Consider the following 57,671-nt stretch of genomic DNA (forward strand, 5'->3'; position numbering starts at 1 on the left):
ACTTCTTTCTTACCTACTGCATTCTTACATCATTTCAAAGAACTTTATAGCACTTTTGCTATTGAGCATCTGCATGCTTATCCCCGCTACCAAATCCCCTTCTTCTTATTTCTAAATCGGAGTGCAAAGTACGCTAAACTTTTTGTTAACTCCAAATTAAATTTCAACTTTTTTAAAACTTTTTTTTTACTCTCTTTCGAATAAAAAAATAACTCCTAAACCCCTCAATACCACCTACTTAACTACACCCTCTCTCCTCTCTAACCCCTCTCGATTTCGGTGTGCAAACATCGATAAACTTTTTATATCTACCAAATGTTTTTTCAACTTTTTTGAGAAATTTTTTAAAGCCTTTTAAAGCCTATTCCTCAACTCCCAACCCCCACCTAAAACACTTCAAAATACCTCCATTTTCCCCTCTTTTCTTACCTCTCTCTCAGTGACGTTTCCCTGAAAGCGAGTGCAAAGGTAATCACTCACCCTTTAATTCCAATACATTATACCATTATTTTTTGAAAAAAATCTTAAAAAATACACAATAACCTCATTACCAACATCTTACAAATGAAAAATTATTGCAACACCTGTAAAAATGGTGATCCGTTTAATTTTTTACCATTGCTATTTTCATTAACCTGAAAAGTTGAAGTTGTAATTATATTATCAAGCCAGGTCCGTTCTTCTATAGTCACTCGTCCTTGTAATCCACTAATGGCCTTATACCTATTTTTAATTGATAGTTTTAGGTTTCTATTTATTACTGTACTTATTTCCGCTTCGTCTGGTAAATCATTCCCAAGTAATTTTAGTGAACCATTTTTAAGTGAGTGATAAATAATGCCCCATCTTTCAATATTTATTAGACTCTTATTTATAGTGGGATAATTTGACTTCAAGGTTTTTTCATCCAATTGGCATAATCCTATTGCTATTCTTCTTGCTAACAAGATATTCCTAAAGTTTTCCAAGTTCCTCATAGGATTTTTATTTTTCAGCTTTCCATTCAATGCAGGTAATCCTAATTCAACAGCAGAATTTCCCTCTGCCAATGTTTTTACTATGGTTTCTGCTTTTATAGAAATTTCCCGTTCTACTTTTAAATAATCTGCGCTTGCCTTATGCTTTTTATAAAGCAATTTTTGTTGATCATTAAAACCGGGAAAATTATTTATTGTATTTCTAACCTCTTTATCTAATGCAAAAAATGCATTAGACAATCTTTGCATTCCATAAGGATGATGCATTATAAGGTTCTTGTGTATACAGATATCACTTATTATACTATTTTGAATAAATGAAGTGTCTGAATCGGTAAGCACAATTCTTGAAATGATATTTGGCAAATTGCTAATCATTTCATTTAGATGCCTTAACTGCCTCCTTTTAATTTTTTTACTTTCAGAATAAAATCGACTCTCACAAATTACCACTGTAATTTTGTTGCTTTTGTCATTTTTAAGTAATTCAATAACTTCATTTGGGCAAGACGTTCCTCTACAAATGACTCCCTGGCTGAAAAAATGATCCTCAATTTGACGAATTGTATCTCTTGAATTTCCGATGAAAACAACCTCTCCTTTTTCCCTTGTCTCATATCTTCTTTCTTCCTGTAAAAGAAAGTGCGCATAATCCTCCAGGCCTTTAATTATTCTATTAATATATTGAATAATGTCATCATAAGATTTCTCGTCAAATTCCTGGATTAAGGTCAGGATTTGATTTAAATACTCATCTCCTCTATCTGACACATTCAATTTTCTGTGAAGGATAATTTTCAACTCAGGAAAATATCTATTTAAAATCAACTGTAAATGATTTTCATTTTTCTCTTTTATAATATTTGACTTTAGTTCTAATAATCTATTAATCATATAACCAAAATCATCATATAAATAAGAACAAACTTCATTTAACAAAATGTCATCAAGCTCCTCCTCAAAGCAATTTCTTATTTCCTTTCCTGATAATTGTTGAAATTCTTTTCCAGTTAAATAACTGACAGAGGGATCCTGGAGATACCTTAAATATTCAGGAAATTCGGAAGAATCAACTTCAAACCAAGAATCAATGTTCTCATCACTTATTACAAGAATTGGCTGTTTCAGGTGAAATTTATGCCGGATGTCACTGATTATTTTGGAATCAAGGTTTTCGGAAGTGGAATCCTTTGATATAATTATACCTTCTGAAGGAGTAAGAAGATCTTTTAAAGCATTCTGAGTATGCTTATGATATTCAATAATAGAAATATTTTCGGACGGAATAGCAGGAAAGCCTTCATTATAATGAAGGTAGATAAATTGATTTAGCATTTATTTGTTATTTGGTTTAATTGTATTGTAGGTCTTGTGAACCTATCAAAAAACCTAAGTCTAAAATATTGCCATTCTAAGATTGAATATTAAATTATTTATATATTACAATTCCTGAATGTGATTTGAGAAATGGAAATAATATGAATAACAATCTTAAAATCAGTTGTTTATAAATGAAGAAATTTTCTTCAGGAGGAATACTACCTTATTTAGTAGCAGGTAAGTATTGAACCTTAAAAAGAAAAATTTATGAAAGTCGCCCACCTTTTCCTTATTTCTTACATTTATCTTTAACTATAGGAGGGTTATTTATTTCAGCTCAAATGGGAATTAAGATAAAATTTCAGGAGTGATCAATCATTTTCCTTTCTATTTATTACATCCATCAAAAACTTCCTAATAAAGCAGAGGCTACTTCACTGAATGTTGAGATGGAAATTGAATGAATTCTGGAATGATTTTTCAGAATCCATTCAATTTGAGAATTGTGTTCTAAAATGGAGAATTCAAACCCTAATTCTTTATGACTTCAATTTATTGAGTGTGTAATAAATTGTCTTGTTGTTTATAGGAGTATTTTTTTTAGATTTTATATCCTCAGGAAGTGTAAGTTCATATATATAATTAGGCTTTAAATCTTCCAAATCAATAGATATCCCTTTTCCATCCTCCTTAAGCATGACATTTTTCACCTTAACTTCACTCACATCAAATTGCTTGGAACCATACTTTCGATGGTATTTATAATAATACCTTTTTATGGTGTAACTATAAGGATCATTAGCGCTTTCAGGGTTTATTGGAAGCGTAAAAGAAATATCAAATCCAGATTTGGTTAATTTCATTTCATAAATATCCATGGGTGTTTTACCATTCCAGGAAATTTTTTGCATTCCTTTTCCTCCTACCCAACCTCTATCCGATTTACCTACAAAAAGGCTCCCATCCGGTGACCAGGCAATTCTGTTATTTCCTTTTGTTAGGCCCTGATTACTCACAAAAGGAACACATGCCCCCTGAATCTCTCCATCCACTTCATCCAAAATTACCCTGAGTAAAAAGTCATGATCCATTTCACCGATTATCATCTGACCTTCAAATGGGCCAAATTCTCCACCGGTGTAATCAAAAACTGGCTGAGTGGGTGAATTTGCCAATATACTATGCGGAAATAAAACGCTTCCTTTCTGCCGCATTTTGTCCAAAACAGGGACTGGAATAGTCAATGGATCAATCCCTTCAAAACCTTTTTCCCAAACTAAACTTGAGGGATGACCGTAAAATTTACCCTTTTCCACATGATAAAGCTTACTAGTACCTAACCAATCTCCCTGATTATCTGTAATAAAAAGTCTTCCACTTTTATCAACTGCAATTCCATTCGGAGATCTAAATCCTGATGCCCATGGAATTAAGTCTCCATTTTCAGCATCTACCTTCATTACCCAACCCCTATATGGAACACAGGAATACATCCTTCCGGGCCGTCCCTCTGCTCTAAACTCTCCCCGGACTTCCTTCCAAATACCAGCACCATTGGATGCATCATTTAATGAAATAAAAAAATCTCCTTTTCCATCAGGTTGGGGTCCATAATTATATTCATGATAATTTCCTGAAATTCCAAACTGATCGGTAACGGTTTGGTATAAATCAGCTTTTCCGTCTTTATCAGTATCAACCAGCCTGGTTAATTCAGGACGGTGCATCACTAACATTTCAAATTCACTGATTGGATAAACTCCTAAAGGATCATGCAAACCTTTTGCAAATACTGACCATTCTTCGGTTTTAGGATCATAAATTAGAACCTCTCCCAAATGGAAACAAGTGACCATTCTTCCATCTGGCAAAAAGGCAATTCCCCCATTTTCAGCCCTCAGGCCAGCCGGAGTCTTGATATCGTCCACATTATAGGCATCATTTCCCTCTATTATTTCCGATTTATTGCAAGAAAATATTGACACCCCAAATAACACTGTAATTAAAAGATGCTTAATGCCCCGCATGATGATTTGTCCCAATTTCTTTATAGTAAACTTTAAAATTTTTCCCTTCCTCGGGTGTTAAATACAATTTATTTCCTTCCCACTTTCCTTTATCTGAACTTACTTCCATTTTATCATTAGATTTATCCGCTATATATATAAGCGTATTATCCAAATCTGAAACTTCAAATTGAACTGAATAACCAATTCCATTTGGATCTTCAAACGGTTGAATAAATTCATTTACCAAAGCCTTCCCCATTTTATAATTAAACTTTGGGAATCCATTTTCCAGCCGGTATCCCATAAATTTCACCTCTGGCTCGTTTTCCGAATTATCTAACCGAAAAGGAAAACCTAAAGTTGGTTTATAAAACACTTCACCTACAATTATAGACAATTCTTTTCCTTTTGCTTGCCATTGTTCTGAATTATCCAAAAACCCATCCTTCCAGGCATACCTAAACATGCATTTTCCAGCGTCCCAACTATAGGAAACTTTCTTATTCAATGCCACTGCTATTCCTGCAGGTCCACAATCAGGTAAAAATGTTCTATAAATTATTGGGTAAGTTAATGGATAGGGATGTGGTGAGGCTTTGCCAACTTCTTGCTTTTCTCTTTGGGATTCGGGAACATTTTGGTCAGTTTCTAAAGGAGGAAGTGCTTTGGTGGTCACATACATTGCCCCAAACATTATAAAACCATGACCCGGGTAAGTACATACATATGGATAAATACCTTCCTCATTGGGTACTGTAAATACTATTTCCTCTTTAGCGTCAGGATTTAATACTTTAATACTTGCAAGAATGGCTTCTGATTCTGGAATAAAATTCATTGAAGGGCCCGATCCACCTAAATTATTGGCCAGACCTACTATCTCTTCTCTTTTTCCCGGAAGCGTGAAAACTAAGTTGTGAGCCATTTCATCCGAATTCTCAAAGATAATTTTGACTTTAGTTCCTGGCTTAACCGCAAACCTTGGAAGGTCATACTTCAGTCCGGAAATTGCCTTGATCCGAATTTCTGTTAAATCCTGACTTTTGGCATATGGATGAGAAAAAAAAGCTCCTACTATTACAAAAAATATAAACCCCTTATTTAATAATAATCTCATGAATAATCTGATCCTATAAAAAGTTTGCCCAAAATAGGTAAAATATGATTTTAACAATAATTTTTTGGTTTGAAATGGGATAATTATTTACCTTTGATTGCCAAAACAGGATTAAAATAATTCTATTTTTCCTGAAAAATATCTCAGACCATTTTCTTAAGAACTTTATTTTTTAAAAAAATGCTTGTCGCACAAGTAATTAAAATTATAATCCAGCTTTTTTATGGAAAACTTGCCGATTAACGAGTATATCACCTATATATATCCATTCCTTATTCTTACCCTAGTTTCAGAGTTTATTTTTGCAAGGGAAAATTATATTTTAAAAGAAACACTTTCATCTTTTGCCATAGCAATAGGAGCAACAATAGTGGCTTCATTTACCAAGATTGCGGCTTTAGTTGTTTTTACATTTGTTTTTGAAGCTACCAAAGAATTCAGGCTGGAACTTTTAGGGTACGAATCGCTAGGATGGGCATGGTACATCTGGATATTAGCTATTATTGGGGATGATTTTAATTTTTACTGGCATCACAGGTTTAGCCATACCATCAGGTTATTGTGGGCCGCTCATATTCCCCACCATAATTCTGAAACATTCAATTTTTCCGTAGCTTTGAGAAATGGCTGGTTCATTACTTTATACAAACCTATTTATTGGCTTTGGATGCCCCTAATTGGCTTTGAGCCGGTAATGGTAGCCACAGCACTTATTATAAATGCTATTTTTCAATTTTTTCTTCATACCCAGCTTATGCCAAGTCTGGGTTGGTTTGGAAAAATTATCAACAACCCCTACATCCATCAGGCTCACCATGCCTGTAATATTGAGTATCTGGATAAAAATCATGGTGGCATATTTATTATCTGGGACAGGATTTTTGGTACTTATCAGGATTTAATTAAAGGTGTAAAACCTATATATGGGGTTTTAAAACCGCCACAATCTTTCAATCCAATTAAGGCAAATACTCATGAGTTTGAGAACATTTGGAGAGATGTAAAATCAACCAAATCCTTTAAAAACAAACTAAAGTATATTTTTTACCCACCCGGCTGGAGCCCGGACAAGTCCACCAAAACCGCAAAGGAAATGCAGCGAGATCTTGTTGCACAATAAAGTAATCCTGAAAAGATCAATATTCCATTACAACTGTGGCTCTGGTAGATTAGGAATAAATATTATTTCAATGCTCCGCAATTAAATTCCTGGTTTTATTGAAATATCAGGGTATATCGCTATTATTAGGCACTTGTTTTCCAAAGCAGGTATTATAATATTGATTTTAAATCTGATTTTCCACATGGAAGAAAAGAAGGTTACAGTTTATTTAGGCGGAATATCTTTAAATAATGACTGGAGAGAATTGGTTATTCCACAATTACAAATACACCACATCGATCCGTTGCAATTCAATGAAGTAGATGGGCTACAGGAAAAGGTTTTCAATTTGAAGGATGAATGTACCTTGATTTTTTATTTATTTCGTCCTGGCATGAACGGTTTTTTGTGTGTCCCTGAATTAATTGACGATTCCAACAAGTTTTCCGAAAAAACTGTCTATTGTGCAGTATTGGAAAATAATGACCAGGTTTTTACTGATCATCAAAAAAAATCTTTAGAGGCAATAGGGAAAATGGTAGAAAGAAATGGGGGAAGATGGATTAAAACTTTGGATGAAGCTATTATTTTTCTAAATTCCTTCCATTGATATTTAGAAAAACTCAAGTAAACCATATTCTACAAACTCCTTTTTAAATTTATATTCTACATAATTCCTTTTTAGGACTACATGAAAGTTTTTTTAGGCGGAACGGTAAATGGCTCCAAATGGAGAGATAGTTTAATTTCGGATTTGAAAATTGATTTTTTTAATCCAGTTGTGGATGATTGGAACGAAGAAGCCTATAAAAGAGAGCTTTATGAAAGACAACATTGCGATTTTTGTCTTTACGTCCTCACACCAAAAATTACAGGTTTCTATGCCCTTGCTGAAGTAACTGATGATTCTTTTAAAAGGCCAGACCGGACTATTTTCTGTTATTTAGCCAAAGATGGAAAAGATAAGTTCGATCAGGAACAGATTAATGCCATGGAAGCGCTTGGCAAAAGGGTTGAAGAAAACGGTGGAATATGGTATCATTCCCTTAATGAAGTGGCTAATTTTCTCAATTCGGGAAAAGCCCAGCAAATAATCAAAAAAAAGGAAGGTGAAGATTTTGATGATGTTTTTATTTCTTATGGCAGAAGACACAGTAAAGGGTTTGCCACTAAACTTCACAATGCTTTAGTAAAGGAAAACTTCAATGTCTGGTTCGATCAAAATGATATTCCACTTGGTGTAGATTTCCAGGAACAGATTAATGATGGAATAAGCAAAGCTCATAATTTTGTATTTATTATTTCCCCACATTCCATTCGGTCGGAATACTGCCTTAGGGAAATAGAACTGGCTGTAAAACTCAATAAAAGGATAATTCCATTATTACATGTTGATCCTGTGAACGAAATGGAAAATATCCACCCTGCCATTGCAAAAATTAATTGGGTTTACATTCGGGAAGAAGCTGATGAAAACCTTGAACATTCCCGTTGGAAACAAATCGATGATTTTTACGCTTCCTTTCAGGGCCTGATTCAACTGATAGGGAATCATGCAGAATATGTAGAAAAGCATACACGACTTTTATCAAAAGCACTTGAATGGGACAAGAATAAAAGGGACACCAAATTTTTGCTGGTGGGGAAAGAAAGACAAGAAGCTGAAAAATGGCTGGCAAGAGAGTTTAAAAAAGGACAACCGCCCTGTATTCCGACAGATTTACATTGTGAATATATATGTGAATCCAAAAAAAATGGGGAAAACTTAATGACAGAGGCTTTCATAGCCTATTCTGCAGAAAATAAAGAAATAAAGGATCAAATTAGTAAGGCCCTTGCCAGATTTGGTATTACTACCTGGCTTCACAATAAAGACATAAAATCCGGACAAAATTTCGACAAGGCAATTCTTGAGGGAATCATTCAGGCTGATAATTTTTTATTTTTCATCACTAAAGAATCTATCGTTTCTGAATATTGCATTAAGGAATTAGAATATGCGCAAAATTTCAATAAGAGAATTATTCCTTTGCTTATTGAAGAAATTGAAGAGGATGTCATTCCGAAAAAAATAAGTCAACTTCAATACATTAATTTTTGTGAAACCAACCCCCAGGAATTTCAAGCTGGAGTACAGGCACTTATTATAGAGCTCAATAAGGAAAAAGGCTATTTCCAAAAACACAAACGATATTTATCTCAGGCCATAAAGTGGGAAGAACAGGGCAAAAATGAAAGTATGCTGCTCAGGGGATACAATTTGCAGGATGCAGAAACTTGGCTGGAAATAGGAAAAAGAAGGGAGGATTACCAACCCACTAAAATTCATGATTTATTTATCAGCACGAGTGGCTCGAAAAGGCTACAATTATCCAATGAAGTTTTTATATCCTATTCCAGAGCAGACGGAGATTTTGCAAGAAAACTCAATGAAGCATTACAAATCCAGGGAAAAACTACCTGGTTCGATCAGGAGAGTATAGCCTCCGGGTCCGATTTTCAAACAGAAATTTTTCATGGGATTGAATCTTCAGATAATTTCCTATTTATTATTTCACCGGATTCGGTAAAATCTCCTTATTGCGCAGATGAAGTAGAATATGCCCACAGGCTTAACAAACGATTTGTTACAATTAACCATAGAAAAACACCATATCTCCATCCTACATTGGCGGCAGTCCAATGGATAGACTTCTCTGAAAATGATTTTAATGAGTCGTTTAATTCTTTGGTGAATGCACTGGATGTTGACCGAGGCCATGTGCAAAATCATACAAAATGGTCTCAGCGAGCCATTGAATGGGAAGAAAACAGTAAAAATCCAGGTTTACTCTTAAATGGAATGGAACTCGGATCTGCGGAATCCTGGCTCAAAGAAGCTGAAAAAAATCTAAAGAAGCCATTTCCTACTACATTACAGGTGGAATTTATCCGCGCCAGCAGTATTAAAACCCGAAAGGAGAATAAAAGGAAATTAATTCTTACAACCATGGTAATTGTTATGGCAAGCCTTTTTGCCATTTCCGGTTTTCTTGCCTATGTGGCTTATCAGGAAAAGAAAGAGGTTTCTCAACAAGCGAACTTTGCAAGAATTAAAGCTGAAGAAGCACAATTAGCCAAATTAGAAGCTTTTAAACAAAAAGAAACTGCAGACAGTCTTCGAATTATTGCTCAGGAAGAAACTAAAAAAGCAAGTGAAGCCAAAATCCTTGCAGAAAAAGCCAGCAAAGAAGCTATTGCTGCAAAGATAAAAGCAGAGGAAGCCTTAAAACAAGCTGTTGAACTTAGAAAGATTGCTGAACAAAATGCCCAGGAAGCAAGAAAGCAAACATTGCTGGCAAGACAAAACGCAATGAGGGCAGAGGAGGAAAGACAAAATGCTCTGAAGGCACTTGAAGAAGCCCTTAGGCAACAAGACCTGGCAGAGGAACAAAGAATTCTTGCGATGGAGAAATCTCAGGAAGCCAGAAAAAATTATCTGGAGGCTGAAAAACAGAAAGCCCTTGCCGATAGTGTGGCTCTTGTTGCCAGGCAACAACTGGAAATTGTACAACAAAGTAAAGAATTGGCTGAGGAAAGCAAGGCAGAAACTGAAAGAATTGCCTTACTCAATGAAGCCAAAATTTTATCAATTAAAGCGCTTGAATTATTTAATAATGGAAACCTTGAAGATAGCAAGCTTCTGGCTCTTCATGCATTTTTCATAAATGAAGAAAATAAAGGGCCCCAACAACTTCCTGAAAACTATACTGTTTTAAATGCCTTATCACAATTTGATACCAGGGACAAATCCACTGGACATAAATTTCAAGTAAAAGCTATTGATTACAATGACAATCATCAAATTTTAGCCACAGGGGACCGCTCAGGAATAATTTATTTAAGGAGATTTTTCCCTGGGCAAGTAATGAGAAGATTAAGTGTATTAAAAATAGATTCGGGTGTAACGCAATTAGTCATAAGCCAGGAAGGAGATTTTATGTTGGCCGGCTCTACAGGTGGAGAAATTCTGCTTTGGGAAATGGATAAAGCTAAATTTTTACCAAAATTCAAAAATCCTATTTTAGCAGGTAAACACAGAACGGCTATTAACCACATTGAATTTGTTCAAGTCCCAGGATCAAAAAAAATGTACTTTGCAGCTTCTGACAGCGAAAAAATCACTTTCTGGAGCCTGGAAAATGGTAAGCCACTGCAAATCGGATCTGTAAACCAAAGAGGTACTATTGGATTTAGTATTTCAAAAGTGGATGACAAAAATTTCCTGTTGGCAATTGGAAAGGGTAATAATATTGAAATTTTAGGTGTAACCCTATCTGGAAAAGAAAATAATCTGTCATTTAAAAATATTAAAAACATTCAATACAACTCTAAGAATTACAGACTAAGTGCCGGGAATTTATCTAAGGTGGCATTTAGTCCAAATGGTAATTATTTAATTTCTGGTACAAATTCCGGTGCAATTGAAGTTTGGGATGGTAAAAGCTTTGAATTAGTGACTACTCTTATTGGTCATACCGCACCTATTAATGTGCTCAAATTTTCCGAAAATGGAAGGAAAATCATTTCCGGTGGTGATGATAAAACCGCAAGGGTATGGACTGTGGACAATATGAACAGGTCTAATCCATTGATTTTACGAAATAAAACCAACATATGGGATTTGACATTTGTCCAAAATGAATCGAAAATTTTAACTGTTGGGGAAGGAAATGAATTTCTATTCTGGGGGGCAAATTCAAGAATTATTGCAGATGAGTTGTGCAAAACTGTAAACAAAAAATTTACAAAATCAGAGTTTGAAAAATATTCTCGGTTTCAGGTAAATTACCAAAATTCCAATTGTGTATCTTTTGATGAAAATTAGAATTTTTCTTTTAAATGAATAGTTGCTTGAAAAATTCGCTTCACAAAAAAAGACACTTGAAAAAGTGTCTTTTTTTGTACCAAAGGAAAAAAATTTCACGAAGATTATATTTCCTCGTCAAAAATTTTCTCCAAAATTTTATATGCCGCTTCTCTGCCATCTAATGCTGCAGTCACTACTAAATCAGCACCCCTGGTAGTATCTCCACCTGCATAAACTCCTTCTTTGGTAGTTTGTTGATTTTCATCTACTTTTATGGCTCCCCAATCATTTAGCTCAATTCCGTTTTTCTCCAGGAATTCCACTTTTTGGTTATTAAATCCAAGAGCAAGAATTATGACATCCGCATGCATGATTTGCTCAGATCCATCTAATTCAATTATTCGTCCTCGGCCACCATCTTTCCCGGGGATAAGTTCTGTCTGAATTAATTTCATACCAGTGATCATTCCTTTATCATCGGCCACAAAACTTTTCGGACTATTAAAAAACAAAAACTCAACTCCTTCTTCCTTTGCAGATTTTACTTCTTTTCGGCTACCCGGCATATCGGCTTCTCCTCTTCTGTACACACAATGTACTTTTTCAGCACCTTCTCTCACGGAGGTTCTTACACAGTCCATTGCGGTGTCTCCACCACCAATTACCATTACGTTTTTTCCTTTTACATCAAATTTTTTGTCGAATGGTAATTCTTCTATTTTCTTTTGGATGTTGGTAAGGAAAGGAACCGCCATAAAAACATTGTTACTGTTATAGGAGTCATAATCCAATACTTTTCCTTCCGTAGCCCCAATTCCTAAAAATACAGCTTCATGTGTTTTATGAATTTCTTCAAAAGAAATATCTTTTCCAATCTGAGTATTCAGATGAAGCTCCATTCCAGCCTCAACCAATAAATCAACCCTTCTTTTTACCGATTCTTTTTCTAATTTAAATCCGGGAATACCATAGGTAAGTAATCCACCAGCCTGATCTGCCGACTCATAAACCACAGGTTTTACTCCTGCTCTCAACAAAAATGTAGCACAAGACAGCCCGGCAGGTCCAGAACCAATAATCGCTACTTTTTTATCTGTAGTAATTCCTGGAAATTCTGGTTTAAATCCTTTATTGAACCCTCTTTCAGAAATTGAAACTTCAATAGAACCAATAGATATTGCACCATGACTGTGCATTTGTCCATCATTATTTTCATTTAGGGTACATGCCCCTTCACAAAGCCTGTCCTGAGGGCAAATTCTACCTAAAATCTCAGGGAAAGGCGAAGTTTCATTGGAAATCTGAAAAGCCAATTCCAAATCTTTTTCCGCAATAAATTTTAACCACTGGGGAATATTATTACTCAATGGGCAACCAGTAGCACTACAGTATGGATTTCCACACTGAATACATCTACTTGCCTGAACTCCTGCTTCTTCCTCAGTATAAAGCTCATTTATTTCTTCAAAATTCTGAACCCTTTCATTTGTCGGCTTTATTATGGGGTCAATTCTCTCAATTTTGGTAAACTCGTACATGAATTATATCTTTTAATTAAGCTGTAAATCAATTATCTGAATCCATTCCCAACATTTAATTTACAGCCTTAAATTATTTCAAATTAATCTTAAAAGTTTTCCTTTTAATCTATTTAGGTTACAAACTTCTTAATACAAAATTAATAAATTAATTTCCTTCCATAGGATTAAGAGGAGCCTTCATATCTTTAGAAGTTACCATATAGAAAAACCGAAGTTCCTCTCTGAAGTGTTCCAAAATAAATTTCGCCAATGGACTATGTGTCCTGTAATGGTAGCTTCTCAATATTTTCTTAAGGTAATGTCTTCCTTCATCACCTTCATCAGTGTCAATTCTTTCTGCCTTGATTAATTCCTGATTCATTTTATCAATGAAATTGTGATTCTTATCATAAACAAAGGCAACTCCACCTGTCATACCAGCGCCAAAGTTGTGTCCGGTTTCTCCAAGAATTACTACAGTTCCCCCGGTCATATATTCACAAGGATGATCACCCGTACCTTCTACCACTGCAAGTGCACCAGAGTTTCTTACACCAAACCTTTCGCCTACCTGTCCGGAGATGAAAAGTTTACCTCCAGTTGCGCCATATAAACAGGTATTTCCAGCCAGATTGTAAGTTTTCTTGTTATCTTCCGGGGTAATGATAATGTGCCCACCATGCATTCCTTTACCAACATAATCATTAGCAGACCCAGTTAATCTAATTAAAAGACCCGGTGCCAGGAATGCACCTAAAGATTGTCCTGCATTTCCGGTAAGATTAATGGTAATGGTTTCTTTGGCTAAGCCTTTGTCTCCATAAAAATCAGCGACAACCCCACTGGTCATTGCTCCAAAGCTCCTGTTGGTATTGCTAATTTTATGATTCACCACAATTGGGAATTGGGGAGCCTTAATTGTGGGAAGCACTTCTTTCAGGATATTTTGTTCATAAATATTTTTATCAAAAGGTTCATTGTAATTTACCTTTTTGATATTTTCTCCTTCAAGGTTATTCAACACAAAAGAAAAATCGAATTTTTTAGCCAATTCATCATTAACAACATTCAGTAACTGAGTTTGGCCAATAATATCATCGAGTTTTTTATAACCAAGTTTTGCCAGAATTTCTCTAACTTCCTGAGCAACAGACTGCAAGTAATTGATAATTCCTTTTACTGTTCCTGTATAGTAGGATCTCAGCATTTCGTCCTGAGTAGCAATACCTACGCTACATTTGTTTAAGTGGCAAACTCTAAGGATTTTACAACCAACAGTAGAAAGTAATACAGTTCCAAAAGCAAATGTTTCCGCTCCTAAAATTGCACCCTTTACAATGTCAAGCCCGGTTTTTAATCCTCCATCTGTCTGAAGCTCAACCATTTGTCTAAGCTGATTAGCCTTTAATGCATTATGCGCTTCACTCAAACCAAGTTCCCATGGGTTTCCTGCAAATTTAATAGAACCCAACTGAGCTGCACCAGTTCCTCCATCGGCTCCTGAGATAATAATTTTATCTGCATAAGCCTTAGCCACACCCACTGCAATAGTTCCAACTCCTGCGGTAGAAACCAGTTTCACACAAACTTTGGCTTTAGGGTTAATTTGTTTTAAGTCAAAAATTAACTGAGCTAAATCCTCAATGGAATAAATATCGTGGTGAGGTGGAGGTGAAATTAAAGTAACTCCAGGAATTGTACACCTTAGCGAGGCAATTAGCGGAGTAACTTTAGAACCAGGTAACTGTCCTCCTTCTCCAGGCTTGGCACCCTGAGCCACCTTGATCTGAATTTCTTCAGCATTTCTTAAGTACTCTGGTGTAACACCAAATCTGCCTGAGGCAACTTGCTTGATTTTACTATTTTTATTGGTGCCATATCTTCTTTTATCTTCTCCTCCTTCTCCCGAATTAGATTTTCCTCCCAAAAAGTTCATCGCCTCTGCGATTGCCTCATGAGCTTCCGGGGAAATAGATCCCAGACTCATGGCTGCAGAAGTAAATCTCCATGTAATATCTTCAATTGACTCTACTTCAGAAACATCTATTGATTCACGATCAGATTTAAACTCAAAAAAGTCTCTGATCATTTTCAACCCACGATTATTAATTCTGTCTCTTAACTCACCATAATCCTCCTCTCTTCCGCTCCTGGCAAATCTTTGAACTGCTCTTGCAACATCCGGAGAAAAATCATGGTATTCTCCTTTGTCCATATATTTGTAGAAACTACCTACTTCAAGTGGATACAACTTTTTAATAAGCTGTCTTTTAAATGCAATTTTATGAGTTTTCTGGATTTTGAATTCAATGTCCTCATAGCTAAGCCCCGGTATTAAGGGAATAGAGCTGCTGAAACAATCTTCCACTATTTCGGAACTCAGTCCAATTACATCAAATAATGAAGAGTTATGATAACTTTCAATAGTTGAAATACCCATTTTAGACATAATTTTTAACAAGCCCTGGTTCATAGCTCCATGGACTCTTTTCATACCATTTTTTATGTCTATTTCTCTCGCATTTTTATTTCTCTTTACAGTCTCGTAAACTGTTGCGTAGGTTAAATATGGATAAACTGCAGTGGCCCCGTAACCTAATAATACGGCACAGGAATGAGAATCTCCAACTTCACCGGTAATTGTTACAATGGAAACATTACTCCTAAGTTTTTTCTTTTTCAGTAAAGAATTCACATAACCTACAACCAAAGCCATAGGGATAAGCCTATTTTCCTTATTCAGCGCCCTGTCATCAAAAATCACCATTTTAATACCATTGTTTGCGACAGCATCAACAACTTTTTCTCCCAGTTGGTATAATGAAGATTTAAGATCCTTCTTAAAATAAGTAAAGAAAGTTTCATTCTTATAAACAGGATCATACAAGGGATTACCTATTGAACCAAAGGCTTTCAGTACATCCATTTTTTCTTTCGAAAGAATAGGATTCATGGTTTTAAGCCTATGTGCGTTCATCGGTCCATCTTTCAGGATATTATTTTTTGGCCCAAAACTTAAACTTGTAGACATCACCATTTTCTCCCTAATAGGGTCAATCGGTGGATTGGTTACCTGCGCAAATTTCTGTCGGAAGAAATCAGTGAAATTTCGTTGAATATTGCTAAAACAAGCTAGCGGGGTATCATCTCCCATAGAACCAATTTCTTCCTTGCCGGTAGAAATCATGGGTTTTATAATACTTTCAACTACTTCATTGGTAATATTATGGTATCGTTGGCTTTCAACAAGATTATCTAATTGACAATCGGAAAAATCGGAAAAATTCTTATCCGAATGCTCCATAAGATATGCGCTATTATCATTTAGCCATTTTCCGTATGGTTTTGCATTTTTCAGATAATCATTTATTTCTTCATTTTTCAGAATTTTTCCATATTTCAAATCTACCCCGATCATTTCTCCACTTCTCAATGTCCCTTGTTCTTTGATCAAATGATCTTCTATATCTATTACTCCATATTCACTGCTTATAATGAATCTTTCATCTGTAGTGATTATATATTTTGCCGGCCGCAGACCATTTCTATCCAATACACATCCTAAATATCTTCCGTTTGTAATATTTAAGGAAGCTGGACCGTCCCAGGCTTCAAAATTACAAGAAGTATATTCGTAGAAAGCCCTGATTTTAGCATCCATATGTGGAGCGTTTTGCCAGGGGGCAGGAACCATACTTCTAATTGCCTTGAAAAAGTCTACCCCATTATTGATCAAAAACTCAAACATGTTATCCACACTGGCACTATCACTTGCCCCGGAATCTAATAATGGAAGGATTCTTTGAATTTCAGTTTTTGAAAAAACCTCGCTTTCAAATTTTTCGGAATAAACATCCACATTAAACCTGTTGGCCTGAATTGAATTTATTTCACCATTATGGGCCAGGCTTCTGAATGGCTGTGCAAGAGGCCATCTGGGAAGAGTATTGGTTGAAAACCTTTGGTGGAACAAGGCAAAACTTGTTTCAAAATCATTTTCCTGAAGATCTAAGAAAAAATCCTTCAGGTAGGTGGGCATAATTAGTCCCTTATATGATATAAGTTTGTCTGAGAAAGAGCATACATAAAAATCCTGATCATCTCTTAATTGATGTTCTACTTCCTTTCTTGTTAAATAAAGAAGAGGTTCGAACCTCTTGGTTGACATTAAAGAATTCGGAATTACAAATGCCTGTACTATGTGAGGCATAATCTTATGCGCAAGCTCTCCAAGCACGTTGGTGTTCACAGGAACTTTTCTGTAAAACAATACTTTCAAATCATTTTTCTCACATGCTTCAGTAAATAACTCTTTATGTTTTTCACTTTTGATGAATAACATTGCCACTGCAAATTTGTCTGGTAAGTCAAAACCATTCATTTCTGCAATTCTATTCATAAAGCGATCCGGCATTGAGAAAAGAAGACCACTACCATCACCACTTTTTCCATCTGCTGCTATCGCACCTCTGTGGATCATTCTACCAATGGCTGTAATAGCGTCAAGGGTCATCTGCCTTGAGGGGATATTTCTATAATTTGCAATTAGGCCTGCACCACAATTATCCCTGAAGGAAGTCAGTAAGCTGTTCATATAAAATGAGCTTTAAGATAAGTAATTTAAAAGTATAAACCCGTTCATCAAAATGAAGACATATTCGTTTATGCGGATTCATTTAAATAAACTGGTTCTACAAAAATAGTAGAAACAATAATTTTAAGCAAACCTGTGGTAATTAAAGAAAAATCAAAACCTTTTGCCTATTTTTTTTAAAATATATCAATAAATCTGATTTATTTTTATTGATTTAATAAAAACACCTTTATCCAATCTCTAAATAAAATCAAAAAACATCTAAAAAAAATTATATTTTTTAACAAAAAAAGACCCATAGTTGGCCACAGGTCTTAAAAAAGTTATATTATCATGTGAAATTATTCAAATATGAATTATTTAAATTTGCTTTTCAACATATTCAATTTTTCTTCTAAAGAAATTTCACTTTTTTTCTCTGTTTTTCTCTTAGAATTACCAGGTTTCTGATCACTTTTCATAGTTAAAGCAATTCTTTTTCGTTTAATATCCACTTCCACCACCTTAACTTTTACCTTCTGGTGAACCTTTACAACCTCACTCGGATGCTTGATAAACCGATCTGCCAATTGGCTTAAATGAACCAAACCATCCTGATGAACCCCAATATCAACAAAGCATCCAAAGTTTGTGATATTTGTGACAATTCCTGGCAATTCCATTCCTACCTGAAGGTCACTCATATTTTCAATGCCTTCTGCAAATTGAAATGATTCAAACTTTTCCCTAGGGTCTCTTCCAGGTTTAGCCAGCTCATTAATGATATCTTTAAGAGTAGGAAGACCAATAGTTTCAGTTTGGTATTGTTTCAAATCTATCAGTGCTCTCAATTCAGCCTTAGTCATTAAATCATTGACGGTACAACCATTATCCTTGGCCATCTTTTCTACGATTGAATAACTCTCAGGGTGTACTGCACTGGAATCTAAAGGGTTTTCAGCATTTTTTATTCTCAAAAATCCTGCTGCCTGTTCAAAAGCTTTTTCACCCAATCGCGGAACTTTTTTCAGGTCATCTCTTCTTTTAAATGGACCGTTTTCTTCTCTATATAAAACAATTTGTTTGGCAATAGATTTATTTAGTCCGGATACATAGGTTAAAAGTTCCTTACTTGCGGTATTTACTTCTACTCCAACTCCGTTCACGCAACTAAGAACTACATCATCCAAACCACTTTTTAAGGCATTCTGATCTACATCGTGTTGATATTGGCCTACCCCTATTGATTTTGGATCGATTTTCACAAGTTCTGCAAGGGGGTCCATCAATCTTCTTCCAATAGAAACCGACCCTCTTACCGTTACATCTTCATTGGGGAATTCTTCCCTGGCAACCTCAGAAGCTGAATATACAGAGGCTCCACTTTCATTTACCATGACTACAATAATGGAAGAAGGAAGCTTAAGGTTTTTTACGAAACTTTCCGTTTCCCTGCTCGCAGTTCCATTTCCAATGGCAATTGCTTCTATTTTATGCTTTTGGCAAAGGTTTTTGATGATTTCACCTGCTTCAAAAACCTTTTTCTGGGGTTCGTTAGGGAAAATTGTAGTCTTTTCAAGTAATTTCCCTTGCCTATCCAGGCAAACAACTTTACACCCTGTTCTAAATCCAGGATCAATGGCTAAAACAGATTTTTGTCCAAGTGGCGCTGCAAGTAATAATTGTCTCAGGTTATCGGCAAAAACTTTTATAGCTTCCTCATCAGCATTTTGCTTCGATTTCAACCGAATTTCAGTTTCCATTGAAGGCTTCATCAACCTTTTATATCCATCCTTAATGGCTAATTTTATTTGCTCTCCAATTTCATTTTTTTTGTGGATGAACTGATCCTCCAGTTTAGTTATGGCTATTTCATCTTCAGGCGTACATGAAAAAGATAGTATTAATTCCTTTTCCCCTCTACGCATCGCCAATAATCTATGTGACGGAACCGATTTAAGCGGTTCTTCCCATTCATAATAATCTTTATATTTTTGGCCTTCTTCTTCCTTCCCGGGAATCACCTTAGTTTGAAGCACTCCCTGCTTTTCGAAAATTTCCCTAATCGATTTTCTAGCATCCTGATTTTCATTAATCACCTCTGCAATAATATCCCTGGCACCAGACAATGCATCTTCAACTGACAAAACCTCTTTTTCATCTGAAATAAATTTTTCAGCCTCAGCCAATAAGTCAAATTCGATCTGGTCAAAAATTTTGGTTGCCAATGGTTCCAAACCTTTTTCTCTGGCAATTGTGGCTTTTGTTCTCCTTTTAGGTTTATAAGGAAGATATAAATCCTCCAACTCCGACATCGTTTCGGTTTTATCGATTTTATCTTTTAACTCATCAGTTAGTTTACCCTGTTCTTCAATAGACTTTAAAACAGTTTCTTTTCTTTTATCAAGATCTCGCAACTGGCCGATTCTATCCCGAATACTGGTAATCGCAACTTCATCAAGACTTCCGGTAACTTCTTTTCGATATCTTGAAATAAAGGGAATTGTAGCCCCCTGATCCAATAATTCAATTGTTGAAGCTACCTGTTTATCGGAAATACCCAATTCTTTGGATACTTTTAAAATATTTTTATCCATTTAAAAACAACTAATATTAGAAATGTTTACCTCAAATTCAGGTTCACATTGTAAAGAGAAATGAAAAGTTATTCGATATTAATTACAACCCTATTTACCCGGGACCTTAAGAGATTAGATCAAAACCGGTATATTTTTGTAAACACTTTGGAATGTTTATTCCTGATTCGGTTTGATTGTTTTCAAGAATAGCAGCCAAAATTCTGGGTAATGCAAGTGCACTGCCATTAAGGGTATGTGCTAGTTGGGTTTTGTTATTTTTATCCTTAAACCTCAGCTTTAACCTATTGGCCTGATAAGTTTCAAAGTTGCTCACAGAGCTTACCTCAAGCCATCTTTTTTGAGCAGCAGAGTAAACCTCCATATCATAACACAATGCTGCATTAAAGCTAATGTCTCCTCCACATAAATTCAATATACGGTAGGGTAATTCCAGCTTTTTGATGAGCATTTCAATATGATTTCTCATTTGTAATAAGACATCGTAAGAATTATCCGGATGGACAATATGAACGATTTCCACTTTATCAAACTGATGCAGTCTGTTTAAACCACGTACATCTGCCCCCCATGAACCTGCTTCCCTTCTAAAACATGGAGTATAACCCGCAATTTTTATTGGCAAATCATCTAATTTCAGAATGGTATCGCGAAACATGTTGGTAATGGGAACTTCCGCTGTAGGAATCAGGTAAGCATCAGTTCCTTCCAACTTATACATTTGTCCTTCTTTATCAGGCAATTGCCCAGTACCATATCCTGATGCCTCATTGATCAAGATAGGAGGTTGGACCTCAAGATAGCCAGCGTTTTCTGCCTCTTCAAGGAAAAAATTGATCAACGCTCTTTGGAGTTTGGCTCCCTTTCCTTTATAATAAGGGAAACCAGCTCCAGTCACTTTATTTCCCAAATTAAAATCTATAATATCATATTTTTCAATCAAATCCCAGTGAGAAAGAGCTTCTTTCTTTAGTTCTGGCAAGTCATCTACTGTAAAAACTATTTCATTGTCATCAGAGGTTTTTCCCTCTGGAACTTCCTCATGAGGAATATTTGGAATCTGATAAAGTAATTCAATTAAATTATTTTCAAGGTTGGTAACCTCCTCATTAAGCTCTTTAGACTTATTTTTTAAAGATGCACTTTTTTGTTTGGCCTCTTCTGCTTCTTCTCTTTTTCCATCCTTCATTAACTTTCCAATCTCCTTGGAAAACCTATTCCCCTCAGCCAATACATTATCACGTTCAACCTGTAATTCTCTCCTTTTTTTATCGGTTTCCAGAACCTTTTCAACGGCTTCCTCTGGGTTAGCAAAGTATTTCTTTTTTAAACCAAGAATCACTTTTTCTTTATTATCCCTAATAAATTGTACTTGTAGCATCTTAAAAAATTTACTTTTTGGCAAAGTAAATTGAATTAAACCTTCTTAGAAAGGATTAAGCGAAAAAATTGGGATAGTCTTTCCCAATATAGATTTAATCAATTTTGAAGGACTCGATTTAGGTTTAAAAATCTACTCATAATTTTTAATGAATGTAAATGTCAGGTGTATTAAGCATTAAAACCTTACACGCATATTAAGTGAAAAAAATCATCTTTTTTTTGATAAAATTATTTTCATCAAAAAAAACCTTAATTGTACTAAGTAACCCTTATCCTCAATAGAATTCGATAAGTCTTTACTTCTTCCAGATAAAAATCTATTATCCTGAGATTAACTTTTAAAGGTTTCGACAAAATTTAGGGAAAATAAACCATACTAAAATTTTCTATCCTTCCACTTATGAATCAAGTTCACCAATTTTAACTTCATAAACCTTACTTTAACTTTTATTATGGGCAATACTCCAATTTGTCTAATGGAATAAAGTTTGTCTTTTATAAATCCACAAAGCACCATACTGCATTTTTTGTATGGCCTTTAAAACTAAATTAATAGACAATTTTAATATTTTGCCCATGAAAACCTGCTTAAAAATTGCCTTAATTTTGCAAGTTTTTCTTCTATCTTTTCAATCATTTGCACAAGATGAGGCGATGCAAATCTTTTCAAGAGCCGAACATTTAAGAAAAAGCAATAATTTCATTGCAGCTATTGATGAATATGAAAGAGCTCTGGCCTTAGAACCTGAAAACCCAAGGTTTTCCTTTTCCAAAGGAATGTGTTACATGACCCTTAAAGAATTTGATAATGCTGTATTAGCCTTTGAAGAAACTTCAAGATTAAAATCAGATTTTGTGCCTGCATATACAATGATGGCCAAATGTTATCAAAACCTTGAAAGGTATATGAAGGTGGAGGAAAGTCTTGATCAGGCTTTTAGGTTTGAAACCGACTTGAAGAAAAGAGTTAAATATAAAGAGGTCATTATTAATATGTTTTATAAACAAGAAAAGTATGACAGAGCTTTAAAACATATTAATGACGTAAAAATTATTGACCCCAACAATCTCTCAATTCTTCATCTTGAAGCATCAATTAATAATAAAAAAGGAAATTATAGTGCTGCTAAACAAGCAATGATTTCGGCTACTTCAATTTTGCCATCAAAAGACCCAAGGTCAGTAGCAAAATATTACTATGAATTGGGGTATGCTTACAACAAATTAGGTGAGTATGAAAATTCAGCCGAAGCATTTAAACTTGCAAATGTAGGCCCTTATAAGTCATTAATAGCCAGATTGAGTCCTGCTTTTTATACATCTTTGGCTACCTGTTATATCAAAATTAAAAATTATGAAAAAGGGAAAGAGTATCTGGAAACTGCATTAAAAATGCAAGATACTTTTTCATATGCTTATGTTCTTAAAGCACAAATTGCCAAAACACAGGCAGATCAAACAAAAGCAATAAATGAATATAAGGAAGCAGCCAAAGTAGAAACTGACAAAAAGAAATTAGCTAACATTTATGCTGGATTAGCAGAGTTACAATTGGATAATGGATTATATAATGATGCTATAGTTTCTGCAGATGAATTTTTAAAACTTGATGATAAAAATTATCAGGTAAAATTTATTCAGGCCACAGCACATTATAAAAACAATAACTTCAAACAGGCTATTAATATATTAGAAATGTTAGTGGGTTATCCAGGTCTGGATGTTGAAAATAAGTCAAAATTTCAGTTTGCTTTAGCGATGATTTATAAGGACATGAATAACACTGAGAGGGCTAAAATTGCCTTGAAGGCTTCTTCATTTGGTTCTTTTGCTACAATATCAAAAATGGAATTGGAAGAAATCGCCTCAAAAGAGCAAAAAGAAGAGGTAAACTAAATTATTATATTATACAGGGCAAAATACAAGGTATCTTCCTCAATCAGGGAGATACCTTTTTAATTTATAAATACCGGTGCATGTGGAAATGGCATAATAAATCAAGGATTATTAAATCAAAGCTTTTTTATATAATAATTCTGTTCAACTATATTTTTTCTAAAACAGAGCTGTAACCTGCATTCTTCCTAAATGTACAATATCTACATTTGGAGATTTTCTTCCTGAATAGGAAATATTTAACTGTAATCCGTTAGTTAGCTTTTGAATCCAGTTGGCAGACCAAGTAAAATTCTGCCCCGGCCTTAAAGCCTCTAACATTTGATAACCTACAGCAGTATTTTCCTTTCCTTTATACTTGATATCTATACTTTTAAACCCAAGCACTAAAGATTGTTGCGCTGCTTTTATCCACCTCAAGCTAAGTCCATTTTCGTGAAAATTCGCCTTTTCCCCTTCTGAATTTGAAAGTGCAGTATTAAGTTTATCCTTAAAAATGTAATAGCACGTTAGTCTTAAACTTTTTGAGGGTTGAAAAGATAATTCAGGTCTGATTTGGTATTTGCTTATTTTATAATTTCTATCCAATAAAAAATCTGATTTATTAAAATTCTCGCCTTTTAATATTTCGACCTTATTATTGAATTTCTTTTTTACATTCCACCGATAACTCAGGGATACTTCTTTTACATTTCTTTCTTCAAATCCACTAAACAAAAGCTGTTTATTTATTGATTTAATTATTCGAAATTCTAATCCGTAAACAGGATTCTTCCTGTTGAAGAAAAATGAACTTCTAAAATTAGATGAGGTAGAGATAATGCTTTCTTCCGGAATTTGGGAGAGGAAAGGAAGAAACCTTTGTTTTAAATCGTCATTGGAAATTTTATTATTTATTAAAATCGAAGAAATATTTGAAAACCTGGAAAAAAATGATTTGAAGCTCCCTGCATTTAACCAGTTTTGGGGGGATTCAAGATTTAACCGATAATTAAAAAGTGTTGTATAAGCAGAAATATATTCATCTGTTGGGGTGAAAAACTTAGCATAATTCATTTCTTCCGGATTAAGGGCTAAATAAAATTCATTCAAGTCCTGAATGCCATCCTGGTTTTCATCCCTCCAGGTATGTGTTCCTCTGCCTGGTTCCACCAAAATATAAACAAACTCCCTTTTCAATTCTCTTCCTGAGCCTGTTAAAACAGATAAATTAGACTTAATGTGTTTTTGTAAGAAACTTGTAGACCAATCCAACCTGCCCATAATTGTTTCTTCATTATTATCATTTGCAGAATAATATTTAAGATTTCTATAGGTCAAATTCAGGCTAACTTGGTTCCTGTTTACAGTCCTCTTTAGATCAAAATTTATTATTTGACCTAAGCTACTATTCTGAAACTCTCCGGCAATTGGCAACCAATCTTTTCGGATATCATAATTAAGGTTAAATTTAGTTTTTGACTTCTTATTACTTTTAATATAAAAGCTATGTTGATCAAAGTTATTTGCAGAATACACAATAGAATCTACTTGGTTACTCACAACCTTGTTTTTCTCTCTTGAAAAATTGTATCCTGGAATAACTTTATAACCTTGCAGAGATAAATCAAAATTTATTTTCTCCCATTGAGTTCTGCTTTCAGCCAAATTCCCATCCATTAGAAATACTTCCGAAAGTACCTGAATGCTTTTAAATGATTTATTAAAAATGAAATGATGTTGGCTTCCTTTTACACTTCCCAGCCTATTTCTCAAACCTAACTGATAATTAATTTCATTTTTATCATCCTTTTTTATTCCTATATGTGCATTTAAAATTTTATCTTCTGCAAGATTGTTTTCGTTGACTGACCAATATCGATTATATTCCACAGGCCGAAACCTATCAATTGGTTTAAAGAACTTTTCATTGTATTCTAAGTCTAACCCAGACACCCATTTATATTCTGGCAGAAAATTAACATTCCTTCCGGCATTTCTGTAGCCTACCTTAAATGCTCTTCCTGTATCATCTTTTTTATTTAGCTCCGAAAATAAATTTTTATTATGGTTAGAAATGGCAAACTCAGCAAATAAATAGTCCTCTTTACCTAAATAATACTTTACTCCGCTAGTAACCATTTGCTTTTTATCTGGTGCTTTCAAAATTTTCCCCGGCTCAAAATTTCCCTGAGGAATTCCATTTTCTGGTGCTACCCATTGATATATTCTACCATTGCTGGTTGACTGGGATAATACATAATTTCCATTTCCATAGCCTACTTCAATAAAAGCAGAGTTCAATAATGGTAAATCCTCTTCACCTGCCCTGATTAAAATATTTTGAAATCTTTCCCTATTTACAATTGTATCTACATAGGTATATATTATTCTGTTTGGGCTAAATTCTTCTAAAGTATCGGATTGCGTAGAAAGTGCTAAATGAGTGCTATCCCCTACTTCTGCCAATATTTCCCGATCTTCATCTGATAAATTAAAAAGTAGTGGCTCATTTTTATTATCCTTTTCCTGGTAGGCACTTACAAAAAGCTCTAAGTTATTGATTTTCTGACGGTGGGAACCCTGTAAAATAGCCCTGCTATAATTTTGATTAGCATATTCAAAATCTATTTTAACCCTGGAAAATTTTGTAATCAGCACTTTATTGGTAAAGGTGATTTCTCCAGTATTATAATCAATTACATAGTCATTATTGAAGCCTCTTTTTAACATTTTACCATCCAGAAAAACTTTCTCTGAGTTAGCAATTATGACAATAAACTTTTCATTATTTGGTCCGTAGATTTTATATGGGCCAGACACTCCATCTATTACATTGAGCTGATAGGAAAAAAACTGACCTTTGGCCACCGCAACTCCTATTTCTGTAGAAGTTGAATTTTTTCCATTTCCCTCACCCAAATTTATCGCTAACTGACCTCCCTGCACATTTTTGTAATACCTCAAAAACTCTGACTCACCATTTTTGAACACAATGTCTCCGGCCCCAAGTGCCCCGTTTTTGTGTTTTAACTCTAAAAAAATTTTGTCAAATTCCTGAAGTTGTAAGGTATTTCCCTCTGGTTGAAAAGGAACATTTTGATCAGAAAAAGATGCTTTTATTTCAAGATCTTCGGCCAATTTACCATCAAGTTGCAGATTTAAGGCAGAATTTAAAAATACATTTTGGGTATTGCCAAATGAAATCCCCCTTGTTAAACTTCCGCTTTTTTGCAGACCTGGAGTAGCAAATAATTCTTCCTTTTTATATACAACTTGCTCCTCTACCAAATCCTGAAATTTGTTTTTATAAAAACCTGTATCGAATGCTTCCTGAGATCGGTTATAATATTCTTTTGAAAAATTAATAGGAAAAACCCTGTAAGATATTTGGATGGAATCTGGAAAATTTCCTTCTAATATTTCAGGATTTTTTATGTAGAGCAGGTTTGCATCCACATCATATTCTAAGGAAACCTCAGATAAAAGGTGCCTGACCTCAGGCCTTGAATCAATTATCTCCCAGGAATCAGGAACTAATGTTAGGGAATCCAACACAATTGGTTGGGTTTGGAACTTTACCCACCTGCTTCTTTTTAAATTTTCCTGTGCATAAGAAGCCCCATTATGGTAAAAGGTGAATATTAAATAAAGCAAAAGATATTTCCATAAGGCATTTTTTCGAACAAAATCACCTCCTTGTTCCTTCTGATTACTAAAAAATAGCTGGGATAACAATCGCTTAAAAAAAATATCTTGCACCATTAGAATATCTCTAACGATCAGATATCTCCTTAATTTTTTAGTTCTTTCATTACTTTATAGCATTAAGAAAAATGAAATGAAGATTCCGACATAAGCCTATTGAAATTATATAATTCAGTGTTGATAATCTCTTTTGGCTGGAAATAATTTATTTTTTAGGGCATAAATACCTTCTTATGGCTGATTCAAATTGGTTTATAAATCTTATTTTTGTAAATAATAGATATAAAAATTTCACACTCTTTAATAATCTTTTTTTACAGGTTTAAATGGGAGTGTAATTCATACTAACAATTTGTGCTTGTGGGAAACTACAAGTGCTAAAACAAAAAATTCTGAACTTATGGATTCCTCCATTTTTTCAGGATAATACTAGGTCAACATTTTTATAAAAACAAATTCAATGGTTACACTAATACAATTAGAGTATGTCATTGCTGTGGACACCTATCGCCATTTTGCTACTGCAGCCCAAAAATGTTTTGTAACCCAACCGACCCTCAGTATGCAAATCAAAAAACTTGAGGAACAACTTGGGGTAATTATTTTTGATAGAAGCAGACATCCTGTTATTCCCACAGATATTGGCAGTAAAGTAATTGATCAGGCCAGATTAATTCTTAGAGATACTGAAAAAATTAATGAAATTATTAATTCTTTTCAGGAGAAAATTACCGGAGAGCTTAAAATAGGAATTATCCCTACTTTGGCCCCATATCTCCTTCCAAAATTTATTGGTAATGTGGTGAGGAAATACCCGGGAATAAATATTCAAATAGAGGAGATTATCACAGAGGATATTGTAAAAAAACTTAAAACCGATCTATTAGATGTTGGTATTCTGGTTACTCCACTCAAAGATGCTGACATCACTGAATCTCCACTATTTTATGAAGAGATAAAGATATATGCCAACCAGGACCATGGTTTTTCTCAAAATGATGGTATTAATTTGAATGAAATCGCATCTCCTGATTTATGGATGCTTCATGAAGGACATTGTTTCCGGTCTCAGGTTATTAATCTTTGTTCCAATATTAATTCAACAGAAAATAACCTTCCATTTCAATATGAAAGTGGGTCCTTGGAAACTCTAAAAAAAATGGTGGATACCGAAGGTGGATTTACCCTTTTACCTGAATTAGCTTTTAATGGACAAAATGATAACATCTACAGCCGGATAAAACATTTTAAAAACTTCAAACCATTGAGAGAGGTAAGTCTGGTAACCGTGAGGAACTATGCCAAATCAAATATTCTGAATATTTTATCGGATGAAATTTCCAAAGTTTTACCTAAGGAAATGTACGACAAAAAAAGAGGCATTGTAATAGAATGGCGGTAGGGATAATCTTTATTTTTTTCCAATAATTCCCCTTAAACCAAACAATCCTTAATAATGATTTAAAGCATGGTCTAATATTTTATATATTTGCGCAACTAGAATATAAGCAACTATATGAAGTACAAAAGAATTCTCTTAAAACTTAGTGGTGAGGCCCTGATGGGTGACCAAAAATTCGGGATTGATTCTGAAAGGTTAGAAACATATGCCCTTGAAATTCAAAAAGTTGTAGAAAACGGAATCCAGATTGCGATTGTAATTGGAGGGGGAAATATCTACAGAGGAATACAGGCTGAAAAATCTGGAATTGACAGGGTTCAGGGTGATCATATGGGTATGTTAGCGACCGTAATTAATGGTATGGCCCTGCAAAGCGCATTAGAATCTCAAGGTATTTATACCCGTTTAATGTCGGGGATAAAAATGGATCAAATTTGCGAGACATTTATTAGAAGAAGAGCCGTAAGACATTTAGAAAAAGGAAGAGTTGTAATCTTTGGAGCTGGAACTGGAAATCCATATTTTACTACTGATTCTGCCGCAAGTCTGAGAGCCATTGAAATTGAGGCAGATGTGGTGTTAAAAGGAACCAGAGTTGATGGTGTTTACTCTGCTGATCCCGAAAAAAACCCCGATGCTACAAGATTCACCACCATATCCTTCAAAGATGTTTACCAAAAAGGATTAAACGTAATGGATATGACAGCTTTTACACTTTGTAAAGAAAATGATCTTCCAATCGTAGTTTTTGATATGAACAAGCCTGATAACCTTAGAAGACTGGTTATGGGAGAGAAAGTCGGAACCTTAATTTCCATGTAATTCAACACTCATTTAATAATACTATTGTTCTTAAAAAAAAGCCTTTGCAATAAACTTGCAAAGGCTTTTTTTTAATTGAATTTTGGTTTTTATTGCAATCATTATTAATAAAATATAAAATAAGACCGATAACCAAAAAGTGGGGATGCTAAATTTTTGCTTTCAGATAAAAGCCTTAATTTTATAGCAAAAAAATTAATTAACCATTCTAAATATTATGGAAGATATAGATTTTTATCTTGAAGAGGCAGAAGAATCGATGAGTAAAGCCATAGAGCATACAGATCATGAACTTTCAAAAATTCGTGCTGGAAAAGCCATGCCATCTCTGGTAGACGGGATAATGGTAGAATATTATGGAAGTCCAACTCCCCTTAGCCAGGTAGCCAGTATTAATACGCCTGATGCCAGAACGCTTACCATTAAACCATGGGAAAAAAACCTACTTTCCGAAATTGAAAAAGCGATAATGAATAGTGACCTGGGCCTTAACCCTCAAAATGACGGTGAAATTATTCGTTTAAACATCCCTGTACTCACTGAGGAAAGAAGAATAGATTTGGTAAAACAAGCCAAACACGAAGCAGAGCATGGAAAAATTAGCATTCGAAATATTAGAAAAGACGCTAATGACCATATTAAAAAACTTTTAAAAGAGGGTGTTTCTGAGGATGCAGTAAAAAATGCGGAAATGGACGTTCAGGAAATTACCGATAAATTCATCAAAAAAATTGATGATTTATTCGCCAAAAAAGAAAAGGACATCATGACAGTTTAATGACTTAATCAATAATCAAAAAAGGCTGAGAAATTTCATTTCTCAGCCTTTTTTGATTTTAATCTTTCCTATTCATTAGGTTCCTTATCCACAACTAACCTTTTTTCTCTGTTGGCAATCTCCCAGGCCGTATTATAAATAAGCCTGGCTCTGTTTTCCATTACCTCAAAATTAATTTTTTCTATTGTATCAGTGGGCCTGTGGTAATCATCATGGGTTCCGTTGAAATAAAAAATTACAGGTATTCCATGTTTTGCAAAATTGTAATGATCTGACCGGTAATAAAATCTGTTTGGATCATCCTTAGAGTTATATTTATAATCCATGAGAAAATCCGGAGCATATTTTTTTGCAACTTCCGCACTCAGATTGTGTAATTCGCTTGAGAGCATATCCGAACCTATGATATACACATAATTAGGTTTATCTTCATGCTCCTTATCTACTCGACCTACCATATCAATATTTAAGTTGCAAACTGTATTTTCTAACTTAAATATAGGGTTTTCAGAATAATATCTTGAACCCAGTAATCCTTTTTCCTCACCAGTTACAGTCATAAATAATATACTTCTTTCGGGGCCATTTCCGTTCTTTTTAGCTTTAGAAAATGCCTCAGCCAACTCCAATACTGTTACTGTTCCCGAACCATCATCATCAGCTCCATTATTTATTTCATCCCCACTAACTCCAATATGATCATAATGAGAAGTAATTACAATGACTTCCTCCTTTTTAGAACCTCCCTCCAAATATCCTAATACATTTTCAGTCCGAACCTCCTCATTGGTTCTTTTTACCGTAACCGTTATTTCATTATTTAAACTTCCAGCAGAACTCCCTTTTTTAAGGGAAATTTTATTTACCGTTTTTTCGAATTTTTTTGTGCTCACTCCTAATAATTCTGCTGCTTTGGTAGAAGTGGTAAAAAATATTCCTGTTCCTTCTGTTGGGTTATCAAATGAAAGAGAAGGTCTCCCACCGTATTTTTGCATCATTTTGCTTCTGCCATCAAATTGATTTTCATCCTCCATTATAAAAAATACCGCCCTGGCTCCCTTTTCTTTAGCAGTTTCAATTTTGCTAAATGGATTAAAGCCATTCGATTTTTTTTCTCCTTCCTCGCCATCTGCTTTTGGTTCTCCATCTAATACCAAAACGATTTTTCCATTGACATCCAAATCCTTATAATCGGAATACTCCTCTCCATCCAGCCCGTAGCCGGCAAAAACTAATTCCAAGGTTTCATTGTCGAATTGAAAACTACCGTATGGAAAATAATCTTCGTAAAGCGCAAATTCTTTTTCAGAATTAGATAATTTAATTTCTCCCCAGGTAGATTTATATAAGGTAAAAGTTTGAAAAAATGGATTTTCAGCATCCTTCACAGGACCTTCCAGACCTATTTCCTTAAAATAATTGGAGATATACTCCGCAGCTATTTTTTGTCCTTTTTCTCCTGTTTCCCTCCCTTCAAACTCATCGGAGGCTATCACAGAAAGATGTCCTTTCAAATCTTCTGCGGTTATGGTATTCTCAAATTTACTTCTTGCTTCTTCCTGAGCAAATAAGTTTAACTGGAATACCAATAAAAAGATTGTTGTAATTGTTGTAAGTTGTTTCATATGTGTAAATTTTGTAATTGTATTGATAATAGATTTTGAGAGAAAGAACTGGTAAACAAAAAATTCCTCTTACACTTCTCATGACTTATTTCAGCCCAACTATTATCTTTAAATTTTAAAATTTGCCAAAAGCAAATTAATCGACCAAAAATCGTATTTTTTCGGCTGTTCATGAAATAAAAATTCCATAATGATAAAAATAGATAAATTATTGGTAGAAAAAGTTATTGGTGAAGCACAAACATCTGAAAGAAAAAGGAAAAATTTCAATTTTCATCAGACAAGCCAGGACAGTATTCACAGGATGTTGAATGCCATGGAGCCCGGTACTTATGTAGCACCACACAAACATGAAAATCCTGATAAAAGAGAGGCTTTCATAATTTTGAAGGGAAAAATTTTAGTGGTAGAATTCTCTGAAAATGGTGATATTACGAATCATTTAATATTGGATGCCTCATCTGATAATTTTGGAGCAGAAATTAGTCCTGGGACTTACCACACCCTGATTTCCCTCGAAAAGGGCTCGATATTATATGAACTAAAAGACGGGCCCTGGGATCCTGGAACTGATAAAAACTTTGCTCCCTGGGCACCTTTGGAAGGGGAAAAAGGTAGCGCATTATTTATCGAAAGCATTTTGGGTAAATTGAATGTAAATCTATGCGAATAAACCCTGGTGTAACCATAACCAAGTTATTGATTATTTGATTTACCTTCACCAAAAGATTGTAACAATTAAAAACTTTGTAGCCAAAACACTAGAAATTATTTTATCGAATTAGAGAATTATACAAACACGCATTTTATACACAACTTAGACATGAGAGTAAATTTTTTGAGCTTATTTTCAATCCTGTTTTTTTCAATTTTTGTTTTTCAAATCTGTTATTCCCAGCAATCTAACCCCAAAAAAAGAAGAAGTGAGGTTGGACTTGCTAACATTAATAAAGGTGATTTTTACGCTAAAATCACTTATGGAAGGGCTCACATGAAATATGAAGCCTCCTATCCATTTGGTTACAATGTGCCATGGAGGAAATTATGGAGAACGGGAGATGATGACGCAACGGAATTAACTATTACGAAAAATGTGAAAATTGGAGATCAGATACTGGAGGCTGGAACTTACGCCCTGTTTACCATACCAGATACTGCCGAATGGACCATTATTTTTAATGATATTCCAGGGCAGTGGGGACTCTACAAATACAACCCTAGTCATGATGTATTAAGAACTAAAGTACCTGTTTATAAGGCTCCTGGTCAGTTTCGTACCCTTACCTTATTTTTTGAGGAGTCTAAATTGGGAGTGGATTTATTTATTGTTTGGGATAAAACTTCTATTAGAATTCCAATGGAATTTATTCCTTAATGAATAGTTTTAGTTGGCATAAGCGATTATCCTTTTCTTTTTTTTCTTTCCTGGCTTTTTAACCCTTTCTCCTTTAAGGATAATAATTAATGCCATGGCAAAAAAGGGTAGTAATGGAATTTTAAACCTTGCCAAAGCACCAAAATTAAGGCTCATAAACCCTACTATATAGCCAAGTAAAAGTGTAAAAACGATGCATAAAATTACCTCTGGATTGGAAAAGAATTTACCCACAAATTTCAATGGTCCTGACCTGACCAGGATAAAAAGAGTCACCAGTAAAAAGGCTAAACTTTCAAAAGCAGTCATCAGCATTACCGGACTGCCTACTTCCCATAAATAAGGCCTGAACAAGGTAACATTAATACTCTCTGGAGCTTTTTTTAGAATCCCTACAGGTGTATATTCAATAGTTCCAAGAGAATAAGTAGAACCTGATTCTCTGCTTCCATGGTCTGTATGAAAACCGCCTATTCTATGAGTTACCGATTCTACTGAGTTGTATTTCACGCTATTCGCAGCAAGGTTGGTAATGGCAAAATAACCAAATAATACTATTAGAGAGATTAAAACTGGGATGCTCACAAATTTTAATACTGGATTGTTTATACTTCCCTTGAGTTTTAGATATACCCAAATAAGCATAGCTGGCAAAAATGTAAATAATATATAGACTTTTAAGCCGCTGATTACCCAGACAGCAAAATAGACTACTATAAAATTTTTTATTTTCCCGTTTTTTTTAGAAAAAAAAGAAATTGAAGCGTGTGTAAAAAAACCCAAAGCTCCAAGGGTAATGGTATCCTTCATAAGGCCTGAGCCCCAAAACACTAATGAGGGAATGGCAAAAATAGCGAGTGCAAACTCGAAGGTTAATTTGGGATAAATTAAAAGAAAAGCCTGGTATAATTTCCAGGTGCCTAAAAAGGCAAAAAAAGCGAATAGGTAGGAGGAGGCCAGAAAAGATCCAAAACTCAAAAAACCAGCAATTACTGCCATTCTAGATAAAAACCATTCCTCTCCAGACCTGAAAAAGGACGTTCTATAAGTATACTTTACAGTATCGAAGGTGTAATCACCAGCATCTAAAAAGTATATTTTTAAACCAAGAGAAAAGTCCTCACCAAAGGCTTCCATTACCACCTTTGCCGCATTGAAATAGTTAAACGTATCACCTCCTCCGTAGTAAAACTGGTAAATCAATCCAAAAACCGTTGCTCCTATAAGCTTTAACACCAGAGCAGGAATGAAATATTTTCTGTTTTTTTTATTCGTAAATACTCCTCTGATCAGAAAGGCAATAACCACCAATATGATAAAATAAAGCGGACCAAGAAATGCATCAATTAAGGCCATTTACAAAAAGTTAAAAAAATACCGGTTGTTTTAAAACTATGCTGTATAAACTCAACCAAGATAATTAATTAAAGGGTTTACCCCTTTTTTATTTTATTATTTTTATTAGAATCTGATATTAATCTTTCCAAAATTCCTGAAGGGATGGACGATAGGATAAAAACAGAAACTCAATTTTTTAGAATTATTTTAATGTTTTACTTGTTTCAGCCAAACCATAAGGAATGCTCTTTTCCTCAAATTAATTGAATTTTTTAATCCATGAAAACTATAAAAATTTCCTTTCCCAATAACAAGGCAGAAATGCTCTCTGCTCAATTGGAATTGCCTTTAGATACCAATCCACATAATTTCGCCATTTTTGCCCATTGTTTTACCTGCAACAAAAATTTTATGGCAGTTAGTAATATCAGTCGCGCTTTAACTCAGCAGGGTATTGGTGTACTCAGGTTTGACTTTACCGGCCTTGGTAATAGTGAAGGAGAATTCTCCGAAACTAATTTTTCTTCAAATATAGCCGACCTTGTGGCTGCTGCCAGTTTTCTGGAAAAATCGTATAAATCACCTTCTTTACTTATTGGGCATTCCCTTGGAGGAGCTGCAGTTTTAGTAGCCAGGCATCAGATAAAAAGTACCAAAGCGGTAGCTACAATAGGTGCGCCTTCTCATCCTGAGCATGTCACTCATTTGTTTGATAAGAATTTGGATGAGATAAAAGCAAATGGAAAAGCCCTGGTTAATATTGGAGGCCGGCCATTTGAAATAAAACAGCAGTTTATTGAGGATTTAGAATCTATCAATTCCAAAAATTATATTGGAAGTTTAGATGCAGGTCTGCTTATTCTCCATTCTCCCAATGATACCATAGTGGGAATTGAAAATGCTACCCAAATTTTTAAGGCGGCAAAACATCCAAGAAGTTTCATTTCTCTTGATGGAGCCGACCATATATTATCAAAAAAAGAAGATTCTGTTTTTGCAGGAAGTCTAATTGCTTCATGGGCGAAAAGGTACCTTGATTTACCAGAGGAAAAAGTCCTTCATACTTCATCCCAGGTGGTTACAAGAACATCCAATGATGGATTCACTACTGATGTAAAATCTGGAAATCATTACCAGACAGCTGATGAACCTGAAGAAGTTGGCGGTAAGGACTTTGGCCCTACTCCATATCATTATTTATTGGCTGCACTTGGTTCCTGTACCAGTATGACTTTAAGAATGTATGCTGATCGAAAAAAAATACCCCTAGATGAAGTGAAGGTTCATCTCAGTCATGAAAAATCATATTTGGAAGATTGTAAAAATTGTGAAACTGATAAAAGTAAAATTGATAAAATTGAGCGTGTAATAGAATTGGAAGGAAAATTAAAACCTGAAGAAAAAGAAAAATTATTAGAAATTGCAGATAAATGTCCGGTTCACAGAACTTTGCACAACCAAATTGTTGTGAATACTACTTTAAAGGAATAGTCTTTTTTACAAGATCATATTTTTTATTAACATTTTATGGGTTTCCAAATTAATATATTAATATTACTTATTCAATGAAAGTAGTTGATGAGAAAAAACCAATTAAGCAATTGCCACAACTACCTGATTATAAGCAGTATAATTCGCAATTAAAGTAATCCAAGGAATAAAATCCTGTTCAATAAACACTTAATAGGAAAAATGGAAAGTAATTTAGAAGAGATCATAGAAAAATTAGGCAATAGTGCCAAGTTTGACAATCAGTTTTTAGAGCAAAGGAAAGTCTTTTTATGGGGACCAGTAATGGATGAATCCGCAGAAAGCGTAGTCAACAGACTTTTATATTTGGAAGCAAAAGACCCTGGAAAAGAAATTACCTTCTACATTAACAGTCCAGGAGGGATTGTTACTTCGGGTATGGTTATTCATGATACCATGAAACTAATTTCCTCCCCAGTTGCCACAGTTTGTATGGGATTGGCTGCCTCAATGGGTTCTATTCTTCTATCTGCAGGTGAAAAAGGTAAAAGGTATATCTGGCCAAGCGGGCGGGTGATGATTCATCAGCCTAGTATTGGGGGAATGCAGGGAAGAGCTTCTGATTTGGAAATTCAGGCCAAAGAAATATTAAAAGTAAAAGAAATGGGCGCAAGAATTCTTGCGGAAAACTGTGGAAAAACTACTGAGCAGGTAATGAAGGATTTCGATAGAGATTACTGGATGAATGCTTCTGAATCTGTAGAATATGGAATTGTGGATAAAGTAGTTGAAAAATTATTGTAAGAGCCTAAACAATATAAAAATAAGGGTTAAGCAGTTTGTTTCAATCAGCTTAACCCTTTTTATATTCCCCTCACCAAATAAGTAATTCTAAATGCCATATTATCATAAATCTTTGGTTGAGCATAATAGCCAAAATTATAGAAGATACCAATCCCCAAACCTCCCTTTACCAAACCTAAAATTTTAGCTTTCAACAAATTATTGACCAACAACCCTGTTTCGTAATATCCTCTGGAATAATCACTTATTTCGATCCTTTGATGGATTTCCTCAGGATTTTCTAAATTTAACTGCCCCCAACCTGCATTAAGGGCAAAACCAAATTCTGGCCGGAAACGCCCTTTGTTAAACATTAATGACCCAAAGTTGTGCTGGTAATATATATTGAAATAATTATTGGATACAAACCCATAGATATCCATAGTTTGAAAAACATCCTTTACAATTATTCCACTAAGTGTGCTTTTCCCTCCACGGCCATTGAACAACATAGGATAAGGCAAATTGCTATTCATTGATCCATATTCAATAGTAACATCCGATTGGCCGTAATTCCCAACAAAAAAGGAGTAATTAATTTTAAAACTATATTTTGTGTAATTATAATTTCCTCCAAGAACCCCATCTAAACCTTTCGTGAAATTAACATATAAAACCGGGAAAGTCTTTCCGAAAGTAAGCAATTGCCTTTTTCCAACATAAAAATTACCGTCCACAGAATACCTTAATTTTATAGAAAGGTCTGTACTTTTAAACCTCTGAGGAGTTGTCAGAGAATCAGTATCAGCCTCCGGAGCATATAAATACTCGTAAGTTGGTTCCCTCCAATACGAACTTAGAGAAATTTCGGCATTTGTATTATTAATGAAGCCATTGTAAAAAGAGATTCCACTAAGTCGGTATTTATCCATCCTTTCAGTCATGATTTTTCTAAAAAAATCATCACTCTGGCCAAAGAAGTGCTGAGAACCAGGTTCTTCCAAATCAAACATGGTTTTAACCTGGAAATAATTCTCTTTGGACTTTTTTAAATATATATTAAAATTCCCACCAAACTTCCAATTTTTATCTCTGAAACCATAAGCGCCATATCCACCCAGGGATACAGTTTTAGATATCTTTTCTGTGGTGGTTAATCCCATTCCCAATCTTAATCCTTCATATTGATTAAGACTAAATAGATTATTCAGGTTAATTCCCAATAGATCCACTGCCAATTGATCTTTATAGAATGCCTTACCCAGCTTATACCACTTTTTAATTAAACTATCATCTGCAGAGTCTTTATAAGAATTAATATATGTCAGCTCCTCTTTTTTTGAAAGACTGTCTTTTCGTTTAATATCCCAAAAAGCATTATGGGTAGAATCAATGTAGTTATCGAACACTACCATATCAAAATCAAGTTTTTCCTTTAAGGTTTCAAATTCGGGATTAAGGTTAATTTTAGAAATATAGGAATCCTTAATTATACTGGTACCTACATATTTTGAAGGAAAATCCGGTAATTTGATTTTTAAAAAAACATGGGTTGGAAAAATTGTGTCCTTTTTTATAAATGAATTTTTCTGAATTATTTCTACATTTCTATCGTCTATGTCATTGTTGTTTTGGATATAAAAAGCTAGTAATTTGAATGAAGAAACATCAATAAAAATTGTTCCTGATAAATAATGGGAAGGATCTTTTTGGAATTTTTCTTTTGGGAAAAAATCAATTATATAAATCTCCTTTTCAAGAATTTTATTCATGGAACGCAGCACAAAATCATACATACGCATATTATCCTTGTTTAAAGGACAATTCACCCTGTTTCCAGAAAAGTTAATATAATTTTCGTAAAGTGTAATCGGTTTAAATGAAGATAATAATGAAGTGATAAAATCATCCTCTAGACCCGAAGACCTTACTTTTATCACTTTTTCTTTATCTCTATTCGTTCTTTTAAATTCCCTTTCGGTAAATGATTCTATAAGGAATAAATAATTATCCTTTTGTTCCGTATAGTAATCCAGGTATTTCAAATCCCGTTTCTTCAGGTTTTCTTTCTCTTGATAAGAATCATCAGAAATAAATAACTCCCCTTTAATTTTATTGTAGGCGTCATATTTAAAGGGTTGATTTTTATAAACTACATTCAGTTCTTTTTTATCGATGATATTTCGAACGATTCCCAATACTTTTTCAGAATTATAATTTTCCTTGGCAGTTGCCTGGTCTGGAAAATATTCTAATTTAATGTTTAGGGGCTTTTTCAGTTGTGCTGTGGCTATCGATTTAGATTTATAATCAGGATGGAACAAAGTCAATTTTTCAATGGGATTTTCCAATTCAAACTCAAATTTCCCATTAAACCTGGTGAGCTTACCTAAATGAACCTGATCATTCGGAATAATAAACACAAAAGGTAATGGTTCATTATTTTCAGAAAAAACAGTACCTGATAAAGTTATTTTTTGAGCAAACAGATTGACTTGAAAACTGGGTAGGAGAAAAAGTAAGAAGGCATAAAGAAAGATGTTCCTTTTCAATAAAAACAAATTCCTTATTGAATTAAGCGGATGTTTATTAACACTGAAAAATGAAATGGAAAAAATATCCGGCACTGGGTAAAATTTTATGCAATTCCGAATTTAAGTAGTAATTCAAAATTAATCGTGTATTATTCTGCCATAAATAACTGATAGAGAGATTACTATTTCTCAGAAATAATAGCACAGGTGCTTATTGTAACTACCTTTAAGGTAACTATAATAGACACAAAAAGCCTGAAATCTGAATTAAATCCAAATTTCAGGCTTTATTTAGAATGGAATATTTATTGAATTAGTTCACGAAGTCAGCTCTGATTTCAGCAACTTTCGCTGTAATTCCCTTCAAAGTTTCATCAGTTAATAGGGCATCAGGATCTGATTCCATTTTTTCCTGGATTCCAATAAGATCATACATATTGAATAATTCACTGATCTGATCTCTAGTTTTGATAACATCCTCATCAGAATCTCCCAATACACTTAAAACATTCACTAAATCTCCTAAAGCCTGCTTCTGATCAAGAATTGATTTAATCAATCCGGTTAAATGAGCTTTTCTTTCAGCTTCTGGCAAGTCCTTAGGGTAATTTTCAACCAAGCCTGTAGAAATATAAAGTCCTTCTATTAAACTTCCTGTGGCAATTAAAGCCGCATTTCCAAATCTTTCACTTTCATTCAAATATTCTTTGGCCAGTTCAACAGATTGGTTCGCAAGGCTAATCAAAGTATCTTGGTTTGATAAATTGGCTTCAAACCTCTTCATTACTGAAGTGTGCACCGCATTGGCAATTCCCAGATGCTCCACAAGTTTCTGAGATGAAGAAAGGTAATTGATAGCTTCCTGAGTCTTTCCATATACGCACAGATAACCTAAATCTGCCGATAATACCCCAAGATTAATTGCAGCCTTATTATTGGTAGTCATATAATCCTGAGCTTTGCTGGCAGGGTTAAGCAGGGCATCATTGTATTTTGCTCCTGTTTCCATTAATATTTCTGGAACAGCTGTAGGTTCTGGCAATCCATTCAACATCCTTTCAAAGTCCTCTTTAGCTATATCTACTACAGTGATATCGTCTTCTAAAGAAATCTCTTCCTGAGTTTCTTCAGCAGCACTTTCGCCATCGGATTCCTCGCCTTTATTTCCCGGTCCACAACCTATAAGAAATAAAGAAATTAGAAGTGAAAGCCAATAAATGTGGTTTCTTCTCTGGAATACTTTTGCAAACATATTCATCTTACTTGTTTATTTATTTTATTCTTAACAAATGAAATATGCTGCAAATTAATACAATAAAGTATTTTGAGGTAAATAAAAGGCAATAATTTATCATAGGAGCCTCAAAAAACTGGAATAATCGCCTTAATTAGAGTCCAATTATTCTCAGTATAAATTATCTCATAAAAAAAGGGAGTCCGTAGGCTCCCTCAAATTTTATCATTTTCCAATTTTTAATTATCTGGAATCACCATTTGATCCAGCTTTTAAAAGCCTTAGCCAACCCTTAAACTCCTTAGTTCCTTCTTTCGATTTCAGATGATAGTAATACATACCATCGGTAAGGTTTTCCCCAGCCCATGAATTGTCATAATTAACATTTTTATAAACCTGGTCACCATACCTGTTGTAAACCGTAAGCGTCCAGTTTCTACCGGAAATTCTTGGAATTTCAAAAGTCTGATTAATATCATCCCCATTATCAGGCGTAAATACATTAGGCACAAACAAATCACAATCTGTAACTACCAATTCAAAGGTTCCAGGTTCTATACAAGAATTTTGTAAATCTTTAACCCTATAAGTAAAAGTGCCTGCTTCCTCAGGGAATAAGTCTAATGTAGAGCCTGTTCCAATTTCTGTTTCACTTCCACTAGCATCTACTTTGAACCATGTATATGAATTTCCCCCACTTGCAGATAATTGAGTTTCTATGAAAGTACAAACTTCCGGAGACTCAGATGTAATTGAGATCGAATCACCTTCATCAAATATTATTAGTGAATAGGTTAGAGTTGTAGTACACTCATTTTCCGAACTTCTCTCAGTCACTTCAGCAATAAACTCATAAGTCCCGGGTGCAGTTCCTTCAGGTATATTTAAAGGTATACTTTCAGAATTTAAATCTGCATCTGCTCCAAGTAATTCCTTGCTTTTTGCTGGGGTTGAACCCCAATCTATTCTTAAAGAGCTAGCATCTTCATTTATATTTTGTAATTCCAATAATACAAGTTTATTTCCTTGTAATTGATCTACACAATATCCGTTTGGATTATCCTGATCCGAAGAGACAATCGCATCAGGCAAACTATTTGAGAAATTAATATTAATTGGCACGACCTGAGAACATTCTCCATTACTTACCTCCACCTTAAATTCATAGATACCATCTGGTTGGCCTGTTAAATCTATGGTGACTTTATTATTACGTACATTATTTACAGGGTTACTTCTAATTATTTCTAGTTGCTCTTGTTCTGATATTGACCAATCAAATGTAAACCCACTTGCATTACAAGTTGGAGTCACTCCAATTTCTCTAATTACAGAACCATTACAACCCTCATCTTCTCCAATTACTTCTACCAGTTGAAGGATAGGAACTTCAACAGTTTCAGTTACAGCGCAGTCTTCAGAGCCTGCAGTGTTCCAGATTTTTAAAGTAACAGGTTCAGGGTTTCCTGTTACTGTATAGGAAATTTTCCTCAATGGATCACCTGCATTAAAGTCAAAAGCTTCTTCTTCACCTTCAATATTTACAAGAATACTATAGGGTTCGGTAGCAGTATTTGATCCATATTCAATTGTAATCATTTGTTCCAAACAAAAACCTTCTTCATTATTACAATTGGTTTGCATAGAAGATGGATCTTCCAATACATTGTAAACCAAAGCTGGAGGTGTGGTATTTACATTTACCGTAAAGTCTCTGGTAAGTGTACATAAAGGGTTTGAAACTGTTGCAGTAATGACATAGGATTGATTTTCCTCTAATCCATCTACCGTTATAGAAGCATTCGTATTTTCAGCAGGAAGGGCAATATCATTACTAGACCAGGCAAAAGTCACCGGATCTTCTTCTGAATATAATACTCCAATATTAAGTGTTATTGAATTTTCATTTATACAAATGGTTTCATCCTCCAAGGGGGTAATGTTTAATGGTGCCGGTACTACTGGAATTTCAATGTCTAATTCCTGTTCACAACCATTTTCTGAGGTCACTATAATTTTTCCAGCATTCCAGGTTATTCCATCTGCTTCTAATGGCTCATCAATAACTGTAATATCAAATTCCCCAGTAAACTCAGTACCGGAAATTGCCTGAGGCGTAGTTGTACCACTTGGTGTTTGGATAGTAACAGTCGTACCAGTTGGAATATCAAACACTCTGTAAGAATATTTCAATTCATCTCCTATCTGGAATCCTCTTGGACTAATACAATCTCCAGTTGGTCCTACTATATTAACATTCTCCACTTCTGCTTGCTGAAGAATTTCAAAGTCAATACTCACTAAATCAGAACAACCTGCTCCATATTCTACCTGAGCCTCAACACTATAAGTTCCAAAAGGAAGATCAGTTAATGAAATGGAAACATCATCCTGAATTAGAACAGTTCCGGGAGGATTTATCCAGGTAGTTTTTACAGGAGAAGGTAAATCACCTGCATTTGCAAGTAAAATTTGAAATGGATTTGAAGTAGAAATATCTTTTTCACAAATTGGACCAGCAATACTTAATTCAGGACCTCCTTCCAAAAATAATGGTAAAGGAATAGAGAATGCAGTATTACAAACTCTTAAGGTTTCGTCAACCTTTTCAGCCACAATTTGAACCGGTTCACTGGTGCCATTATGAGTGATTTCAAAAGAATAAGAAGCTGTTTCAACAACCTGGGGGGATGCAGTAGCCATAATTACAGCTCCACCATAAGTTACGGTAACATTTACAGGCTGGCATGGGGCTACTTTATCTACATTAAAATCAAACTTCACCTTATCTCCAGCTTTATAAACAGTCACACCACATTGCTCTCTGGCAGTTGCCGGATCAATTGAAGTAGTACCAGTAATCGCAATTTCCTCCTGGGCAACAATGGTAACATCTACAGTACTTGTTTCTGTACAACCCAACTCATCTGCCATTTCTGCAGTAAGCGTATAAGTACATGGTTCCAACAGACTATTATCCAAAAAAGATAAGATTTCAGCGTTATCTCCTGAAGTTACTCCTCCTCCTAATTCGGTAGGAATAGTCCAATTAACATTCCCCGCAATAGGCTTAGGAGATAAAGTTTGAGCATTGGTAACTTCAAATAGTAATGGATTTGCCGCATTAATATCAGAAATACAAACTATTGGATTCGAAACACTTAAAGTTGGAGTATTGGCGGAGTATGCTTCTAATAGGCTTTCATATACACCAGGACCATTAGTACCAGCAACATTTACTTTTATTTCATAATCAATTCCATTTAATAGTGCTTCTTCAGTGGTAGTTAGGGTAAAACCAATTTGTTCATTTCCATCATAATTGGTTATTTCACCTGAAACAGTGGAACTTCTTGAAAAGAGTGGAGTTCCATCTTTTGTGAAGAACTCCCAATCCCATTGTGTAATTTGTGGCTGTGGAGTTGAGCTTGTTTCTGGAAGTATTACCGCTTTGGCATACCACTCATTTATTGGATTTTGGTCACAATATACATCGTCACCGCAAACCTGTTCAGCAAAAGTATTATCGGTAGTTCTATAAGGTAATAATCTAAACACAGTAATATTGGTAATAGATTTTTCCCTTTGTTGAGCATAACACTGCTGATTTACTGGCTCCAGGGTAAGTTCCCATTCCCCCGGGAAATCAGAACCAATTTCAAGAATGTCCCCAATTTTAAAGTTTGGAACTATTTCTGAACCAGCCACAACCGTATTGGTTGCAGCTCCATTTATTGAAATAATAGTGGGTTGTTCCCAACCTTCAGTATCAAAACAAGACACATCAGCTGGAATAAAAGTGACTATCAGATTAAAATCATCTAAATCTCCATTCGCAGTAGAATTATTTTCGATTTCATAACTACTTAAAAAACCATTATCTGTTAATTGGCTGGAGCTAAGACTTAAGTCAGGCTTTTCAATTGATCCGGAAGCATTTACTCTAAAAAAACCTGTTTTTCCCTCTTCAGGATCAACTAAAATATAAAACTCATCTTCTGCTACTGCTGGAAAAGTAACGTTATCACTTCCCCCTGAAGTTACCTTACAGGCAATAGGTGGATTCACAAAATCAATATTCCCATTGATATCAGTATTGTAAACAGCAATAGAAAAATCAGTTCCGGATATATCCAAAAAATTAAGTGTAATATTCCCTGTAGCTACTGCTTTTACCTTCAACCAGCCACTATTGGTAATACCATCACTACAAGCAGGGTTTGGATCAGTAGCATCATCTTTCTGGAAAAATGATATATCCATAGATACATCCATTATTTCATTACAGATATAAACAGCATCATCAATATCATCTGCCATTTGTGCATTTGCAATTACCTGTAGGCCTAATACAAAGCTGATGAGCAGTAAAAGTCTTTTCATTTTAATAAATGATTTGGAAATGTATTCGAATTTTAACCTGGAGTTTTGCATGAAAAAATATCTTTAAAAAATATTATCACCGGATTTTTAAAAATTTGGTTGATGTGCTTTCCAGATTTGAACTTTAATTTTTGGAAAAGTTATCCCTGGTGATTGATCAACTACCCACTTACAACTCCCTTATAGGGGAAATTGGTATATGTTGACCAACAATAAATTATTTGGGAAAGGATACTAGTTTTTATTTGGCAGGTTATTTTTTGATATTCTTGTTAATAAGCGTGAATTTTTGTTGTAAAACCTACTTTCTTTCTACATGCCTTTTTAATTTTTTTTTTAAGGCTACACCCCATTTTCCCTTATCCCAACTTTATGATAAGAACAGAATACTACTGTTCCTCAATTTTTGGGTAAATCAAATTTTTTAAATAGGAAGATTTTAATAATTCATAAAAGATTATGAAACCATTTTATTCTCGATTTTTAATGTTGTCAGTATTGGCATTTTTTACTTTCAATCTGGTCTATTCTCAAAGCAGAGATAAAGAGGAAAAGAAAGGAGATAAAAGCGTAAAAAAGGGTGATTATCAATTTGCTATTGACCATTATAAAAATGCACTTTCCTTAACTTCTGGCAAAGATAAAGCAAGGATAAACTATAAAATTGCAGAAGCTTATAGGCTTTCCAACCGATTATACCTAGCAAAAGATTTTTATAAAAACTCTCTTGAAGAAGGTGAAGGAAATGAAAATGCTAAGTTTTATTTGGCCTATGCTTATAAAATGAATGCCATGTATAAGGAAGCTGAGGAACAGTTTAAGGCTTACCTTGAAATTGGCTCTGAAATAGAATTTTGGGAGCAGGCCAATAAAGAATTGAAAGCTTTAAAAGAGGTGGAAAAAATCATAGCGCTTGTTCCGAATGAGTTTATCAACATTATGAATTGCAATGCAGTTAATTCTGAAGGCTCTGAATATGGACAGGTAATTTTGAAGGATTCTTCCCAAAACCTTACATTGTTTTATACAAGTAGTAAACCTTTGTTTTATACAGGAAGTAATGGTGAAGAAATTCCAGCTGATGATTATAGATCCTCAAGAATTTATAAAATGGAAATTGAAGATTCAATACAAAATACTGGTAATATAAGTGAAATAAGAATACCAATTTCCTTTACAAAAGGAATTCAAAATATTGGAACTGCAACATTTACAGATAATGGCAACACAATGATTTTTGCAAGGGGAAATTCAGGATATAAAAAAGATAAACTTAAAGAAGTAAATCTATTTATCACAGAGAAAAAAGATTCTATATGGTCAACTCCTGAATCACTTCCATTTAGTACCGTAGAATATTGGGATGCTGCTCCTGTTTTTTCTGCGGATGGAAAAACGCTTTATTTCTCTTCTAACCGTCCAGGAGGTAAAGGAAAAATTGACTTATATCGCGTAAAAAGAAATAAAAATGGCACTTGGGGAGTACCTCAAAACCTTGGGGATAAAATCAATACTCCCGGAAATGAATCTTTCCCATGGGTTTCTGATGACGGAAAATTATACTTTGCTTCAGACGGACACCCCGGGCTTGGTGGTTTGGATATTTTCGTAGCTACTAAAAAAAATAGGAGAACCACTGTTTCAAATGTAGGCCCAAAATTTAACTCTTCTTTTGATGATTTTGGATTAATTTACAATGATACACTTTCTGGATATTTCTCCTCAAATAGACCTGGAGGAAAAGGTGAAGATGATATTTACTTTTTTCTGGATAAAACTCCTCCGAAATTTGATTTCTTTGTTGAAGTTGGTTTGAGATATGGAAAAGATGGCGGAAATGATAAAGATGGTAACTTTTTCGCTGGTGAGCCTATACTAAATGCGAATGTAGTAGTCCTTAAAAAGAAAAATATTGAGCCACTTTCCACTGAAGAGATCCAGGATGTGAAGCTGGAAATGGTAAATACTTATTCCAAAATAGTACAGGACTCTCTGGTAAACAATATTACTGCTGATATTCAAAAGAAAATTATAGATGATTATAAGGAAGAACTAACTGCTGATCTCAAAGTGAAAATGGAAAAAGAAGCCGGGGAGCCAGTGGCCAGAGAGTACATAAATAATGTCGCTGATTCAATTGCACAGGATTTTATTGTAAACCTGCAGGATTCCCTGGCTACTGCCTATGAAGAAGAAATTAAAGAGGAAAAGGACGCAATATTAAATGAATACTCCACTTTTATTGAGGATTCTCTTGCCAATCCTATTGCTTCGGAAAACGATTTTGAAGAAGTTGGAGAATTTACTACCGGAAAATATGGAAAGTTAAAATTCAAAATGGATCCTGATGCGGAGTATGAGTTTGTAATGGCTAAAGAAGGTGTTCTAACAAAAAGAGTAAGCTTTAAATCACCAAAAGTGGATGATGTACCTATAGAAGACTTAGTAGCTATTGGAATAAATGACTCTACCATTCGACAGGAATACGAATTGGATAAACCACAAATTGGAGATATAATATCCATGAAGAGTGGGGAAAATGGCTATGACTTTGAGGAGATTTTATACGATTACGATTCTTATTACTTCGATAATAAGGAAAATCCACAAATTGATAAATTAGCCAGGTTCTTAAAGGATAATCAAAACCTGAAAATAGAAATCAGCTCTCACTGTGATGATAGAGGAAGTGATATCTACAACTTAAGACTTTCACAAAGAAGAGCCAATTTCGTAGTAGATTACCTTATTGCCCATGGTATTCCAGAATCTTCTGTTTTGGCAAGAGGTTATGGAAAATTTTCTTTAAAAGTAGAAAATGCCCAATCTGAAGACGAACACAGGGTAAACAGAAGAACTGAAATTAAAATTTTAAGTATTGAGCCTATTAATACCCAGGCTATAGAGGCAATGAAAACTCAAGTTGAAAACAATTCTTCTGAACTGGAAGAAGCCACTGAGGAGGAAATCAAAGCTATTGAAGAAAATTCTGTAAATGAGGAAGAAAAGAAGTAGTTTTAGTTATACATAAGAAAAAGGGATCGCTTACAAATAAGCGATCCCTTTTTGTTTTTAGAAATTATACATTTCCTTATAATATTCATCTGCCATCCTTCCAGATTCAAAACCTTTTACGACATCTGAATAACTCTGCCTCACTATTTCATACCATTTATCCTGGTCATTATAATAAGTGGGTAAAACCGTCTTCTCAAAAAGGTCCATAATATTTTCCAAATCTTTTGCATCTTGTTCGTGCTTAGGCAGATTAATATCTACCTCCGGAACCACAAAACAATTTTCTCCTGGCTTTGCAAATTCAGGAATCCAACCATCATTAGTAGAGAAGTTCACAGAGCCATTCATGGCGGCTGTCATGCCACTTGTTCCTGATGCCTCTCTGGTTACCAATGGATTATTCAACCAGATATCAGAACCTTTTTTCAATAAACCTGAAAGTTTTAATTCATATCCTACCAACACAGCAACATTTGGGTAATCTTTGCTCATATGAACCAGCTTATTGAAGGTACTGGTTGCTTCATAATCCATAGGATATGGCTTCCCGGCCCAAATCATTTGAATAGGCATTTTGGTATCCCTAATAATTTTGAGCGCCCTTTCTGAATAAGTGATCAAATCAGGTCTTTTATAACTTGCAAACCTCCTTGCCCAGACAATCGTCAGTTTTTTTGGATCAAACATTTGCCCTGTTTGATCAGCAATTACTTCAAAAAGTTCTTTCTTTAGTTCCTGTTTTCTTTCAAAATATTTTTCTTTATTATCTTTTTCAAGTGCTTTCGATAAAGTTTTATCTGCCCAATAAGTTTTATTTTGCGAATTGGTGATGGCTTTTATTTTACAGATTCCATCATAACTTTTCCACATTCTGTTGGCTACTTCCCCATGGATTTTGGAAACACCATTCGCTATTCCGGCAAACCTTAGTGCCACTAAAGTATGGTTAAATGTATCATCCCAGGTATCCGTTATTTCTCTTACTTTACTTAAAGGCAAACCACAGAAAAAGCTCATTTTTTCCAACAACCTGATATCTGTTTTCTCATTTCCTGCCTCCTCCGGAGTATGTGTGGTAAAAACCAACTGCTTTTTGAGCTGATCCAGGTTTTCATGCTTATTATACAAATAGAATCCTGCTGCTAATCCATGAGCTTCGTTCAAATGATAAATGTCTGGATTAAAACCAATTTCATCTATAAGTTTGGCTCCTCCAACCCCAAGAAGAATATTTTGAGCTATTCTTGCTGCTTTATCAGCATCATAAAGTTTGTGAGAAGTTGTTCTGGCCAAATAGTCGTTTTCAGGAAGGTCGGTTGACAACAAAAACATTGGAGCAGAATTAAATACTTCTGGTGGCAAATAATAAGCTTTTACAAATACCGGATGCCCATTTATATCAATTTGGAACTTAATGTCGGTATCCACCAAAAAACTATAAATTTTTTCCTGAAATAACACATTCATAGATTGATCAGCCGATCTGATTTGATCATAATAACCATATTTCCATAAAATGCCTATTCCAATCAGATTTTGTTTAAGTTCATAAGCACTTCGCATGTGCGATCCCGCAAGAAACCCCAAACCACCTGAATATATTTTTAAAGCCTGATCAATGCCAAACTCCATTGAAAAGTAAGCTACTTTTTTGCTGTACTTTTTACTTGGTGTAAATGGAATTTTGTAGTTCTTAAAGTCTCCCATCAGAAAATTGGATTTTTGTTAAGACAAAATTTAAATTAAATTGTTGTGTGTTTTAATTTTTATGAAATGATAATTAATGGCTTAAACCATTTTTATTCAATTCGAATCTGAATTTGCAAGACATACATTGATTTTCTATCAATTACCTGAATATCATTATTTGAAAATATAGGACGGTTTTGGTAACCAAAAGTTACTTTAGCCAAATGTCCGTATAACAGCATATTTATTCCCATATCATATACCGCAAGAGGGTCATTTAATCTTTGGTAATCGGCTAACTGGACAGTGAAATAAGGTTGAAAAGTGGGACCTTTTTCCCAAAGTAACCGATTTGGGATTAAGTATCCTAATTGCCCATGAAAAATATTTCCCGTACCAATCATAGGAAATGCATTTCCTGCACCATTAAATGAAGCCTTGGTTGGATCAACCCCATTTGCCGGATTATTTGCCCCAATATTCCGGATGTAATTTGGACCAAAATCAAAATGAAATAATCCCGCATAAATGGTAATAGCATCATCACCCGATTTATTCACAGGCGTTTCCATAAATAAATCTATAGCAAAAAGCTTCAACATATTTAATACGGTATCTCCGGCATTCAAATGCCACAGAGCCTTAGGCTGAAATTCAAAACCTGCGCCCAAAATTAATAGTTTCTTCTTCCCATGTTCTGTAAAGGACATATAAGGAGATTGATTACTTTCTATATCCCAAAAATGCCATTTAAAATATCCTGAAGTCTGTATTCTGGGAGCTAAATCTGAAAAAGTCGCTATATTTTCTTTGATTGTAGGATCGTAACCACTTTTCGATTGTGCGGCAAAAGGTTTTGAAGCAATCAGCCTATAATCGAACTTTCCCACCTGTCCCTTTGTATAAATGCTTAATTTTCTCAGTAAGTCATCTGTCTGATTGATAGTAGCCATTGCAAATAATGGCACATCCACCCCCAAAACTTTGGAAGTGCTTGGAGCAGAATATCTTGAAAATCCTGTCCATGAAACTTTTCCCGCTCCAATGGCAAATGCTTTATTGAATTCATATTCTCCAAGAATATCCAATACATCGGCACTAATACCTGTTTGGGAAAGATAATTAATATTGTTTTTACCAAGTGAGGTAAAAAAGTAGATTTTGTCGGTAATTTTTCCTGAGACCCCTAAACGATATCTTCTAATTGAAAAATCGGTAGTTATATCCTGAGGTTCTCCAAATACCATACTTCCAGGATTATTTTGAGTAGTTCTTAACCAAACTTGTCCAGATGCACTAAATTTTAAATAATGACTTCCAGATTCATTCAGGTTTACTTTTAAGGGTTTATTTCCATACCCTTTTACCTGGGCACTTAGAGGATTAACACAAAAAAAATTAAGAAGTAAAAAAACAATTATTTTACTATAGAAGTCTGGTATTTGTCTTTGCATAAAATTAAATTGAAATGATATTCCAAATTTTGAATGTTCCTCTCAATAAAATTATGAGAATCTTCAGGAAAATGGACCTCAATTATCATTATTCTATCATTAATGGTTTTTTAATTTTATAGTGGCTCTTCTCTGGCAGTACATTTTTATGGGTAAATCAAGATTCTTTTTTTTTGATCCTACAAAAAGATTAATTTGAGCATCAAATTGCCAAATTAGCAGATTAATGCTTTGAAAAAATATTTACATATTATAAAAATGTAAATTAATTCGATTATCAACATTTTCCTTGCAAATTCACAATCTTACCATTATTTAAAGTAAAATAGAAAAATGAAACAAAACACTAACAGAAGTAATTCCAGAAGGAAATTCATTGGAAATTCCATTGCCACCATGGCGGCTTTCACCATTGTTCCCCGATATGTTTTAGGAAAAGGGTTTACAGCTCCCAGCGACAAGGTAACTTTAGGATTTATAGGAACAGGAAAACTAAGTAAAGGACTTGGGCCAAGGTTTTTGAAACTACCCAATATCCAGATGGTAGCAGCGAGTGATGTAAATTCTAAAAAACTTGATTTCTTTTTAAACACCGCGAAAAACCATTATGCAGAAGTTTCAGGAAAAGACAATTTTAAAGGAATTGAGGGATACAAAGAATACGAAGAACTCATCAACAGATCGGACATTGATGCCGTAATTGTGGCTTTACCAGATCACTGGCACGCAAAAGCTTCTATTGATGCCATGAAAGCGGGAAAGGATGTTTATTGTGAAAAACCTCTTGCCCATACTGTTTGGGAAGGCAGACAAATGGTAAAAACCGCCCGAAAACTTGGGAAGGTAGTACAAACCGGAAGTATGCAAAGATCTTCTGAGCGGTTCTTACATGCTTGTGAATTGGTAAGAAATGGATACATTGGAGAAATTAAAACCGTGAAAGTAAATGTAGGTGATCCGGCTATTCCATGTGATTTACCTGGAGAAAAAGTACCTGATAATTTAGATTGGGACAGATGGGTTGGTCCGGCACAATTTAGAGAGTATTCTCCTATATTAGCTCCACCAATTACGGATGATGTCTGGCCAAAGTGGAGAGATTATAAAGAATTTGGTGGTGGTATATTCTCCGATTGGGGTGCACACATGTTTGATATTGCTCAGTGGGGATTAGGTATGGATGAAACTGGTCCGGTTGAACTAATACCTCCAAAAGACAGGACTGCAGTAAGAGGATTAGTCATGAAATATGCGAATGGAATTGAAATGATCCATGAAGATTTTGGAAGAGGATGGGCGGTTCAGTTCAATGGAACGGAAGGAAAACTGGAAGTAAGCAGAAGCTTCCTTGAAACTGATCCAGCTAATATTGCTGATAAAAAGATCGGTGATAATGAAATCAGGCTTTATAAAAGTGAAAATCATTATGCAGATTGGATAAATTGCATAAAAACAAGGGAAAAACCTATTTGTGATGTGGAAATAGGACATCGCTCCTCCTCGATTTGTAATATTGGAAATATAGCTTATCAGCTTGGAAGGCCACTAAAATGGGATCCTGCCAAAGAAAAATTTGATGATAAGGAGGCAAATAAATTGAGAACTAAAGATTATAGAAAGGAATATAAAGTTTAGTTTAAATATTAAGTCCATGATTGAAAAACCACTTTTTTACCCTAAAGAAGTGGTTTTTCTCATTTTAGGAACCTCATTAGGAATCCTTCACTTTTCAACCTAGGCTTACCGAAAGGCTTTTTTTAAATTGCAAGTTGAGCATTAAGAATTGATGAAAAGGATAACAAGCTAACAAATGAATAACATTTCGGGATATTTCAAAAGCGGCTTGATGAATGAAAAAATTGTCAGGAGCCTTATGAAGATTGAGGATAAAACTTTTATTCGTGAAATATTGGAAATATTCGAAAAACAAATTCCTATTTATTTAAAAGATATTGAACTGGCTTTTCAGGAAAAGAACCTTGTAAAGATCAGAGAAATTCTACATAAAATGAAAGGCAGTTGTGGTACTGTTGGGGCAAATGGAATGGTGGAAATCATTGCTGAAATAAGGGATTTGATTATTGCCGGGGAAAAATTATTAATGGAAGATTTAATAAATCGATTAGAATTAAAATTTCAGGAAACCATGCTGGCAATGAAAATATTATTCAATATTTAAATCAAAAACTGTAAATCCTTCATTTTTTACTAAGTAGGCTTTGCCACTATTTTTTACCAAAACCACTTTGTACCAATCCCCTTCCGGCAGTTCAATTATTTGTTTTTTCAGGTTAAAAAGCCCCATCATTTCTAAACTCCCAACCTCATTCAAATAATAAATATAATCTCCTGTAAACCCTATCCAGTCTTTCCCTCCGAAATCAATTTTTCTGGAAAGTGCTCCAAAAGCATCAAAAATAACAATCCCGGTTTCAGGTATAATTAAATAAAGCTTATTTCTGAATTCCCTCATATAATTTACTTCCAGATTTGTATTTGGAAAAATGGTATCCAGTGGAATATTTAAAATAAGTTCACCAGTTTGAGGATTAATTTTTTTTACAGCAAGATCATTTCTATCAAAAATCCAGATATTCCCATCGGCTGAATTTGTAGCAAACTCCACAAAACCAATTTCAGGATGGGTATATTCAAATTCAAATGTGAGGTTCAGTTGGCGGTTTAAAACTTCCGATCGTTGGAAATCTCTCGAAAACGTAAAAATATTTATGGTTTTCCAGGCTTCGATAAGACTTAATTCTCCTTGCCTTACTGGAGAATATTCGTAAAGTAATTCCCCATTAGTATCGTATTTGGAAACTTCTCCTCCCGAATGGGCGATCACCAGATTATCATTATTATCAATACTCACTTTGTCAATCGGTTTGGTATGTACCTCATTTTCTAAAATCCAGGTCTGGGCATGGAGGTGAGTAGCCGTAAAAAATATTATCACCAGAAAAAATCTCATCCTTTTTCGATAGTTCAGGATTTCCAGCTGTATTGAATTATACTACCTTTTTCCTGATCGTTATTTACATGAATAGCAACGTCAATTTCCTGTTGTAATTCTTCCACATGGGAAATAACCCCAACTATCCTATTTTCTTTCTTCAATTCCCGAAGTGTTTCGAAAACAATATTTAGTGAGGTTTTATCCAAAGTACCAAAACCTTCATCAAGGAAGAAGAAACTTTCCTCGGATTGATTCAGAGATTTCACATTTTCGGCCAAAGCCAGAGCCAGACAAAGGGCTGCCTGAAAAGTCTGCCCCCCGGACAATGTTTTCAACAACCGGGTTCTTCCATTATTCAGAAAATCCCTCACAATAAAATCATACTTTTCATTCAGCTCCAGACTAAGAGTGTTCTTGGTAAGTCTCATAAATCGCTGATTGGCATTTTCTACCAGGTTTTGCAGATAAATTGAAGATACATACTCCACAAAACCTTTGCTTCTAAACAAATCTGAAAGAGTTTTAAGATTTTCAGCCCTTAATTTCAACCGGGTTTCTTCCTGCTGTAATTTTTCCTTTTCGGCTATTTTTACCCGGGCATTGTCCATCTCTTTTTTAATCACCGCCAGATTTTGTTCAAGCGCAAGCTTTTTTGCATCAAGTTCCCTCAATTCTCTTTCTCCTTTTTCAAATTCCTCCTCATTAAATTCCTGATCCCCAATTTTTTCCTTTACAGATTTTAGTTTCAGCCGAACTTCCTGAACCAAACTTTTAAACTCCTCAATTCTTTTCCTTTCCAGCTCAACATCAAGCTGAGATTGAAGTAGCTGGTGGATTTCATCCAATCCCTCAAACTCTGATTCAGCAATAGTTTTTTCCAGTAATTCTTCCAGAGATTTTAATTGACCTCTCAGTTCTTTCAGGTTTTCCTGCTCAGCATACAATTGGCCAGTTTTGGCCGATTCAGCTTTTTCCAACTGACTTACCAGCGCATTGGTTTTTTCATAAGTACTTTCAATTCTCTCAATCAACTGTTCTCCATTTTCCCTGCTTTTCGCCAGCTTTTCAATTGGATAAGCCTGATATTTTTCAAACTCAAGAATTTTTAGGCTTGCCAAATCCTTCTTTATTGAGGCTTCCAGTACACTTTTTTCTTTTTCCTGATGATTAAATCCATGTTGTAAGGTTTCAATTTCCTTTTGTAAATGTTTAACCAATTTTTCCGTATCCTCTAACTTGCTTTCTACCTCTTCAATTGATTTTTGCAAAGCATTGTGTGCTTTGATTTGATTTTGAATCTTTTCGAAATCACTTTTTTCCACCCCGGAGAAGTCAAACTTTTCCTCATGCTTGTCTAAATCCAATTGAGCTGTATTTAGCGATTCTTTTCTTTCTTCTCTCAATTGATGGTTAAGGGAAAATTCATTTGATAATTGGACAATAGCTCGTTCTGTTTCATCTATTTCTTTAATTTTTAAGGCAAAACTATCCGCATTTTCCTTTGGTCTATTTTCAGCATTTTCCTCATGAATATTCAACGGATGTGTTGTAGCACCACAAACCGGACAAGGCTTTCCAGCCTCTAAATCATTTCTGGCCTCCAGAAATTTTTGAGAAATCTCGAAATCAATTTGCTGTTGAGTAATGTCATTTTTCCTCTTCTTTAATTCGCCCAAAATCTCCTCAAATGGCTTATCAACAAAATCTTTCATTTGGGCTTTTTCCAAAATTGTTTCCTTTTTCCCTTTAATCTTTTCCAGTTTTTGCCCGCTCTCCGCAAGCAGTTGTTTATTTTTTGCCACCAGATCAGAAAGGTTTACATTTGTTAAAAACCAGTTTTCAGCATCTTTCAATTGGGAAATATCTCCTGATTTTGTTCTTAATGACTTCCTTTTTTCCTGGTCCTCCTCCTGAATTTTTTCCTGGTTTGCTAATTCCTTTTTTTGTCCCTCAAGTTTTTGGCCCACAGCCTGAAGTTTTTCTTCAACCTTTCCCAGTTTTTCCTTTTCTTCCTTCAGGTTTATGATAATCCCCAGGTCTTCAAACTTTGCTTTTATTTTATCCTTTTCATCAAAATCTTTTTTGGCCTGCTCAAAATTGCTTTTGGCATTTTCCAAGTCTTTGCCAATCCTATTTTTCTCAGAAGCAATGGAAAGAATTGTAGAATCTTTGCGCTCAATATCATTTCTGGTTTTCTTAATATTTTCCAGCTTATCACGAAAAAGTCTTTCTGCCTTATCGAGTTGAGAAAGATGAACTTCCAGAGCATTTACTTTTTCCTGTTGTGCAGCTAATTTTTCGAATTGTTGTTCATTTTCCCTTTTCTCCAGAAATAAATCTTGTAAAGCTTTCTGGGCATTTACCAAAGCTTGTTTCTCTTTAAGTGCTTTTTCCAGCTCAGACTTTTCACTTTCCAGAACCTTCAAGTGTTCTGTTTTCTCCTTCAAAAGCTCTTGTGTATATTCCTCATAGCTTTCAAGTCGGGAAGAAGTCGCTATCAGATTTTCTTTATTTTGGGTAAATAAACCTCTGGTTTTATCTGAAAGATCGAATTTATCGAGCTGGAAAAGTTCCTGAAGCATTTTGGTACGATCTGTTGCACCCAATTCAATAAACTCTTTGAACTTCCCTTGTGGAATGATGATCGTCTGTTTGAAATTTTTGGCACTCATTCCAATTATTTCCTGTGCATCCCATTTTTCCAAAGGCAGCCAATTTTCGCCATCCTTTTTCAAAACCCGCCTCACCGGGGGTTTAACATCATTAAAATTTTTGGAATTTCGTTTTGTTTCATAGACGAACCTGTAAATCTCCCTACCATTTTTCCCGGCAAAACACTCAAAGTCAATCAACAACCTGTCAGATTGCAGGTTCATCATATTGTAATTCCTGTCATCACCACGAGAGTTTAGCCTGTCTGTCTCACCATATATGGCAAACATCATCGCCTCCAAAATGGATGATTTTCCACTTCCCACCTGCCCAAAGATTCCAAATAAATTATTGGAAATTAACTGGGTAAAATCTATCGTTTGTTTGCCTTTATAGGAATAAAGTCCTTCCAGGGTAAGACTAATCGGAATCATTTATGATAAATTTCTATAATTTGGTAATTAACTGATTTTTCTATATTTCAAAATTCTTTCTTATTCAAATAACCATTGGTCATTTTCTTAAAAAAAGTCTTAATGGTATTCAAATGCTTTCAAACTCCATGTGGAAAAAAGTGATAGATACTGAATACTTCTTTCTAGTCCTTAGTGGGGTTCTCCTCCAGGTTTGTACCTCAACTTCCTCGGAAAACCTTTTTGAAGGTAAAGATTTTTTCACGGTCGGCCACTGCCGTTTTTTTTTATCGACTGGAAAAAAGACAAAATGTTTAATCCCCATTCACAATTAATAGTTAGAATAATCAGATATGGTTGAAAGCATTGTTTTTGTATTATTATGAGTTACAAACCTCCTTACCCATTAATAATTTCATGAAACAAATTCATGATTTCCTCATTGGCTTCCTGTCCGTTTTTATGCTTAAAATAATCTTTAAAAAGCTGATCGATATTCTTACTTAAATCAATAACATTTTGCTCTCCCTGAATTTTATCCAGGTTTTTGATTTCGGGAATAATCGAAACGATGCCAGAATGTACATTATAAAGCTCTTTCTTAGTTTGAGCTGTAATAAAAGAATCACTCACCAGCGTAAGTTCCACAAAAGTATCCGGATTCCCTTTCAACCATTCAATGGCCAAATCTTTATCTTCAAATTTTTTCCTGAAC

At 34.6% G+C, this 57,671-nt stretch carries 32 protein-coding genes (1 of these 32 running past the window's edge); 14 read left to right on the forward strand and 18 right to left on the reverse strand.

Annotated features, from left to right (window positions below; all coding sequences use genetic code 11):
• Nucleotides 1-572: 572 nt before the first annotated feature.
• The 3 genes from A3EM_RS0111650 to A3EM_RS42165 form a co-directional block, all read right to left on the reverse strand.
• Entirely contained in the window at nucleotides 573-1,916 is a 1,344-nt protein-coding gene (locus A3EM_RS0111650) for a hypothetical protein (RefSeq protein ID WP_211211961.1), read from the reverse strand.
• A gap of 920 nt (nucleotides 1,917-2,836) precedes the next feature.
• Nucleotides 2,837-4,339: a PQQ-dependent sugar dehydrogenase family protein gene (locus A3EM_RS0111655; RefSeq protein WP_245576499.1), complete on the reverse strand. Its 1,503-nt coding sequence runs from the start codon at nucleotides 4,337-4,339 to the stop codon at nucleotides 2,837-2,839.
• Nucleotides 4,311-5,423: a plastocyanin/azurin family copper-binding protein gene (locus tag A3EM_RS42165; RefSeq protein WP_020528394.1), complete on the reverse strand. Its 1,113-nt coding sequence runs from the start codon at nucleotides 5,421-5,423 to the stop codon at nucleotides 4,311-4,313. Before A3EM_RS42165 ends, A3EM_RS0111655 begins: the two co-directional genes overlap by 29 nt.
• Before the next feature lie 223 nt (nucleotides 5,424-5,646).
• Between A3EM_RS42165 and A3EM_RS0111665 the strand changes: the two genes are divergently transcribed.
• The 3 genes from A3EM_RS0111665 to A3EM_RS45755 all read left to right on the forward strand — a co-directional run bounded on the left by A3EM_RS0111665 (nucleotide 5,647) and on the right by A3EM_RS45755 (nucleotide 11,392).
• On the forward strand, nucleotides 5,647-6,543 hold the full coding sequence (locus tag A3EM_RS0111665) for a sterol desaturase family protein (protein ID WP_020528395.1): 897 nt from the start codon (nucleotides 5,647-5,649) through the stop codon (nucleotides 6,541-6,543).
• A 184-nt stretch (nucleotides 6,544-6,727) separates the two neighbouring features.
• Entirely contained in the window at nucleotides 6,728-7,135 is a 408-nt protein-coding gene (locus A3EM_RS0111670) for a hypothetical protein (RefSeq protein ID WP_020528396.1), read from the forward strand.
• Between the two features lie 81 nt (nucleotides 7,136-7,216).
• Nucleotides 7,217-11,392, forward strand: coding sequence for a TIR domain-containing protein (locus A3EM_RS45755; RefSeq protein WP_020528397.1), 4,176 nt, complete (start codon nucleotides 7,217-7,219; stop codon nucleotides 11,390-11,392).
• Between the two features lie 104 nt (nucleotides 11,393-11,496).
• On the opposite strand, the gene A3EM_RS0111685 is transcribed toward A3EM_RS45755, so the two are convergent.
• The 4 genes from A3EM_RS0111685 to serS form a co-directional block, all read right to left on the reverse strand.
• A complete protein-coding gene (locus A3EM_RS0111685; protein ID WP_020528398.1) occupies nucleotides 11,497-12,912 on the reverse strand; it encodes a glutamate synthase subunit beta in 1,416 nt (471 codons plus the stop codon).
• A 148-nt stretch (nucleotides 12,913-13,060) separates the two neighbouring features.
• The gene (gene gltB / locus A3EM_RS0111690; protein WP_020528399.1) at nucleotides 13,061-17,488 is read right to left on the reverse strand and encodes a glutamate synthase large subunit; all 4,428 of its coding nucleotides are present in this window, start codon (nucleotides 17,486-17,488) and stop codon (nucleotides 13,061-13,063) included.
• A 356-nt stretch (nucleotides 17,489-17,844) separates the two neighbouring features.
• The gene (locus A3EM_RS0111695) at nucleotides 17,845-20,064 is read right to left on the reverse strand and encodes a Tex family protein (RefSeq protein ID WP_020528400.1); all 2,220 of its coding nucleotides are present in this window, start codon (nucleotides 20,062-20,064) and stop codon (nucleotides 17,845-17,847) included.
• Between the two features lie 106 nt (nucleotides 20,065-20,170).
• Entirely contained in the window at nucleotides 20,171-21,445 is a 1,275-nt protein-coding gene (gene serS, locus A3EM_RS0111700; protein WP_020528401.1) for a serine--tRNA ligase, read from the reverse strand.
• Nucleotides 21,446-22,023: 578 nt separating this feature from the next.
• On the opposite strand from serS, the gene A3EM_RS0111710 reads away from it, so the two are divergent.
• Complete coding sequence (locus A3EM_RS0111710) at nucleotides 22,024-23,343, forward strand: tetratricopeptide repeat protein (protein ID WP_169513351.1); 1,320 nt, start codon at nucleotides 22,024-22,026, stop codon at nucleotides 23,341-23,343.
• 159 nt (nucleotides 23,344-23,502) lie between these two features.
• On the opposite strand, the gene A3EM_RS0111715 is transcribed toward A3EM_RS0111710, so the two are convergent.
• Nucleotides 23,503-27,087, reverse strand: a complete 3,585-nt coding sequence (locus A3EM_RS0111715; protein ID WP_020528404.1) for a hypothetical protein — start codon at nucleotides 27,085-27,087, stop codon at nucleotides 23,503-23,505.
• Between the two features lie 403 nt (nucleotides 27,088-27,490).
• On the opposite strand from A3EM_RS0111715, the gene A3EM_RS0111720 reads away from it, so the two are divergent.
• From A3EM_RS0111720 to frr, 3 genes are all read left to right on the forward strand, one after another.
• Complete coding sequence (locus A3EM_RS0111720; RefSeq protein ID WP_020528405.1) at nucleotides 27,491-28,432, forward strand: hydrogen peroxide-inducible genes activator; 942 nt, start codon at nucleotides 27,491-27,493, stop codon at nucleotides 28,430-28,432.
• 114 nt (nucleotides 28,433-28,546) lie between these two features.
• On the forward strand, nucleotides 28,547-29,254 hold the full coding sequence (gene pyrH, locus A3EM_RS0111725; RefSeq protein ID WP_020528406.1) for a UMP kinase: 708 nt from the start codon (nucleotides 28,547-28,549) through the stop codon (nucleotides 29,252-29,254).
• A 217-nt stretch (nucleotides 29,255-29,471) separates the two neighbouring features.
• Complete coding sequence (frr, locus tag A3EM_RS0111730; RefSeq protein WP_020528407.1) at nucleotides 29,472-30,032, forward strand: ribosome recycling factor; 561 nt, start codon at nucleotides 29,472-29,474, stop codon at nucleotides 30,030-30,032.
• A gap of 68 nt (nucleotides 30,033-30,100) precedes the next feature.
• Here the strand turns inward: frr and A3EM_RS0111735 are convergent, their stop codons facing one another.
• Nucleotides 30,101-31,657, reverse strand: coding sequence for a M28 family peptidase (locus tag A3EM_RS0111735; RefSeq protein WP_020528408.1), 1,557 nt, complete (start codon nucleotides 31,655-31,657; stop codon nucleotides 30,101-30,103).
• Between the two features lie 190 nt (nucleotides 31,658-31,847).
• Here A3EM_RS0111735 and A3EM_RS0111740 point away from each other — a divergent pair, with 190 nt between their 5' ends.
• Nucleotides 31,848-32,330, forward strand: coding sequence for a WbuC family cupin fold metalloprotein (locus tag A3EM_RS0111740; RefSeq protein ID WP_020528409.1), 483 nt, complete (start codon nucleotides 31,848-31,850; stop codon nucleotides 32,328-32,330).
• 150 nt (nucleotides 32,331-32,480) lie between these two features.
• Complete coding sequence (locus tag A3EM_RS42175; protein WP_020528410.1) at nucleotides 32,481-33,032, forward strand: DUF2911 domain-containing protein; 552 nt, start codon at nucleotides 32,481-32,483, stop codon at nucleotides 33,030-33,032.
• Nucleotides 33,033-33,041: 9 nt separating this feature from the next.
• Here the strand turns inward: A3EM_RS42175 and A3EM_RS0111750 are convergent, their stop codons facing one another.
• Nucleotides 33,042-34,388, reverse strand: a complete 1,347-nt coding sequence (locus A3EM_RS0111750; protein ID WP_020528411.1) for a hypothetical protein — start codon at nucleotides 34,386-34,388, stop codon at nucleotides 33,042-33,044.
• Between the two features lie 261 nt (nucleotides 34,389-34,649).
• Here A3EM_RS0111750 and A3EM_RS0111755 point away from each other — a divergent pair, with 261 nt between their 5' ends.
• Together A3EM_RS0111755 and A3EM_RS0111765 are read left to right on the forward strand one after the other, a co-directional pair.
• On the forward strand, nucleotides 34,650-35,861 hold the full coding sequence (locus A3EM_RS0111755) for a bifunctional alpha/beta hydrolase/OsmC family protein (protein WP_020528412.1): 1,212 nt from the start codon (nucleotides 34,650-34,652) through the stop codon (nucleotides 35,859-35,861).
• Nucleotides 35,862-36,062: 201 nt separating this feature from the next.
• On the forward strand, nucleotides 36,063-36,644 hold the full coding sequence (locus A3EM_RS0111765) for a ClpP family protease (RefSeq protein WP_020528413.1): 582 nt from the start codon (nucleotides 36,063-36,065) through the stop codon (nucleotides 36,642-36,644).
• 59 nt (nucleotides 36,645-36,703) lie between these two features.
• On the opposite strand, the gene A3EM_RS0111770 is transcribed toward A3EM_RS0111765, so the two are convergent.
• From A3EM_RS0111770 to A3EM_RS0111780, 3 genes are all read right to left on the reverse strand, one after another.
• Nucleotides 36,704-39,175 (reverse strand): DUF5686 family protein, encoded by a 2,472-nt coding sequence (locus A3EM_RS0111770; protein WP_157637848.1) that lies wholly within the window; start codon nucleotides 39,173-39,175, stop codon nucleotides 36,704-36,706.
• A gap of 295 nt (nucleotides 39,176-39,470) precedes the next feature.
• Nucleotides 39,471-40,415, reverse strand: a complete 945-nt coding sequence (locus tag A3EM_RS0111775; RefSeq protein WP_211211962.1) for a hypothetical protein — start codon at nucleotides 40,413-40,415, stop codon at nucleotides 39,471-39,473.
• A gap of 219 nt (nucleotides 40,416-40,634) precedes the next feature.
• On the reverse strand, nucleotides 40,635-44,774 hold the full coding sequence (locus A3EM_RS0111780) for a T9SS type B sorting domain-containing protein (RefSeq protein WP_157637849.1): 4,140 nt from the start codon (nucleotides 44,772-44,774) through the stop codon (nucleotides 40,635-40,637).
• 459 nt (nucleotides 44,775-45,233) lie between these two features.
• On the opposite strand from A3EM_RS0111780, the gene A3EM_RS45760 reads away from it, so the two are divergent.
• Nucleotides 45,234-47,789, forward strand: a complete 2,556-nt coding sequence (locus tag A3EM_RS45760; protein WP_083925216.1) for an OmpA family protein — start codon at nucleotides 45,234-45,236, stop codon at nucleotides 47,787-47,789.
• A gap of 57 nt (nucleotides 47,790-47,846) precedes the next feature.
• Here A3EM_RS45760 and glgP read toward each other — a convergent pair whose 3' ends face one another.
• Nucleotides 47,847-49,499 carry an alpha-glucan family phosphorylase gene (gene glgP / locus A3EM_RS0111795; RefSeq protein ID WP_020528419.1) on the reverse strand — a complete coding sequence of 551 codons (1,653 nt, stop codon included), beginning with the start codon at nucleotides 49,497-49,499 and terminating at the stop codon, nucleotides 47,847-47,849.
• 92 nt (nucleotides 49,500-49,591) lie between these two features.
• Complete coding sequence (locus A3EM_RS0111800; protein ID WP_020528420.1) at nucleotides 49,592-50,935, reverse strand: porin; 1,344 nt, start codon at nucleotides 50,933-50,935, stop codon at nucleotides 49,592-49,594.
• Between the two features lie 333 nt (nucleotides 50,936-51,268).
• On the opposite strand from A3EM_RS0111800, the gene A3EM_RS0111805 reads away from it, so the two are divergent.
• Nucleotides 51,269-52,570, forward strand: coding sequence for a Gfo/Idh/MocA family protein (locus A3EM_RS0111805; RefSeq protein WP_020528421.1), 1,302 nt, complete (start codon nucleotides 51,269-51,271; stop codon nucleotides 52,568-52,570).
• A 175-nt stretch (nucleotides 52,571-52,745) separates the two neighbouring features.
• Nucleotides 52,746-53,114, forward strand: coding sequence for an Hpt domain-containing protein (locus A3EM_RS0111810; RefSeq protein ID WP_020528422.1), 369 nt, complete (start codon nucleotides 52,746-52,748; stop codon nucleotides 53,112-53,114).
• Here A3EM_RS0111810 and A3EM_RS0111815 read toward each other — a convergent pair.
• From A3EM_RS0111815 to A3EM_RS0111830, 3 genes are all read right to left on the reverse strand, one after another.
• Nucleotides 53,100-53,906, reverse strand: a complete 807-nt coding sequence (locus A3EM_RS0111815; RefSeq protein WP_020528423.1) for a hypothetical protein — start codon at nucleotides 53,904-53,906, stop codon at nucleotides 53,100-53,102. The two genes, A3EM_RS0111810 and A3EM_RS0111815, sit on opposite strands and share 15 nt — an antisense overlap.
• Nucleotides 53,907-53,920: 14 nt before the next feature.
• Entirely contained in the window at nucleotides 53,921-56,977 is a 3,057-nt protein-coding gene (locus A3EM_RS0111820; protein WP_020528424.1) for an SbcC/MukB-like Walker B domain-containing protein, read from the reverse strand.
• A gap of 378 nt (nucleotides 56,978-57,355) precedes the next feature.
• On the reverse strand, nucleotides 57,356-57,671 hold the 3' end of the coding sequence (locus A3EM_RS0111830; protein WP_020528426.1) for a metallophosphoesterase family protein. Its footprint extends 899 nt past the window's final position; only the last 316 of its 1,215 coding nucleotides appear in the window; its start codon lies beyond the right edge, outside the window; it ends in the stop codon at nucleotides 57,356-57,358.

The sequence above is a fragment of the Flexithrix dorotheae DSM 6795 genome (genome assembly GCF_000379765.1).
GTDB classification, from domain to species: Bacteria; Bacteroidota; Bacteroidia; order Cytophagales; family Flammeovirgaceae; genus Flexithrix; species Flexithrix dorotheae.

Excerpts from the sequence above, each read along its gene's own strand:
- A3EM_RS0111710 (WP_169513351.1), top strand. The coding sequence starts at position 22,024 with ATGAAAACCTGCTTAAAAATTGCCTTAATTTTGCAAGTTTTTCTTCTA.
- A3EM_RS0111765 (WP_020528413.1), top strand. The coding sequence starts at position 36,063 with ATGGAAAGTAATTTAGAAGAGATCATAGAAAAATTAGGCAATAGTGCC.
- serS (WP_020528401.1), bottom strand. The coding sequence starts at position 21,445 with ATGCTACAAGTACAATTTATTAGGGATAATAAAGAAAAAGTGATTCTT.
- A3EM_RS0111740 (WP_020528409.1), top strand. The coding sequence starts at position 31,848 with ATGATAAAAATAGATAAATTATTGGTAGAAAAAGTTATTGGTGAAGCA.
- A3EM_RS0111665 (WP_020528395.1), top strand. The coding sequence starts at position 5,647 with ATGGAAAACTTGCCGATTAACGAGTATATCACCTATATATATCCATTC.
- A3EM_RS0111750 (WP_020528411.1), bottom strand. The coding sequence starts at position 34,388 with ATGGCCTTAATTGATGCATTTCTTGGTCCGCTTTATTTTATCATATTG.
- gltB (WP_020528399.1), bottom strand. The coding sequence starts at position 17,488 with ATGAACAGCTTACTGACTTCCTTCAGGGATAATTGTGGTGCAGGCCTA.
- A3EM_RS0111810 (WP_020528422.1), top strand. The coding sequence starts at position 52,746 with ATGAATAACATTTCGGGATATTTCAAAAGCGGCTTGATGAATGAAAAA.
- A3EM_RS45760 (WP_083925216.1), top strand. The coding sequence starts at position 45,234 with ATGAAACCATTTTATTCTCGATTTTTAATGTTGTCAGTATTGGCATTT.
- A3EM_RS0111800 (WP_020528420.1), bottom strand. The coding sequence starts at position 50,935 with ATGCAAAGACAAATACCAGACTTCTATAGTAAAATAATTGTTTTTTTA.
- A3EM_RS42175 (WP_020528410.1), top strand. The coding sequence starts at position 32,481 with ATGAGAGTAAATTTTTTGAGCTTATTTTCAATCCTGTTTTTTTCAATT.
- pyrH (WP_020528406.1), top strand. The coding sequence starts at position 28,547 with ATGAAGTACAAAAGAATTCTCTTAAAACTTAGTGGTGAGGCCCTGATG.
- A3EM_RS0111715 (WP_020528404.1), bottom strand. The coding sequence starts at position 27,087 with ATGGTGCAAGATATTTTTTTTAAGCGATTGTTATCCCAGCTATTTTTT.
- A3EM_RS0111780 (WP_157637849.1), bottom strand. The coding sequence starts at position 44,774 with ATGAAAAGACTTTTACTGCTCATCAGCTTTGTATTAGGCCTACAGGTA.
- glgP (WP_020528419.1), bottom strand. The coding sequence starts at position 49,499 with ATGGGAGACTTTAAGAACTACAAAATTCCATTTACACCAAGTAAAAAG.
- A3EM_RS0111670 (WP_020528396.1), top strand. The coding sequence starts at position 6,728 with ATGGAAGAAAAGAAGGTTACAGTTTATTTAGGCGGAATATCTTTAAAT.
- A3EM_RS0111820 (WP_020528424.1), bottom strand. The coding sequence starts at position 56,977 with ATGATTCCGATTAGTCTTACCCTGGAAGGACTTTATTCCTATAAAGGC.
- A3EM_RS0111720 (WP_020528405.1), top strand. The coding sequence starts at position 27,491 with ATGGTTACACTAATACAATTAGAGTATGTCATTGCTGTGGACACCTAT.
- A3EM_RS0111805 (WP_020528421.1), top strand. The coding sequence starts at position 51,269 with ATGAAACAAAACACTAACAGAAGTAATTCCAGAAGGAAATTCATTGGA.
- A3EM_RS42165 (WP_020528394.1), bottom strand. The coding sequence starts at position 5,423 with ATGAGATTATTATTAAATAAGGGGTTTATATTTTTTGTAATAGTAGGA.
- A3EM_RS45755 (WP_020528397.1), top strand. The coding sequence starts at position 7,217 with ATGAAAGTTTTTTTAGGCGGAACGGTAAATGGCTCCAAATGGAGAGAT.
- A3EM_RS0111755 (WP_020528412.1), top strand. The coding sequence starts at position 34,650 with ATGAAAACTATAAAAATTTCCTTTCCCAATAACAAGGCAGAAATGCTC.
- A3EM_RS0111695 (WP_020528400.1), bottom strand. The coding sequence starts at position 20,064 with ATGGATAAAAATATTTTAAAAGTATCCAAAGAATTGGGTATTTCCGAT.
- frr (WP_020528407.1), top strand. The coding sequence starts at position 29,472 with ATGGAAGATATAGATTTTTATCTTGAAGAGGCAGAAGAATCGATGAGT.
- A3EM_RS0111685 (WP_020528398.1), bottom strand. The coding sequence starts at position 12,912 with ATGTACGAGTTTACCAAAATTGAGAGAATTGACCCCATAATAAAGCCG.
- A3EM_RS0111735 (WP_020528408.1), bottom strand. The coding sequence starts at position 31,657 with ATGAAACAACTTACAACAATTACAACAATCTTTTTATTGGTATTCCAG.
- A3EM_RS0111815 (WP_020528423.1), bottom strand. The coding sequence starts at position 53,906 with ATGAGATTTTTTCTGGTGATAATATTTTTTACGGCTACTCACCTCCAT.
- A3EM_RS0111775 (WP_211211962.1), bottom strand. The coding sequence starts at position 40,415 with ATGAATATGTTTGCAAAAGTATTCCAGAGAAGAAACCACATTTATTGG.